This is a genomic window from Flavobacterium sp. DG2-3 (assembly GCF_030730925.1).
In the GTDB taxonomy this organism is placed as follows: Bacteria; Bacteroidota; Bacteroidia; order Flavobacteriales; family Flavobacteriaceae; genus Flavobacterium.
This window is the reverse complement of record NZ_JAVAMB010000023.1, coordinates 1-57,671: the sequence shown is the minus strand read 5'-3', so window position 1 is coordinate 57,671 and position 57,671 is coordinate 1. Positions and strand designations below refer to the sequence as shown.

Here is a 57,671-nt window from a genome sequence, read left to right as displayed (position 1 = left end):
ATTTATAAAAGCCAAATAATTAGAAGAAATTAAATTAGAAAATAACAAATCAAAAAAAACACTATTATGGAAAAGCAGCACAACCATGATTATGGTCAATTTGATCCTGATTATATCGACCAAAATACGCTTGTAGACGGAACTTATTCTAATGAAGATGAGTTTAAACAAGTTTTAAAGAAAGACGAGAATCGTGAATTTGGCGAAAGCGATCCTGATTATTACGAACAAAATACATTAGTTGATAATGATAATTATGCTCGCGACGAAGATCCGTATCAATATCAAGAAGAGTTTATTGAAGATTCTTCGCATCCTAAGGGAGATTTTGAGCCAAATACGAATATCCGATCAGAAAACATTCCGAATGAAGAACGGGTTGTTAACGAAGATGACGCCATTACAAATGATGATACAGAAGAGGATTTGAAAGATCAGTACAATTCTGATCACGAAGACACTGTTGAAAAAAACAATGATGCGCCTGAGAATTTAAATGATTTTGACGCAGAACATTATCCAGAGAATCATCCTAGAGAATAAGGAAAATAATCGTAAATTGTAAAGCATTAATTAGTTATGACTTTAGCTGCTCAGATTGTCTGGCTCTTTTTACTCGCAATTCCGATTGCCTGTATTAGCTGGACTGTAACACACGAAGAAATTTTTAGAGAGCCTCATGAATGGTGTGTCAGACATTCTAAAAATGACAGATATATACTATCCAGAAAGTTCTTTTACCTTCTTACTTGTGAATACTGCTTCAGTCACTACGTTACCATTGCCTTTCTGATCCTTTGCGATTATAAACTTTTGTTAAATGACTGGAGAGGTTACATTTTGGCAGGGTTTTCTCTGGTTTTTATGGCAAACGTATATATGAGCCTTTTTGCTCTTTTACGTCAAGCTATTAAAAAAGAAAAGGTCGAAATCGAGAAAATCGAAAGCGAAACTGACAGCGATAGCGCTAAAAATGAAAACAATATTAAAAAAGAAGTATAATTAAATAAATTGACGTCATGGAGAATTTGAATTTTATAGACCCATTATTACACGGAATTACCCCTGAAACTTTAAACAATAAAAATCTATCGGTAAAGCAATTAGCATGCGCAGGAGTTGGTGCTCTTTTGGCTGCAGCAATTTTAAAGAAAACCGGAAATCCAAAAATTGGAGCAGTTGTAGGTGGTTTAGCATTACCAATATTAGCATCAGCAGGTTATAAAAAATACTGCGAAATAAAAAAAGAAAAAAACGATGCCATTTCTAGCAGCGGTATCGAATACAATCATTAATCGGTTAAAATACCTATCATAAAAAAAGAGCGCTTATAATTAAATAAGCGCTCTTTTTTTTTTAAAGAGATCAATTTATATTGCCTTCGACCCAGTTTAAAGCTTTATTAAAATCTATTTTTTTATAACCACGAAACTCACCTGGAACAATATAACTGAATCCGTTTGTAAAAGAGATAATTTCGTCTGTATCGGTAACAATTGCGGCTCTGTTCCATTTTCCCAAATGTTTAAGTCCCAAAAGTCCGTCTTCTAGCCACGCTCCCGCCGTAAAATTTTTAATATCAGTATCTAAAACCAGTAAAAAATTAATTTCATTGATTTGTTTTACCAAATGCTCAACCGCTGGAGTTACAGTAGTCAAAAAATCTTCTTTTGTTACTTCTGCCAATGCTCTAAAGGCAACAATATTATCTGTCGTATCGATTTGATGTATCATGTTTTTTACACATTTTGAGTTATTTAATGAAGTTTTATTTAAACATTTTCAGAATGTTCAATATCTACTCAAATATACTCATTATCAGTCAGATAAAAATTACATTTAACTAATCGTTTATTATATTTTTTTAAGGTTCTGAGGTGCTAAGGTGCTAAGATTCTAAGGTTTTAAGTTGCAAAGTGACAGAGTTGCAAAGGTTTATTTTGATTGCGGATACTTTGTGTATCTGTATATTTCTGTGTAAAATTTATCCACAAGGTTTTCTGTAGACACGCACTGTTGTGAGTCTAACGTTTTTATTAAAACAAAGGAAAATCAAAACAGATATCCCTTGCGTTAGATGCACTGCAGTGCATCTCTACAGTTCTATGCTATTTTCCACAAACATTTTCCGTAGAGACGCACTGCAGTGCGTCTAACGTTTTTATTAAACAAAGGAAAATCAAAACAGATATACTTTGTGTTAGATGCACTGCAGTGCATCTCTACATTTCTAAACTTTGTTACTTTGAACCTCTGCATCTTAGAACCTCAGCACCTCAGCACCTTAGAAGCTCCCAAAAAAAAGCCTATCTCTTTCGAAATAGGCTTTTTCAAAAAAAATAAAAAATAAACTAACACACAAACTTAGTTGTATCCTTGATTTTGTTTGAATTCTTTAGTCACGTCGATTGTGGACTGCGGAATCGGGAATACTCTTCTGTAAGGTTCTGAAGCTGGTTTTGCGGTTCCTGGAAGATCAAATTTTCCGAAACGGATCATTTGTGGTCTTCTGTACAATTCCCAGTATAATTCGAAACCAATTTCGTTATATAAAACAGTTTGATCGATTGAAGTTAAAGGCTTACCTGCTACACTTCCGTATAAAGATTCTCTTTTTCTGCTGGTGCGTAAAATGTTCAAATCTTCCATAGCTTGAGCCGTATTCCCTTTTCTGAAATAAGCTTCGGCTCTCATCGTATAAATTCCTCCTAAACGAAACAACGGAATATCAACATTACTGTTTCCATTTCCTCCTTCTGGATCAAATTCATATTTAAAAATACGAGCTCCTTGATTGATTTCGTTTTGAGCAAAAACAGCCTGAGCTGGGTTTTTGAAAGTTAAAGAAGGCGTAAAATCCATTTTGGTTGTAGTACTTTTTTCCATAACTAATGGCGAAACTTTAATACGTCCGTTAACCATTTCTAGTGAACCCGAAGACAATAATATTGGTCCGTATTGTGGTCCGTACTGAATTCCTCTGTTAAAGTGGAACCAAGGCAAATTAGCACTTTTAGGAACAATATCTGTAGCTGGAACGCTTACGTCAGTTCCGTCGTTCATAAACCAAGTTCCGTCTCCGTACTGGTATTTCTGCTGGAATCTCGGGTCATCATGATTTCCATCCCATGTAGCAAAAAACTCAGGAGTTGTACAAGCTGCATTTGTTCCTCTATTTGCTGCAGAAGCTCTCTGGTTACGTTCTACACACACGTAAGCAAAACTGTTTGAACCATTTCTGATGTAATCTATTTTCTGAGAAATAGCAAAAATCAATTCTTTCCCTTTGTCATTATCTCTTGCGAAATTCTTGAAATAATCGCTTTCTAAAGAATATTTTCCTGAATTTATAAGCAATGAAGTATAATAAATTACACGATCCATATCTGATCCTGTGCCAGTTGCTGCAGCTTCAGTAAAATTAAAGTTTGATGTAGCATTAAGACGATCTTTAAAAACAGCACGGTTCAAGTACATCGTTGCCAAGAATCCGTAAGCGGCTTCTTTTGTAAATCTTCCGTGGTGTGTTTGCTGTGTTCCCATCTCTGCCAAATCTGGAATCAAAGCTTCAACATCTTTAATTAATTGATCAATTTGCGTATCGGCTTTTAAAATCTGCAATGGCGCGTTTGGATTCATCGGATCTCTATATGGCGCTTGTCCGTATAAATCCAAAGTTGTATATAAATAATACGCTAAAAGTCCTTTCGCTTCCGCTAAAAATAATTTCTTCTCCGGAATTGAACTTTCTTCAACCGACTGAATTGCGGTTAACGAACGCGTAATTCCGTTTGTCAATTTATTCCAGTTATCCACTACAATCGCATTATCCGATTTCCATGTAAACTCGTGCATGTCTCTCCATTTTCCACCATCTCCCCAGTCGCTTCCTCGAGTTGGCAGAATCGCTTCGTCTGTAGTGTATTCCTGTAAAGAGAAAACTCCTCCGTGATCTACAAAAGTTCCGTCTCCCAAACGGTCATAAGCTGCTGCAAGAGCTCCAGCCGGATTGGATGCATCTTCTCCTAAAACCTCATCCAAAACAACTTCGTCAAGATTGGTACAGCTTGCAAAAAGCCATATAAAAGAAAATATCGCGAATGTTTTTATAGTAAAAATTGTATTTGTCTTCATAATAATTATAGTTTTAAAGTTGCTCCAAAACTGAATGTTCTAGAAGTTGGATAACTTGCATAATCGATACCGATAGATTGGTTTCCTCCGTTTGATTTCGGACTATTAATTAACGGATCATAACCTGTGTAATTTGTAATCGTAATTAAGTTCTGACCTGTTACATAAAGTGTTAATCCGTTGATCCAGTTTAATCCTTTTAAGTCAAAATTGTAACCAATACGAGCCGTATTTAATCGGATGAAATCTGATTTTTCTAAGAATAACGTAGATAAAATTGGAGAGTTTGTTGCATTTGCTCCAGACTCGTAATAACCTGTTGCCACGTTACGGTCAGATGCTAAATTGTTTATGTTTAAAGCATTCAAACCTGTATTATTCAATAAATAACCGCCAGTTTGTCCGATGATAGAGAACGAGAACGTAAAGTTTTTGTATCTCATATCACTGTTAAATCCGTAGTAGAAAGTTGGAAGCGCACCTTCGATAATAATTCTATCGCTGTTATCAATTACGCCGTCTCCGTTTTGATCTTTAAAGATGTTTGCTCCATTGGCATCAAAACCAATATGCTCCAATAAATAGAAAGATCCCGCTGCATAACCGCTTTTGTAAATATTAGCATTTACACCCGATTGTCCAGGTCCTGAAATTGTTCCTGTTAAGATTTCTGAAACCGGAAGATCTTCAATTTTATTATTCAGAGTCGCACCGTTCATGTCGATATTCCAAGAGAAATTTTTAGTATCAACGATTTTAGAACCTAGCATAAACTCGATACCTTTATTGATGATTTTACCGTCAATATTGGTCCAGATTGTAGTTGTCGGACTCAAAGCCTGAGAAGGAACATTCAAAATAGCATCTGTAGTTGTTTTATTGAAATAATCTAATGTTCCGTACAATTTATCATTCCATAAATTAAAATCTAAACCTACGTTGTACTGCGTTACAACTTCCCATTTCAAATCAGGATTTGGCGTTCTGTTTACCGAAACTCCGTTTACCAGATTCAAATCATCGTATAAATAATATCCATCAGCTCCAGCTAAAGAATAACTTGCCTGCGTAATTTTATTTTCAACTTCCTGATTTCCTGTTTGTCCCCAGCTCGCTCTTAATTTTAAATTATTTAAAGTCGAAGAATCTTTTAAGAAACTTTCGTTAGCAATATTCCAACCTAAAGCAAAAGATGGGAAATAACCGTACTTATTGTTTTTACCAAAACGAGTCGATCCGTCACCTCTCATAGAAGCCGTAAGTAGATATCTGTTATCAAAGCCGTAATTTAATCTTCCGAAATAAGACTGCAACTCGTTTTCTTGCGCATAACCCGTAGTTCCTGATTGCGTTCCTTTAAATCCAGGATTTATTGATGGCGGAACACCTTCACCTTGATTCGCAATTCCGTCAATGCTGAAACTTGTTCCCGATCTTTCAAATTTCTGATAAGAGAAACCACCTAAAGCTTCGATTTTATGTTTATTTAAATTTAAATTATAAGTCAAATAATGTTCAACCAAAGAGTTTTTAGAATCTAAATTATTCTGAACATATTTTCCTTTCGGATTCAAATCGGTTAAGTTTGGAAAAATAGTCGTGTTTCTTTCTGCCATAGAACGGTCAACACCAATATTCAGTTTATATTCCAATCCATCTATAATTCTTAAAGAAGCTTCTAAGTTTCCTAAAACTCTCAACGTTCTTGTTTGATCTTGGTAAATGCTCAACAAATACGCTGGATTGTAATGCGCATTCATATTGAAATTGGTGTAATTTCCGTTAGCATCAAAAACAGAACGCGTTGGATTTGCCATCAAAGTATGAACGATCAATTGTCCGTTAGAACCTCCGTCATCACTTGTTGGAACTCCGTCATCTTTAGTTTCACTTGCCGTAAGATTCATTTTTACTTTCAAACGTTTGTTATCCAAAAATGATTCTGCTGCGTTAATTCTTCCAGAAAGACGTTTGAAGTTACTGTTACGAACCACACCTTCCTGATCCATTTGTGCGATCGAAGCATAATAGTTTCCAGATTCTGTCTGCTTAGAAAAAGAAAGCGAATTGTTTGTGGTAATAGCCGTTCTGTAAATTACATCTTGCCAATCTGTATTTCCGCCGTGATCAAATGCTTTGTCTTTAATTGCATTTCTATATTCGCCAGCGCTTAAAACATCTAGTTTATTCGCTACAGTTGCAACTCCAGTGTAAGTATCAAAAGTCAAAGTTCCTTCACCTTTAGAACCTTTTTTAGTTGTTACCAAAACCACACCGTTAGAACCTCTCGCTCCATAAATCGCTGAAGCCGATGCATCTTTCAAAACCGTAATCGATTCGATATCGCTTGTATTTAAAAAGTTCAATGGATTTTTAGCCGAAGAACTTCCAAATCCGACGTTGCTTCCAGAAGGGCTCACATCATCATTAGACAACGGCACACCATCAACAACAAATAAAGGCGTACTTCCGCTTCTAATAGATCCAACACCTCTAATGGTAACGTTTACTCCCGCTCCAGGCTCACCGCTTGTATTGACAACACGCACACCCGCAACTTTTCCTTGTATCAAATTATCTACAGAAACGTTTACACCTTGTTTGAAGTTTGCCGCTTCCAATTGTGTAACTGCACCCGTAACGTCTTTTTTAGACTGTTTTCCGTAACCAACAACCAAAACTTCATTTAACTCAGCCGTATTCGGTTCCAATTGAATCGTCATAAAACCTTTTTGTACAGCAACTGTTTTGGTTTTATAACCCATATAAGAAATGTCAAGTGTTTTTCCGTCTCCAACCGTAATTTCAAATTCTCCATCAAAATTGGTAACTGTAGAATTTGACGAACTAGTTTCTGATACAGTAGCTCCAGGAATTGGCACTTTAAATTCGTCAACGACTTTTCCTTTTACTTTAATTCTGTCGACAGCCTTAGTGTTTACCGCTTTTGGCGCAGCTGTTTTTTGAATCAAAATTAGCTTGCCGCTAATGTTATAATTGAAATTGGCTTTTTTAGAAAGATCATTCAAAATTGCTGTTATAGATCCGTCATTATAATTTACGGTATACGCTGTATTATCAGCAATTACAGCTTGTCCGTAACTGAATTTGTAATCGGTTTGCTGTGTTAGTTTTGAAAAAATAGAAACTAAAGTAGCTTTTTCTATTTTATTTGTTACTTTTGGCTCTTTTAATATAATAGTTTTACTGTAACCGCTCTGAAAGGCAAGTAAAGCTAGAACTAAAAAGACAAAACTCTTTAGATTTAAATAAGAAGGTTTAAAATACATGATTTAAGTAATTGTTTTTTTACGATGCTTAGTTATTAATAGCAGTTGTTCCCGCAGCTGCTTTTTTGTTTTTAATCCACTTTTATTGTTTCGCCATAAACTTTGAATTTTAGGTTTGTGATATAATTTATTTGTTCCAAAACATTTTCTAATGTCGCGTCCTTCTTGATGAATACCGTTAACGGCGTTGCTAATACGTGTTTATCGTCATACTCAAATGAAACTCCGTATTTATATTGTAAAATGGTAATTACTTGTTTTAAAGTTGTCTGATTCAGCGTTACATCTTCATTGTACCAATTCACCAAAAAGGCTTTATCTGCCAATTGTTTCGTTAGTTTTTGAGCTTCGAATAAAGCTTCCTGATTGGGCACCAAATCAACACTCTGTCCTTTTCCAGAAACATTAACTTTTCCGGTTACGACAATTACTTTGCAGTTTAATTTTGATAATTGAATGTGAAATGAAGTTCCGACAACTCTCGTCTGAATTTCTCCAGAATGAATAATAAACGGATGCTGTTTGTCTTTGGCAACTTCAAAAAACGCGTTTCCTTTTAATAAAGAAACCGTTCTTTGATCGCCTTCAAATTTTTCAGGATACTGAAATGATGAGTTTGCTGCCAGATAAATTTTCGAACCGTCACTTAATTGGATAGATTTGGGAATCGATGACGTTTTAAATGTGATTTGTTTTTGGTTTAAAACATTTGGTCTCAAGAAAAATCCTAAACCAAGCAGAAAAAGAATGCTGGCAGCAGCCATATATTTTAAATAAGGATTGAAAGACTTCTTCTTTCCTATTCTTAATTGAATTTCGTCATAAATATTTTGAGATTCGATTTCTGGATTTCCCATAAGATCATTGTCCCATTTTGAATTTTGATATTCGCCAAAAGCAAAATCATGTAATAAATTTTCTTCTGCCGATGAAGTTTTTCCTCGCGAACTTTTATCCAGCAAATATTCTAAACTATGTTTAATTCTTTTTATCATAATACTTATTGTTATAGATAAGTACTAGAAAATTGAAATCGTACTATTGCCAAATATTATGAAAACATCAAGCGAAAGTTATTTTAAAATTTTTGATTTAAAATAATAAAGGGAGCCAGCCATGCAAGGTCTTTTAAGCCTTCGCGAAGTTGTTTTACAGCTGATGAAATCTGGTTTTTTACGGTTTGTTTTGAAATGCCAAGTTCATCTGCAATCTGATCGATTGTCATGTCTTGAAATTTATACATCAATAAAACCTCTTTTCTTTTCTCTGGAAGTTTGTCTAATGCAACATAAAGCAGATCCATAACTTCTGGATCTATAGTCGAAAAATTTTCTATGATGTAGTCTTCGAATTTTTCTTCTAAAATAGTCTTGTCGAAACGATTGTTCTGATAATGTTTGAAAACCTGATTTTTGACCGCACGAAACAAAAAAGGTTCAATTGCATTAATATTCAGTTCTTCTTTTCTTTCCCATAAATCTACAAAAACATCCTGAACAATGTTCTGTGCCAAGTCTTTGTCCTGAGTCATCGTATAAGAAAATGCATTGAGCTTTTTCCAATATTGATTATACGTTTTTTCAAAAACTTCAGGATTATTCATAGGGCAATTAAAGGCTTTTTGGTATCGTAAAATAATAAAATGAAAATCCAATCTTTTTTGCGCCAAGGTTATCTTTAAATTAACAAATAAACACGTTTGTTGTATAAATACTACTTTTTTAAAGTCAAAGCAGGAATGTCTTTGCGATTTCTTTTTTTTTATCTAACATACAAATCGACAGTGAATTTTAATTTAGTGACTTTCAAAATGCAATTTTCTTTTGATGCGTCCCCAGTCAAACAGTATCAATTACATTTTAGAATTATGAAACAATTTTTGTTCACTTTATTATTTGCTGGAGCATTAAACGCTCAGGCACAAAACGACAATCTGAAAATTAACCAGATTCAGGTTATCGGATCACATAACAGCTATCGTCATGCGATAGAAACTGACTTATACAATCTTATTCAAGCTAAAGATACCACTCGTTCTCTTAAAGGTTTGCAATACACGCATATTAGTATTACCGAACAATTAAACAAAGGTTTGCGCAATCTGGAAATCGATATTTTCGCCGACGCTAAAGGCGGAAAATATGCGCACCCAAAAGGTTTGGATATTGCAAAATCTGAAGAAGCATACGACCCAGACGGATTGATGAAAAAACCTGGTTTTAAGGTTTTCCACATGCCAGACATCGATTTTAGAACTTCTTGCTATACCTTCGAAATCTGTCTTCAGGAATTAAAAAAATGGTCTGATGCCAATCCAGGGCACGTTCCTGTTTTCATCACTTTAGAACCAAAAGACGGAGATGCTAATTTCTTTGGCACAAAACCAGAAGATTTTACCGCAGCCGTTTTTGACGAAATGGATAAAGTCATTAAAAAAGAATTAGGCAAAGACAAACTGATTACGCCAGATATGGTTCGCGGAAAATACAAAACGCTTGAAGAAGCCGTTTTAAACAACAATTGGCCAACTTTAAAAGAAGCCAAAGGAAGGTTTTTATTCTTATTAGATAATAACGGCGCAAAAAGAGATTTGTACGCATTGAATCATCCGTCCCTTAAGGGACGCGCCGTTTTTATTAACGCCGAACCAGGAAAACCAGAAGCCGCAGCTTTATTCAGAAATAATGCCGAAGATCCAACAATTAATGATTTAGTAAAGAAAGGTTACTTAATAAGAACCCGTGCCGATTCTGATACCAAAGAAGCACGCGCCAATGATTATTCGCATTTTGAAGCAGCAAAAAAATCAGGCGCGCAAATCATCACAACCGATTATTACTTGCCGAGCACTTTCTTCAATTCTCCTTATCAAATTAAATATGATGATGGGAGTTATGTTAGAAATAATCCTGTCAGTGTGCCGTAATTTTTTACCGCAAAGAACGCAAGGATTTTTTACCTTAGATTACGCTTATAAACGCGAAGTTCGCAAAGCTAAATGATAAAGTTTTGCGAGCTTGCTTTAAATTTCTCGCAAAGACGCAGAGTCGCAAAGAATATAAAAAACTTTGCGACTCTGCGTCTTTGCGAGATTAAAAAAACCCTTAGCGAACTTTGCGTAATTCTTTGCGTACTCTGCGGTTAAAATTTTAACGCAAACTTTTAATCTTCCCCGTATTCAAATCAACAGAAAAATGATCTGCTGGGACTTCGTGCATGAATTTATTGAAGATAATTAAGAACAACTTCATTTGCTTTTGAAGTGGCGTATTTTTTGAAAGATCTGCTTTAGAACCTTCTAAAAACAAATCAGATAAGACTTTATATTGTTTTGCTCTTTCGACTCCAACATCGGCAAGAGCCAATTCATCTGCGCTTCTAAAACGATAAAAATCAATTAAAAGATCATATCCTGTCCAATTGAAATCTGTTTTTTTCAATTTGTTTTTAACTAAAATCAGTTCCGATTTCGTTTCTGCTTCTTTCCATTCTTTTTGAAACTGTTGTTTATTTTTCAGAATAAAATCAAAATCTTTATCTGATTGGATATTCGCCAAAACCAATAAATCTTGAGCAGAAACATTCAATATAAATTGCTTAAAATCAGAAGGCCAATCGTCTTTTAAGAAACGAAGACGAACCAATTCCTTCAAATGAAAATCGGTAAAATCGTGATAGTTTTTAGTTTTCAAAATATCCGCATTCCAGATATCTTTTGCATTCTGGCTTTCCAAAAACTGATATTCCATTTTATACAAATCAAAAAGTTCATCGTATCTTGGAACATTATCAATTGTAATCGTCTGAATATCTACAACTTTGTCTTTCTTTAAAGTCAATAATTTATACGCTGGAATATAAGCCGCAAGCGAAGGCGTTTGTACATTTACCAAAGTATTTCCTTTTGGCGAAGTTCTCACTCCAGTATCGTTAATATGCATGTGTCCTCCAAAATGAATCTTCAATCCTGCATCGGCAAAAACCTGAGCCACTTCTTCAACAGGAACTCTGTTCAACTGCCATTTGTTTGGGCCAAGCAGTTCTTTTATTTCCGCGGAAGCGTCATCATTAAAATCAATCATTGGGAAATGGCTAAAAGCAACCAAAGTTTTTCCTCTTTTTTTGGCTTCAGCCGAAATAGTTTCAACCCATTTGATGAGATGTTTTTTGTTTGAAAGCACATTATTATATCCCGTACTCGCTTCTGAATAACTTTTAGAATCTTTAGGATCGCTATCTGTTTTTTTCGGAATATATACGTTTCCGTCAATAGCCATTAACCAAAGTCCGTCAATGGGTTCAACGACATAACTAACGTCTGGAACTACGTAACCTGGCGCAACTTCATAAACGCGATTAACTAATTTTGCGCTTTCTAAAGCTTTATCAAACGAATAATTTTCACTTGAATAATTCGAAAAAGGAGTTGCCCAAAATTTGTTTTTTTTGTTCGGATGAAATCCAAAATCTTTCAAATTATCCGTAATTCCTAAATAACCCATTTTGGCAATATCGGCGGTAACAACTACAGGCTGTTCGATGGTGAGATTTGGCGCATACATGCCGTCTTTGCTATAAATGGGTTGACTTTTACCTTCTTTTCCTAAAAAATCTTCTTTTCCCGATTCTTGTGCAAAAGGTCCAACTGGATCATGATTTCCTGTCGTAATGAAAAATTCTATTCCGTATTTCTGAGTATATTGTTCTAAAATTTTAGCTAATCCACGAACGTGAATCGGCTGTCCATCGTCTGTGTAATCTCCTGGAAGTGCGACATATTTGATCTTTCGCTTTGCGATATCTTCTAAAGCGGCCAAAAAAGCAAAATAGTTTTCATTGAAAATTCGTGTAGAATGCAATTGCGATGACATCGTTCGCACCAAAGCATATTGATTCGTTTTCGGATTCAGAACACCTTTATAATCTGAATCTGAGAATCCGCCAAATAAATCTTGCAAGTGAACATCTGATAAAAAGGCAATCTGTGTTCCGTTTAAATTTTTATTTTTTTGGGCTGAAAGTGTAAAATTGATGAATAGCAATATTAAAACTAATCGAAAAGTAAATTTTAGGCTCATAAATTGGGGACTTTTAATGCACCGCAATTTTATTGATTTAATAATGAAAGAAGTTTATGGTATTGTTATGGAATGGATAATGTTTTTTAACCGCGAAGAGCGTAATCACGATAGCTATTGGGAACGCAAAGTTCGCTAAGGTTTATCCACAATATTTGTCAATCCTGACGAAGGAAGGATCTCCACAAGTAACCCCGCATAGAGAATCAATCTTTGTCGAGCTTCTTCCGGAGATCCCTCGTTCCTCGGGATGACATACTCTGGGGTTACTTTGAGCATATCCTTCGACTTCGCTCAGGAAGACAGAAAAGTTTATTGAAAGCACGCTAAGTTTTTTTAATCTCGCAAAGACGCAGAGTCGCAAAGTCTTGTCAATGCTACTTTGTATTAAAAATTTATCCACAAAGCTTTGCGATCTTTGCGTTTGCTTAGCTCAAAGAGAAGTAAAAAACCTTTGCGCCCTCTGCGTTAAAAATTACCACGCAATAAAAAAGGCCATCATCTCTGACAGCCTTTCATTACATTAAAACCAAAAAATGTAACGTGTTTAAAACCATTATGGCAAATGGGTTTCTTTTTATTTCTTTATAAAACGTTTAATTGTTTTTTTTCCGTCTTTTTCGAGGATTAGGAAATAAATCCCTCTATTTAACTGACTAACATTCAAACTATTTTCATTTATACTTTGTGAGGCTACAACAGTTCCCTGAGCATCGACAACTGTCGTTTTTCCACCGATTACGTCTGTTGTAAACGATAGTAAATCTACAACAGGGTTCGGGTATACAATTAGTACATTGTTTTCTTCTTGATCTGCAATTTCAGAAGTCGCTGCAATTGGTGCTGCATTTCCGACTTTCATAATTCTAATCCAATTGATATTCATTCCTGTATTCTGAATGTAGATTCCGAAATTGTATGTTCCAGCATTTACGTTTACGTTTTGTGTTACCGTCTGCCAATTTTGCCAACCTCCCGTGTTTGGAATAGTAACATTTCCTAAAATGATGGTTCCGCCATTTAAATCTGAAGAAAGTACACCGCCAGAAGCACTTGCCACTCTGTATTCAATTAAATAAGAACCCGTTGTTGGGAAATTAATATTGTTGTAAGCCAGCCAGTCACCTGTTTCGGTATACCCCACATTAGAGCCTCCGCCGGTGTCTGTTGTAGCTTCGACCTGAATACCGCTCATTGCTGAGTAATCTTCTGCCTGAATTAAAGTTGAAGTTTGAGAAGTTGTCGTTGCAATCAGTTTCCATTGTCCGCAGGTTTGATTGTTGTTGTCCCATTGCTGTACAATGGCTCCAGAAGCAGTGCTTGCTCCAGCAACCTCAACGATTCTTCCGCTGTGGCGGGCAACAATTTTATAGAATCCGTCTCCTGTAGAAACTAAAATAAACTGCTGATTCGTTGTTCCGTTATACGGATATTGTTCTACACGTGTACCATTCGCTTTATTAAAACCATTCACGTCCATTGACTGACCGCTGTGATTGGCGATAATTTTATACATTCCGTCTCCTAAATGCGTAAACGTAAATTTCTGATTGTTTCCAGAAGTCAAACCGCCTTGATTAATTCCCGCTCCATTTGACATGCTTGCCGACCAAACATCCATATACAAACCACTGTTTCTGTTTTGAAGAAAGAAAGTTTGGTTTCCTAAAGTCGCAACTCCATTGGCAACAATTCGAATTGAACTTACTTTGTCATTCCAAGTCGTATTCAAACAAGAATTATCAGAATTAATAACCGTTGAAGCTCCTGTAAAATTATCATCCTGATACAAAATCGCCTGATAACCTTGAGTAATTCGAAGCGAAGAAATATCATCATTTAAAACTCCTAAAGAATTTAAACGTGCCAGATTATAATCTCCAATGGTTAATCCGCCCGAAAATCCTGTGTAGTTACAATCTTTGTAAACTGTAATTACATCAGTCGAAGCCGCAATATTTCCTCCCGGTGGAATAGTTCCTGTAATGGAATAACTTCCGATAGAACCGTAAGCCGAATAACCACCCGCGCCAACATTTCCGGCACCGTTTCCGTCAACTCCTATAAAATATTTTCCTGCCGGAAGATTCACATTCATAGAAGCATTCAAAGCAAACGGATCAGAATTCCAATACGTTCCCATTTCTGCTCCAGCCGAATTAAACAATCGAATTAAAAGATGAAGATTTCCGTCTCTCGAAACCGTATTGACATTTATAGAAACATTTCCGCCACCCGTTGTAAAAGTGAAGAAATCGTAATCGGCTTCACTCGAAATAATTCCGTTTTTTTGATTAATCTGCCCACTTGCATTATAATCTAAATTGGCTGCAGAAGCTGTAGTATTTCCGTAATCATCACCGCGGTAACCCACGCCAAATTTGGCACTGGCAATTATAGCAACATCATCTTGTAAATTATTTGCATAATTGTACTGCCCCTTACTCCATTGTACAACAGGTCTGTAATAGCCCGCACCCATAATTGGCGCCCAAGAAGTTCCATCCAAACCAAGGAAATAATCTTCCGCAGGGTTGGTACGTCCGTCGTGACCTAAATCGAAAGTATGTCCCACTTCGTGTGAAGAAGCATCTCCTCCTGATTTTCCAGAAGTGATAAACACCCAGCAAGGAACATCGTTATCCCAGTTAAAAGAACCGATATACGCTACTCCACCCGCTCCTGGCGCAGCAGTATTGGTTGGCGTAACCACAACTCGCATTCTTCTGTTTCTTGGATAAGAATTAAAAACAGCTTCGTTTGTAGTGACGTTAACATTAAATGGACGATAATCTTCTGAAACTACTTCCCAGTGTTGTTGTACCGCCGCATCGTTCATTCCAGATGGTGCTGCGTTGATCGCATTTCCGTTGTTCCAAAGATTTCCTGCTGGCATATAATAACCGTCAAAATCGAGCATTATACAGCCTGCAGCTCCTGGCAAACTTTGTAAATCTAATAATGCCGGCGCGATTTCTGTAGCAACAGCAGTTTTGCTTGAGGTATTGTCTTGTGTCGGAACATTTTCATAATCGATACAAACCAAAGTGTTGATGTCTACTTTTTCTACAAAAGCATTTCCCTGAGCATCAGAAAAGTATTTGTAAGCTTCTCTGGTTTTCTTTAAAAGAATATGCCCTTCAAGTGATTTGTCTTTTACTTTGATATAAAAAGAAGATTCGGCTATGTTTTTAATTTCTCCTATTAAAAACTCGCTCGATTCGTTGGATTCTTTGTAGTTTATTTTTCCGTTAAAACTGGCTTTCTCTGCCTGAAGCAAAACGGTTTTTTCGGCACTTTTTCCTGTTGCGGAAGTTGCAAGTCCTTTCTTTAAATTATTTAAAAAAGTTTTACTCGAGCCTAAGGAAGTCTGTGCAATGGCAAAGCTTCCGAAGAGGAGAAACAGTAGTATACTAAAATGAAATTTGTAGTTGTTTTTCATATAATTTGGGGTTTATAAGATTTGTTAAATTTTGATGCTGAGTTTTTTTTAACGCAAAGCACGCTAAGTTTTTTTTCCAATTTGGAACGCAAGCAAATATCTAAATATTAAGTTCGCAAAGCTGTGTGTAAACCCAGCTTTGTGAACTTTTTTCAATTTATTGAGTCTTTTATAGAAAAACTCTTTGCGAACTTTGCGTTCCCGATAGCTATCGGGATTGCGCCCTTTGCGGTTAAAAAAAAATCTATTTCTTAATAAAACGTCTCACGGTTTTGATTCCGTTTTTCTCTACAGAAATCAAATAAACTCCTGTTTTTAAAGTCGACACATCAATGCTGTTGTTATTTACCGTTTGAGAAGAAACCGTTGCTCCTCCTTCTGTGTTGATGATATTGACATTTCCGCCAGAAACTTCAGCTGAAAAGTAAAGCTGGCTTTCTGTTGGATTTGGATAAACACTCAAACTTTCAATAGAATCTGAAGAAGCTGTTTTTGCCGCCAAAGCAGAAGCCGATTTTGTAATTCTAAACCAGTTGATATTGAAACCTGTATTTTGAACATAAATTCCGAAATTGTACGTTCCTGCATTTACGTTTACAGTTTGCGTAATCGTCTGCCAGTTTTGCCAGCCACCTGTATTAGGAACATTTACAGCACCAAGCTGAATCGTTCCTGCATTTAAATCAGATGACAATCTTCCTCCTGTAACAGCACTTGATACACGATATTCAATTACATAATTTCCTGAAGTTGGGAAATTGATATTGTAATACGCCATCCAATCTCCTGTATCGCAATAGCCAACGTTTAATCCGCCGCCAGTGTCTGTTGTCGCTTCTGTCTGAACACCGCTCATCGTGTTATAATTTTCAGCCTGAATCAAAGTTCCTGTTCCTGGAGGGTTGCTTCCTTTTACAACCTGATCTACAGCTGTCAATAATGATTTTGCACCAGTTGCATCTTGTGATAATTCCCAAATCATAACTCCCGCCGCATTCTGAATTGCAAAAGTTGTTTTTTGTTTGATGGTTGGAATTCCGTTGTAATAAATCGTATTTCCAACTTGATCTACATTTTCTGCACCTGGATATTGCGCTACGATATTCGCATACGAAATTCCCTGATTGGCAGAAGCTCCAAATCCGTAACCGTAAAACGGAAGTCCGATAACGGCTTTGCTTGCTGGCAATCCGCGGCCTGTCCAATAATTAAACTGATTTACCGCCATACTGTAAGGAGAGTGCTGTCCCGGATTTCCTGGCGCCCATGGTCCTGTTGCATCATACGCCATGATATTGATCCAGTCATACGCCGCAAAAGTAGATGAAGGTACATTTGCACCACCATATCCTTCTGAAAGCGCTGCCGAAATCAATTTTCCGTTGGCATGCAATTTATTCGCCAGAGCAATCACAAATCCGCCGTAGTCTCCATTAATTGCTGGACCTTCCAAATCTACATCGACTCCGTCAAAATTATGCGCTACCACATAATCGTAGATTTTTTGGATAAAAGCGGTTCTGTTGGCTGGTGTAATTAAATTGAAATAATTATCACGAATTGCTCCGCCTTCTGAAACTGAACCTCCTCCAAGAGAAACAAAAACTTTTACATTATTAGCATGAGCTGTGTTGATAATCGCATTACTTCCTGAATTAAAAGTCAGATATCCATTGGCATCTGGATTTTCAAAAGCAATATTAATATGAGTCAATTTACTGTACTGGATAGTGCTTGAAAAAGCATTTAAATCGATCCAGTTGGGGATATAAGCGATTACTTTTTTCTGCGCAATCGACAGATTAAAAACTCCTAATACTAAAATGATTGTCCATTTTAGCGGCAACCTTTGGTAATTGTTTTTCATAATAATTGTTTTAATAGATTAATAAATTCGTAAATAATTGGGACGGTATTTATGAGTTTAAAAGGTAGATTGCAGATTTTAGATTTTAGATTTTAGATTTTAGATTTTAGATTTTAGATTTTAGATTCGCTAGAATTGGACACAGTCCAATTCTAGCGGAATTTTTACAACTAACAGTAAATCAATCTAAAATCTGCATTCTAAAATCTAAAATTATTTTTTAATAAAACGTTTGATCACTTTTTTACCATTCTGATCCAAAACCACAAAATAAATTCCGGTTCTTAATCGCGATACATCAATACTATTATTACTGATTTTTTGCTGTGAAACTACAGTTCCAGTCTGATCTATTATGCTTGCTTTTTCTGCGCTTACTGCTGTAGTTACATAAAGCGTACTTTCTGCCGGACTTGGATATACTGTAAGTTCAGTTGGAGTCGATTCTTCTTCTAAAGTTTCAACAGCTGCTGTTCTTGCTGTCGCTCCTGCGCCAACTTTTGTGATTTTAATCCAGTTGATATTCATTCCTGTAGTCTGAATGTAGATTCCGAAATTGTATGTTCCTGCATTTACGTTTACCGTTTGCGAAACCGTCTGCCAGTTTTGCCAGCCTCCAGTATTTGGAACCGTAACATTGCCTAAAACAATAGCTCCAGCATTTAAATCTGACGAAAGAACTCCGCCAGAAGCACTTGCCACTCTATATTCAATTAAATAAGAGCCTGTTGTTGGAAAATTAATGCTGTTATACGCTAACCAATCGCCCGTTTCAGTATAACCCACATTTGAGCCTCCGCCTGTATCTGTAGTAGCTTCCACTTGAATACCGCTCATTGCTGAATAATCTTCTGCTTGAATTAAAACCGAAGTTTGTGAAGATGTTGCTGGAACCAACTTCCATTGTCCGCAAGTTTGGTTGTTATTATCCCATTGCTGTACAATTGCGCCCGAAGCTGTGCTTGCTCCTGCAACCTCAACAATTCTTCCGCTATGACGGGCCACAATTTTATAGAATCCGCTTCCTGCATCTACCAAAATAAACTGCTGATTGGTTGTCGCATTGTATGGATATTGTTCTACTCTTGCGCCATTGGCTTTATTGAAATTATTGATATCCATAGACATGCCGCTATGGTTCGCAATGATTTTGTACATTCCGTCTCCTAAATGCGTAAACGTAAATTTCTGATTGTTTCCAGAAGTCAAAGCGCCTTGATTAATTCCTGCACCATTTGACATACTCGCAGTCCAGACATCCATATACAAATTACTATTTCTGTTTTGAAGGAAGAAAGTCTGGTTTCCTAAAGTGGTAACTCCGTTAGGAAGAATTCGTATAGAACTTACTTTGTCATTCCAAGTTGCATTCAAACAAGAAGTATCGGAAGTAATTGTAGTTGAAGTTCCTGTAAAGTTATCATCCATGTATAAAATCGCTTTATAACCTTGCGCCACTTTAAGTGACGAAATATCATCATTTAAAACTCCTAAAGAATTTAAACGTGCCAAGTTGTAATCGCCAATTGTCAATCCGCCAGAGAAACCTGTGTAGTTACAATCTTTGTAAACGGTAATGACATCTGTCGAAGCTGGAACTGAAGGCGTAGTAAGTCCAAAATATCCTCCAAAAACAGCAATTGCTTTTGTTGGCTGTGGCGAATGAAGCGATGGCGACTGATCGGCAACGTCGTCATAAGCAAATCCGTAGGCTAGATTATCAATATTAATTCCTGGTAAATGCCAGAATTTAGAATAATGATTGGTTGGATTTGTCTGATAATATTTAGAAGCATCGTACCAGTTTTGCTGACCCGGATTTGCCGTTGTCGTATTGACAACATGACGGTTAATTGCCGCCGTTAACTGTGCCTGAATCACAAGATCTAAATCTCCATCGACCAATCTTCTGTCCAAAACTCCTTTTCCTTCCAAAGCTTCTTGTGTGCTCGGACGATTTTGCACGCGTCCCGTTCTTCCAACAAAAGCTCCAGATTGCCCAACCATTTCTAGCTGTTCGCCAATAACTCTTCCTTTAAAAACTCCAGCGTCTCCGGCGTAAAAAATCAAATCTTCATTTTTATATTTATTCCAGATCGCATCGATGTACGATTTTAGATAATTTGCGTGTGGTCCAGATCCTTCCGCGTAAGCAGGGGTTTTAGAAGGTGCTGTAATTTCTCCCGTTGCATCGTTTACACAACCTTGAAATTCTGCTGGAACATTCGCTTTAAAAGCGGCCACAATATCTGCGTGTTTTTTCAAATCGCCGACTTTTTTCTGATAGCCGTTTGCTCCGAATAGTTCTAATCCCATTGGATATTTGTATGAATCTACACGAGTTGGATTTCCGAAGAAACCGTGCTGATTATTCGTCAGCTCAATCATTTCATACAAAATTCCCTGATTCGGATCGGTTGCATTCTGCGGATTTGGCGATGCATATCCTGAAGGCGCTCCACTAGCTCCAAAAAAGTAGAAATACAGTTGTGACCCTTTCGAAATAAAAACTCGACAGCCTGCAATTAATGGCAAAGTGAAGGTTTTGTTTGGAATTTCGCTCAGCTTGGTAAAACATGCCGCATATTTGGAGTTTTGCCCCGGCCCAGTGTTTCCGCCGTAAGTTGGTCCTGTAACTGTATTGTAAGAAGCATTCATTGGTAAAACCTGACTTGTTTTCGCATTTACCCAAACGTGGTTTCCTGTGGTATAATCGATTCCGACAATCGCAACATATAATTCGGTGTCGGCAAAAGGTGAATTATTGCTTATTGTGAACGGGATGGGTCCCTGTCCGTGCATTAGATTTGAAAACACTAAAAATAGTGTCGTCAAAATGGAAAATCTTTGTAGTCTAATTCTTTTCATATCTAAATAATTTTGGGGTTACGTAAAGAGATTTTAAACCAAAGTCATTTTCGCAGTAATGACTAAATGATCCGCCAGGTGCAATTTGGTATGCCCTCCTTGAAATCGCACCCAACGGATTTAAAAATTATTTCTTAATCAGCTTTTTTGTCCAGCTTTTCTGGTCTGATTTGAAATTTAGAATATAGATTCCTCTACGAAGTTTACTTACGTCAATTACGCTTTCGTTTCCTTGAGGTTTGTTTTGTAAAATTAAATTCCCAGTGTTGTCATAAATCGTTATGACTTTATTGTCTAAGTTTTCAGGAGATGAAACTTGAATATAATTAGTCGTCGGATTTGGATAGATTGCAAAAACAACTTCTTCTGCCTGAGGTTCTTCCGAAACATTCAAAGCCATTCTAGCTGTTGAAGATGAGCCGTAAGCTTCAATTTCGTATAACGAATATCCGTAAGGAGCCAAAGCTTTTGCATTACACAAAATTCTTAAATATCTTCCTGATCCGCTTACCGCTAAATCATCTGTTCCTCCGTCAGAAGCCGTTTGTGTATTAATCGTTTCGCTTTCGGTGAAAACATTATCTGCAGAAAGCTGAATTTTATATTGAGTTGCATAGGCTGCTTCCCATTTTAAAACAACTCTGTTCAGATTGTAATTGGCTCCTAAATCCACATAGATCCATTCGGTTGCGTTGGCAAAAGAACTCGCCCATCTTGTACCAGCATTTCCGTCTGTTGCTTGGTTTGCAGTAAACGTTGTATTTTCTAATGTCGAAGCTGTCGCTGTTTTATTTAAAGCTAAATTCACAGTCGGATTCGGATTTTCTGTTGAAACTAAATTTAAAGCTCTTAAATTATCGAAATAATAGGTGTTTCCAGAATTGGTTCCCGGTTCAAATAAGAAAACAAAACGGTTTACTTCGCTGTCTGTTGTTGAAGCGTCTGGCGAACTAGCGTACGTAAAGGTTACCGTATGCCAAGCATTACTTTGTTTTACAACACCTTGATAAATACTATGTCTTCCAACTGGATAATTAGAAGGAATCGAAGCGCTGCTTTCTGCCTGCCAAGAAATTACAGATCCAACTGGCGCAGAAGTGTAAACATCCATAGCGAATTTTTTAACGCCACCTTTGAAATCTCCAATATTGGTTAAAGTGGTATTGAAAGAGAAGTTATCGTATAATTCAGTCGATTTACGAACATATTTTCCAACATTTGAAGATGTATTGATTCCGCTTGCATTTGGGTTTGCCGTGTTTGGCGTATACGTTCCGATAGCGTCTCTAAATGTGATATTGTGAATAGTCTGATAATCTTCGTACACTACGCCAGGCGTAAAAGTATCTGGAAGTTTGGTAGAACCAATTCTAATGTTATCAAAATAATACGTATCGTTGGTGTAAGAACCTGAATTGAACAATAAAACCATTTGGTTTACAGCTAAGTTGGAAGTTCCCGCATCTGGACTCGAATTGTAAAAGAAAGTCAGCGTTTCCCATTGGTTTTGTTTGGTTGTAATCGCGACATAATTACTGTTTCTTCCCGTAGGATAATTAGCTGGAAGCGATGTTGCACTGTTTTCTAAATTCAAACTTACCACTGTTCCAATTGGTGCGGAAGTATAAACATCGATCATAATTTTATTGGTCTGATTTTTTAATAAACCAGCATCTTCGATCGTGCTTTGCGTATTGAAAAACAAAACGTCATATTGCTCTGTAACATTTCTAACGTACCTTGCCACATTCGCGGAAGCGTTAACCGAATTAGTTCCAGGATTTGCCACAACAGAATACGTTCCCGTTGTTGTTCCTTTTATAATTTTATTTACTCCGTCATAATTCTGTAGAATGTCAGTAGCAATAATTGGCTTTTCTGGCGCCGCTTTTGTCAGCAGATTATCAAAATAATAGGTCGCTCCTGAATTCGAATTCGATTCAAAAAGAATCACCACATTATTGATTGTCAAAGCGCTGGTGTTTGGATCGATTACTTTTTCAAATTCAAATTCAATCGTTTCCCATTTGTTCTGAACCGTAGTCGTTGCTTTAAAACCGCTATGTCTTCCTAACGGATAATTGGTTGCCGTTGTTACGTTGCTGTTTTCTAACTGCATCGAAATTTTGGTTCCAACCGGCGCCGAAGTATAAATATCAAAAGAAAGTCTTTTTCTTCCGTAAACATAATCATTCGCATTTGTGATGGTTACATTTCTGATATTCAAAACATCATACAATTCGCTAGAATTTCGAACATATCTCCCAACCAAAGCAGAAGTGTTTATACCAGTTGCAGAAGGATTCGCAACAGCTTCTGTCAAAACTCCTGTTTTTACAGGGTACAATACATTTCGATTACTTTGAAAATCTTCATGTATTTTTTCAACTGGCAAAGCTGGTTCGGTTGTAACCGCCAGTTTGTAGTTGTTGACATTACAGCCAGAAACTGTTGCAGCCACAGAAACATCTCCTCCAGAAGTTCCCCAATTTACAGTAATCGAATTTGTTCCCTGTCCTGATGCAATTGTTGCGCCTGCTGGAACTGTCCAGTTGTAGGTCGCCCCCGCAATTGCATTTACAGAATAGGTTTTACTAGTTTCATTTTGGTATACTTTGTTATCGCCTGTTACCGCATATTTAAAACTCCCATCGTAAACACGAACATAATCGACTTGTAATTTTGCTGGGAAATCGGCAGGAATTGGCTCTACTCCCGTACCGTTAACTCTCGTGTAAGGCGTTCCGTAGCTTCCAACTGCGAGATTCAGAATAATATAAAAATTGCTGTCATTAAAAGGCCATCCGCTATTTACGGTTGTATTTGGGGTTGCCGTGTGAAACAGTACATCATCTACAAACCATTTAATGATATTTGGTCCCCATTCTACAGCATACACATGAAAATCTGCTGATAAATCAATTGGCGAACTATAACTTCTACCCGTAAACTGATAGCCTCCGCCATCATAATGAATCGTTCCATCTACCGATTTCGGGTTTCTGTGTTTGGCTTCCATAATATCAATTTCTCCCGTAAATGGCCAGTTTCCGTTTACTGGAAGCATCCAGAAAGCAGGCCAAGCGCCCTGTCCGTTAGAAAGTTTCATACGGGCTTCAACTCTTCCGTATTTTAAAGCATACTTTCCTTCTGTAGTCAATTTTGAAGAAGCATACGGCTGATCTGGAAACTGTGAATTGGGCTGATATTTTGCCTCAATATTTAAGTAACTGTTTGATCCTTCTTTTACAATTGTTGCCTGATTGGGGTCGTAACGCTGTGCCTCAGCATTTCCGAATCCGCAGAGCGACGGACAGCCGTTTCCTGATATGCTCTGCCATTTGGTTAAATCTACTGCTGTGCCGTTAAACTCATCAGACCAAACCAGCGTATTGCATTGGGCATGAGTTTTAAAAAATGGCAACAGTAAGATGAAAACTGCAACACAAAATTGTTTAAAAAAATAAGAATTGCTTTTCGGTGGTCGGCCGAAAAAAGAGTCATTTTGATTCATTTTTAAATAGGTTTTTAGTTAGTAAATGTTATTTCTTGAATCCAGACTGCTTTACAAAACAGTTTGTATTTTCCGACAATAACAGCGCAATATTAACTAAAAAATCAGGCTAGACTTACATTTTGGAGTACGGTTTGACTACGGTACTATTAAAAAAACTAAAAAATGGGACGCGGATGACACGGATTCGCTATCGCGAAGACACGGAAAAAAGCGGATTTATTAAATATAAAAAATCCGTGTAAATCTGCGTTTTCGCGATAGCGAATCCGTGTCATACGCGTGCTTTAAGCTAAAAATTAAGGATGAATTCGGTAATGTTAGTGTCAGAAGGAAGCTGTAGTTTTTTGCGAATACGGTATCGGGTATCTTCAACACCTCGAACAGAAATTCCTAAAAGTGGTGCAATTTCTTTTGTATTAAAGTTCATTCGCAGATAAGCGCACAAACGCATGTCGCGAGGCGTAAGTTCGGGATAGCTTGCTTTTAGCCTTTGCATAAAATTATCATGCAATTGATTGAAAATTTCTTCAAATTCGTTCCAATGCTTGTCTCCCTGCAATTCGTGGTCAATTAATTTATTGATTTTAGTGAGAAGGCTAAAATTTACATTTGGATCATTCTTTTTATCAATCTGTGCGATGAGTTCTTTTATCGAAAGCAAAATTTCATTTAAATGAATCAAATTGACCGTATTTGAAGCTACTTTGGCATTTTTCAGGTTTATGGTTGCTTCGAGATTTTCGCGCATAATGTTCATATTTTCCTGTTCCAAAGTCAGTTTCTGTTCGTTAAGCTCTGCACGGCTGCGAAGCAATTCCTTCTCCTGATTTTCTATCAATTGTTCACGCTGACGCCCAGCAACCAATTTCTGATATCTAACAATCAAATAAATAACCACACTGTAAAGCGCAAAATACAATAGATACGCCCACAAAGTTCTGTACCAAGGCGGCAAAACTTCAAAGCGAAAAACAGCTTCTTCGCTCACTACATCATACATATTTTTTGCTCGTACATGAAAAACATATTCGTTTTCAGGCAAATTAGTATATTCTTTCTCTGTCTGCAGACTGTAATCGGACCAGCCTGGCTCAAAACCTTCCAACCAATATTCATATTTCGTGGCATCGGCATCATCAAAGCAAAGCGATGCAAAAGAAAAATGAAGTGCGTTATTAGTATGCGGTAAAACTGTCGAGAATTTATCGTTCTCAGATCCTGTTTTGTTCGGAAGCACATCATATCGGCTGGAATACAGCAAACTATCTTTTGGAAAAATGCATTTAACTTCAGAAATAACCGCTTTATATTTGGTTTTATATTTTTTGTTTTTAATGGCGCTGTAATGAATTAAACCCTCTTGGGTTCCAAAAAAAACGTCTCCACTTTTTGTAGTCTGAATGTTTTCGAAACCAGGAACATATATATAGCGAAGCTTTCGAAAAGGAAGCTCCTCAATCTTAAAACCTCCGTTTTTCTGCTTGCTCATTTTCCCTGTATTTTCGCCAGAAACGTACCAAATATTATTTTGCTGATCTGGTTTTAGTAAGCGAATATGATTTTCTAATCCGAGGTATTTCTTGAAAAGCGGATCTGGAATCATTTTTTTTGAAGATAAATCCTGTCTGTAAACTCCTTTTGTAGTTCCAAACAAAATCTGATTATCGACTTTAAAAGTATTCAAAAACAAACTCGACGGAAAACCATTTTTGTCATTATAAAACTGAATATCAGCAACGGTATCAAATGCTGTATTAAATTTAAGTTTATAAATTCCTTTGTATCCGTGCGCGATCCAAATGTTTCCCTGTTTATCGGTTTCCATAATTCTGCTGCTTTCATCAAAACCTTTTATCCGATGCTGAAAAACCCAAGAACCGTTTATTTTTTTGAGCAAATACAGTCCGGTATAACCGCCAACAAGCAATAAATCTGGATGATTCGGAATTAGAATTCCCTGCCAAGCACCGTCTATTTTGGCCAACGCTTTCGCGGAATTTCCATTGATTTCGAAAATTCCGTTTTTTTCAAAAGCCAATAACGAATTACCGAAAACACCAACATTCCAGACATTTTCAGACATTCCAGAAATATGCTGAAAAGTTATATTTTCTCTCTTTCCGCTTTTATAAGCTCCCCAATCCAGCCCAAACACCCCATTATCGGTGCCGATATACAATTTATTCTCGTAAATCTGACTGCAATAAATTTTGGTTTCAGAACTGGAACTGTCAATAATTTTGGACAAAGGCGATGAAATCTGAATGAGTGAAATTCCGCCTTTGAGTGTTACCCACAAATTTCCTTCTTTATCTACCTTAAAATTAGTCACATATTCATTCTGAAGCCCCATTTGCTTGTCGATATGCTGAATCAAATGTCCTTCACCATCTATAACTATCAACCCAGATTGACGCGTTCCGATTCCGAAATATCCATCAGAAAGTGCAACTCCAGCCGAAATCTGATTCTGCTTCAGCAAATGATCTGCTTCTGTCACAAAAGGCTTGATTTGGTTCTCGATGAAAATAAAAAGACCGTTTTTTTGAGTGAATAATAAAAGGCCGTTTTTAGTTTTAAAAATCTTTCTTACCTGCATTCCAGCAAACTTCTGACCGCTTTCGATTGGAATTAACACGTTATCTTTTAGTTTTAATAATCCCCTTTCATTATCCGAAACATAAATTTCTTTTCCCACTTCGAAGAAATCATCAAAAGTTGTTTGAGGTTCTACTACTTTGATTGTATTGTCTTTATAAATAAATATGCCTTCGTAAGAAAAAAAGATGACTTCATTATTTCGGATAACGGTATGCAATACATCGCCAAAATTTCGAACCGATTTTGGAAGCAGTTTAACTAAAGAAGTATATTGATATTGTCCATTCGGAATCTGAATCACAAATCCGAAATCGCCTTGAGCGCCCACATATATTTTATCTTTTGTATCAATAGCCATCGAACGCACCATGCTTCGATTTTCTGGCTGCGTCACAATTGCCCAACGCACGCCGTCAAACTGCATAATTCCAAAATGATTCGCAAAAAACATCATGCCTTTAGAATCTTGCAGAACATCCCAATTTTCAGACGCAGCTTTATAAACTTTCGGACTGTAATTGGCTATAAAAGGAACCCCAATCTTTTTGATTTGGGAATTGATTTTTAAGGAAATAAATAAAAGCGATAGAAGTAAAATTCTAATTTTAAATTTCATCATTCTGTTTGTGTCTGTAGGTTAGTTTTGTGATTTTTGGGAAATCACAACCTGAAAATAGCTCTTTGGGAAAAGATATTTTCTAGGAAAATCGTATTATTTCTTTAGTACAGCATTACAAATTCAACATGAAAAGCGCACTAAAAAAAAGAATGTACAAACTCAAATATATAAAATTTAATTTTAATGCAACAAATTACATTTTAAATTAAGAATTGGTCAATTTGACTATTTGAATTAGAGAATTAGAGAATGTGAAAATGAGATAATGAGATAATGAGATAATTTTTTTAATGTCCTGAAGCTTTGTCAAAGTTTAAAACTTTGACAAAGCTATCTGCTAAATATCGTTGCGCATATCCTTCGACTCCGCACAGGAAAACAAGCTACTGTCAGGCTGAGCGGAGTCGAAGCCCATTCCAACTTCCATTACTAAAAACCAACCCTTTCTTTAAATAAACTTATATCACTTATATGGTTCAAAACATTTGCAACAATCTGCTCAACTCTTCATAAGAACTGAATAACTCTGCTCCTTCTTCTTCCAAATCTTCATTATTGAAACCATTTACTAAACCATAGACTTTAAATCCGCCGCTAATTCCAGCTTTTACACCAGATTTACTATCTTCGACCACAATGCAATCTTTTACCTCAAATCCCATTTCTTTTGCAGCATGCAGAAATATGCCTGGCTCTGGTTTCCAACTGCCTATTTGGTACGAGCTATATATTTTATTTTCGAATTTATCCAGTAATCCTGCAACTTCCAAATTCAAACGAATCTTTTCTACGGGTCCGCTCGAAGCCACACAATACGGAATTTTTAGGTTATTGATAAAATCTTCAACGCCTTCCATTGGTTTGACTTGGGTTCTAAAGGCTTCAAAACTTTTCTCCCGATATTCATTTTCAAATGTTTCTGGGAGATTTTGTCCAATGGCTTCTTCAATATGGCAAAAGCAATCTTTTAAACTTCTGCCATTAAAATAGCGGTAAGCATCTTCCAATTCCATTTCAAATCCGTGCTGCTGTGCCATTTCAAGCAATATTCCATTACCTATTTTTTCTGTATCGACCAAAACTCCGTCACAATCGAAAATTATACATTTAACCATTTTTGTAGATTTTTAATGAATCTCAATTTACAAAAAGCAAATGAGAAAATTAGATAATGAGTTAATGAGATAATTAGAAAATGAATCTATTGTTTGTTAGATGGACAAAATTTTATTTAGTTACTCTGTCTAATTATCCCAATTGACAAATTATCTAATTATCTAATTAAAAGAGTCTTGTACAAAATCACTCCAATTCTGTATTTTAATTTCTTATTTGATTTGTACTTTTATGAAAACTATTAAACCCACAAATTTTGAAAAAACGTCTTTTTATCATAACCATTCTGGCAGTTCATTTTACTGCTTTTTCTCAGAATAAAACTATTACTATTTCTAATAATTTAAATGTCGATAGAGAATTTGAAACCATTGAGTTGACCAAAAAATCATTAGGTTTAAATTCAAATTCCAAACTTGAAAGTTATGCTGTAAAAGACATTGCCAGCAATACTTTTATAGAAACTCAAACAGTCGATAACGATGGCGACGGAATTGCCGATGTACTTCTTTTTCAACCTAAAATAAAAGCTTCTTCAAAGCAGGATTACGAAGTTTTTGTCGGTACAAATCCTTCAGCATCAAAAGTTGCAAATTGTTATTCTCGCTTTGTACCTGAGCGTACAGACGATTATGCGTGGGAAAACAATAAAGTCGCTTTTAGAACTTACGGTCCTGTGGCACAAAAAATGGTTGAAGACAAAATTCCAGGCGGCACTTTAACGAGCGGAATCGACGCGTGGCTGAAAAGAGTCGATTACCCAATTATTAATAAATGGTACGAAAAAGCTACTAACGGAACGGGAACGTATCATAAAGATACTGGAGAAGGTTTGGATAATTTTCACGTTGGTGACAGTCGTGGCGTGGGTGGAATTGCTGTAAAAGTGGATGGAAAATACTATTTTTCTAAAAATTTCATCAGCTGGAAAACCATTACAACCGGACCAATCAGAACGAGTTTTATTTTAACGTATGCCGATTGGGATGCTAAAGGCAATAAAATAACAGAATCTAAATTGATTAGTTTGGATTATGGTTCTCAACTTTCTCGTTTCGAAATCAACATCACGGGAACAAAAGAAATCGCTGCGGGATTAACGCTTCATGAGAAAAAAGGAGCTATCGGCACCAATCTAAAAGAAGGCTGGCTAAGCTACTGGGAACCTATCGATGATTCGGAAATCGGAACTGGACTGGTTGCTCCAAAAGGTACGTTACTTAGTTTTGACAATCATGTAACTGACGAAAAGGATTTAAGCAATCTCTACGGAAATATTTCGGTTAAGAATAACAAAGCGATTTATTATGTCGGTTTTGGATGGAAAAAAGGAAGTCCGTTTCAGACTAAACAGGAATGGGAAAAATACTTAAGTGACTTTGCTACAAAGATTAATAATCCTTTGGTTGTGAAAGTTAAGAAGTGATTTTTTTTGGCCACGAAGGCACTAAGGCGCAAAGTTTTTCTTTTTAAGTTTAGTTTGTCATCCTGAGCGGAGTCGAAGGACACGCAAGTAACTCTACAAAGAACTGTACGCATTTACACCTGACAGGTTTTAAAAACCTGTCAGGTGTCATTAAAAAAAAATAAAAATCAGCTATTCTAAACATAGCCCACGGTTTCAACCGTGGGAAACGTTTTGTAATTACCGTAGATTAATAATCAGCGATTGTAGATATTCGTTGCGTACCCACGGTTGAAACCGTGGGCTATATTTATAAGCTATATGCAATAAAAAAGCAACAGTTTTTTCTCATTTTAGGAAAGAGGAATCTCAATGGTAAACTCTACCAACATTGGTGATTTTGTTTGAGGAATTTCTAGTGTGATCCTTCCTTCGTCAGGATGACAAACTAAACTTAAAAATAAACCTTCGCGCCTCTACTACCGATAACTATCGGGATTACGCGATTAAAAATAAAACTTTGTGCCTTAGTGCCTTCGTGGCAAAAAAACTATCGCTTAGCAGGAAAATAATTCTCTTTCAAAATAATCTCTAGCGGGATATATTGCGTTTTTTCTACAGCTTCCTGAAGAACCAGTTTTTTATACAAATAATTAATTCCAAAATACCCTTGCTGTTCCGGTCTTTGATTGATCAGGAAATCAATTACGCCTTTATTGAGGTATTCTATATTTTCATTTAATAAATCGTAACCAATAATTCGCACACCTTTTATATTATTTTCATCTAAAAATCGGGCTACAATGTACGCTCTGGAATTGGGTACAAAAACACTATTTACACCCGAAAACATTTCCAAATTCAATTGATCAATTCCAGAATCCTTAATTGTGACTTCAGAAAATTTGAAATTGGTCAATTCATCATGATCTTTAAAATAAGAATGAAATCCGTTGATGCGTTGTAAGTAAACCGAGGTGCTTTCGATTTCTCTCGCAATTTTAAAAATCAAAACGTGCCTTTCATTTTTAACCGCAAAACTGATTAACCTTCCTGCCAAATAGCCACTTTGAAAAGCATCCTGCCCCACATAAGCATGTTCGTTTTCTTCGGAAATATTCGAATCGATCATGACAACGGGAATTCTTTTTTGCTGGTATTCCTTTAAAAACAAAACAGAATCTTCATAAAAAATAGGAGCAAAAAGCAAACCGTCGCAAGGGAACTGCATTACTTTTTTAACGGTTTCTTTAAAAGAGGCTAGATTATAATCGTAGAAAAAATAGTCCAAAACAATTCCGAATTTGCTAAATTCTTGCGCCGCTTTTTCAATTCCGTCGACCTGACTTTTCCAGTATTCCAACTTTTCAGATTTTGGAAGAAAAACAGCAAAACGAAATTTCTTGTTTAAAGCCAAATTACTTGCCAGAATATTCCGTTTATAACCAAACTGTTCAATTATTGCATTGACTTTATCGACAGTTTCCTGTGCCACTTGTCCGCGGTTATGCAAAATTCTATCTACCGTTCCAGGAGAAGTATTGGCGAGTTCGGCTATTTTCTTAATTGTTATGATACTAATTCGTTTTAAGTTAAATTCTTACTAAACATACACTTTATTCGTTTTTTTATTTAGAAAAGTTGTTTTAGTTAACTTTTTCTCTACATTTGTAAACAGACCGTGTGCGTACACGCAAACATACACATATGTTTCTAAAAAATCATAACTTTTGATAAAATTTTTATTAAACTGAATGATTTTCAGAGCAATTCGCTTTCTAAAAAAAAATCTGAATCGGTTAAAAACTAACTAAATACAACTAAAAATGATTATTGACTCACTACAAAATGCTTCCAAATACTTTGGGCTTCATCCCAATTTTAAAAAGGCATTCGATTATGTTAATCAAAACGACATTAGCAACTTGCCTGACGGTGCAATAGAAATTGGTGAAGGCTTAAAATTAATCGCCATTTCTGGTCAAGGAAATACACGCGAAGAAGCTGTAAAAGGTTTTGAATGCCACGACCAAAACATCGACATTCAGATTTCATTAAAAGGTCCTGAAACATTTGCCTGGAAACCAAGAGAAAAATGCGTAAATCCAAACGGAGAATACAGCGATGAAAGAGATGTTAGATTCTTTCACGACGCTCCAGATACTTTCTTCGAACTTCAAGAAAACCAATTTGCGATCTTATTTCCAGAAGATGTACATACGGCAATGATTGGCGAAGGTTTATTGCGAAAAGTGGTTATTAAAGTAAAAATATAATTATGAGTACAATTCAAAACTCGATCGAAGTAATCGTAAATCAGGGCATGCTTCCTTTGTATTTCAATGCTGACGAAAGTAAAAGTATTGCTGTTTTAAAAACATTATACAATGTCGGAATTAGAGCGGTTGAATATACAAGCCGTGGTCCAGAAGCACTTTCAAACTTCAAAAAAATGATTGAAGTTCGAAATGCCGAAATGCCTGGAATGCTTTTAGGCATTGGAACTATCAAAAATTTAGCACAGGCAGAAACGTATTATTTAACGGGAGCCGACTTTTTTATCAGTCCGGGATTTGTTCCTGAAATAGCTTCGTTTTTAAATTCTAAAGGAGTATTGTATGCGCCAGGATGCATGACACCGACAGAAATTATTGCGGCAGAAAATGCAGGCGTACAATTCATTAAACTTTTCCCAGGAAATATTCTAGGTCCAGATTTTATGAGCGGTATTAAAGATGTTTTTCCAAATTTAACTTTTATGCCAACTGGTGGAGTCGACACAACTAAAACGAGTATTCAAAGCTGGTTCAATGCTGGCGTTTCAGCAGTTGGAATGGGCAGCAAACTCATCAGCAAAAAAGTGATGGAATACGAAGAATACGATACTATCGAAAAGGAAACTAGAAATGTTTTGGAGATAATTGAAAACCTGAGAAAGGGATAAATTCCAAATTTTAAATTCCAAATTCCAATAAAACGAAACAAAAAAATTAATATAAACATACTTTATTTTCCAGATTGGAATTTGGAATTTTAAAGTATTTGAAATTTTAAAATTTAATGGATTCAATATTTAATTTAAAAGGAAAAATAGCTTTAATAACAGGTGGTGCTGGAGTTTTAGGAAGCCGATTCGCTAATGTTTTGGCGCAACAGGGCGTTATTGTCGGAATCGTTTCGCAGTCACTTGAAAAAGCAGAAAATACCGTAAAAGACATTGAAGCAAATGGCGGAAAAGGTTTTGCCGTTCAAGCGAATGTTTTAAACAAAGAAGAAGTAGAAAAAGCAAGAGATTTTATCGTTGAAAAATACGGGCGTCTTGACATCTTGATTAATGCTGCGGGTGGAAATATGCCAGGCGCAACGATTCAGCCCGATCAGGCGGTTTACGATATGAAAAGCGATGATCTGCAAAAAGTAATCGATTTGAATATTATTGGAACTATGCTTCCAACTCAGGTTTTTGCGGAGCTTTTTGCAAAACAGAAATCAGGAAATATCATCAACATTTCGTCGGCGTCTGCACAAAGACCTTTAACGAGAGTTGTGGGTTATTCGGCTTCAAAGGCAGCGATTGATAATTTCACACAATGGATGGCGGTGGAACTGGCGCAAAAATACGGCGAAGGAATTCGTGTAAACGCTATTTCTCCAGGTTTTTTTATTGGCGAACAAAACCGTGCTTTATTACTGACTCCAGAAGGAAAATTAACGCCAAGAGGAGAAAAAATCATCGATCACACGCCAATGGGAAGATTCGGAACTCCAGAAGATATTGATGGTGCGCTTTTATTTTTATGCAGTGACATGTCCAAATTCGTTACAGGAACTATATTAAAAGTAGACGGCGGATTTGCAGCTACGAGTATCTAATTAGTGCGATCTCCTGCAAGGTTTCCAAAACCTTGTAGGTATAAATTTGAACACAAATTTCACTAATTATCATTTGCAATATTGCGAGATTTTGGAAGCCTTTTAGATATAAAATAATATCGTTCTAAGATTCCGAAAATAATAAATGATTCTTATGAAAACGAGTGCCCTAGCCCCGATAGAAGTGGAAATCCTTTTTTATTTTTTCTTTAAAAATAAAAAAGATTGAAACGTATAGCGGGAAATAGCTCCTCAAAAAACTTTAAAAAATAACTCTAAATACCTACAAGGCTTTGAAAACCTTGCAGGAAATAAAAACATAAAAAATGGAACAAACACTAAGATGGTTCGGACCAAATGATCCTGTTTCTTTACAAGATATAAAACAAACTGGCGCAACGGGAATTGTAACGGCTTTACACCATATTCCGAACGGACAGGTTTGGACAATTGAAGAAATCATTAAACGAAAAGTAGAAATCGAACACGAAGACGGCGATCCGAAAAAAGGTGCTTCTGGGTTGATTTGGTCGGTTGTTGAAAGTATTCCGGTTCATGAGGATATTAAAAAACAGACTGGGAATTATCTGGAATACATTGAAAATTACAAAGAAAGCATTCGCAATTTGGCTTTGTGCGGTATTAAATGTGTTTGCTACAACTTTATGCCGGTTTTAGACTGGTCAAGAACGGATTTATCGTATACGGTTGAAGACGGTTCGAAAGCTTTACGTTTTGATATTAATGCTTTTGCGGCTTTTGAATTGTTTATTTTGAAAAGACCTGATGCGCAAAAAGAATACTCGCTGGAACAAATTCAGAAAGCAAGAGATTATTTTGATGCGATGAATGAGGAGGATAAAATCAAATTGCAACGCAATATTTTAGCTGGACTTCCGGGTGCAGAAGAAGCGTATACGGTTGAGGACTTCTTGGTGACATTAAGCGCTTACAATCATATTGACAGACAGGCTTTAAAGAATAATTTATTTCATTTTCTAAAAGAAATTATTCCAGTTGCTGAGAGTAAAGGCGTTTTGATGGCGATTCACCCAGACGATCCGCCTTACCCGATTCTAGGTTTGCCAAGAGTGGTAAGTACAGAAGAAGATTTGGTTGAATTAATGAACGCTGCTCCTTCTCCATCAAACGGATTTACGATGTGTACAGGTTCTTACGGTGTGCGTGCTGATAATGATTTACCAGGAATTGTAAGACGTCATGGCGATAAAATGAATTTTATTCACTTAAGAAGCACGCAACGCGACGAAGAGGGAAGTTTTTACGAAGCGAATCACCTTGAAGGCGATGTTGACATGTATGAAGTGGTGAAAGCAATTCTAGAAGTAGAAAAAAGAAACAACAGCCAATTGCCAATGCGTCCCGACCACGGACACCAAATGCTGGATGATTTGAAGAAAAAGACCAATCCGGGTTATTCTGCAATTGGGCGTTTAAGAGGTCTTGCTGAATTGCGTGGATTGGAATTGGGAATCAAGCGATCTTTATAAGGGTTTTGCCACGAAGGCGCTAAGGCACAAAGTTTATATTTTTTTTTAATCTCGCAATCCCGATAGCTATCGGGATTGCGAGAACCAGAAAAATCTTAGAGCCTTCGTGTCTTCGCGGCAAAAAACAAAAAACTAACTAACCACAAAAACCACAAACCATGATTCGCCAAACCATTCTTATCTCCTGCTCTTTATTTGCGAATGTGATATTGGCGCAGGAATTACCTAAAATCCTATCTCAAAAAACAAATTACCTTCCTGATTTTAGTTATGCGGGTTACCATTTTGGCGAAAAACCGCTTCTTGAATCTAACGGAAAAGTTATTAATGCAACCGATTTTGGCGTTAAAGCCAATGACCAATTAGACGATTCAAAAGCGCTTTTAAAAGCTTTTAAAGCCGCAAATGCTGTCGATGGAAATGTAATCCTTCAATTGCCTGCGGGACGAATTATTCTAAGCGAAATTCTCTACATCGAAAGAAGCAATTTCGTTCTTCGCGGTGCGGGTTCTGCTGAAAACGGAACCGAAATCTATTGCCCAAGACCGATGATGTATCTTAAAAATTCTGAAGTTTTGGCGGAGCTCCGCGAGTATTTAACCACTTTCGACAAACGTCAGCGTGAACCCGAAAATAACATCGATCTTCCTTTTTCGCAATATGCGTGGTCGGGCGGTTTTATCTGGACGCAGGTTCCTGGCGAACGTGTAAAATCTTATTTGGATAAATACGAACCCGTATCGAACCCACTGGCGAAAGTAAGTTCAGGAAAAATGGGCGAGCATGTTATTACAGTTTCTGAAATTAAAAATCTAAAAGTTGGTGACGTTGTTGAATTGCAATTATTTAATAAAGACGGCGAAAACGGCGAAATCATCAAAGATTTATATCAAGGCGCAAAAGTAAAACCGGGATCGCATCACTGGAAATTTCCAAAACTTCCAATTGTGAGACAACAGGTTGAAATCACTAAAATTTCGGGTTCCAAAATTACTTTAAAAACGCCTTTAACTATTTCAATAAAGCCCAGTTATCAGGCGCAATTGGTCGAATGGAAACATTTAAACGAAGTCGGAATCGAACATCTCCGTTTTACTTTTCCTGATATTCCGAGAGTGGCGCATCATGTTGAACCTGGAAATAATGGCATTTTCTTAACCCGTTTATTTAATTCTTGGGTTAAAGATGTCAAAATAACTAATGCCGACAGCGGAATTTTAGCCGAAGAAGTGGCCAATACTACCATTCAAGATATTATAACCGACGGCCCACATCTAGCACATTATACCGTAACTTTAGGCGGCGTGCATAATATTTTGGTCAAGAATTTGAAAATTTATAATTCAGCTGTTCATCCGTTAAGTTTCAACACTTTTTCGACTAAGAATGTCTATCAAAACAGCGAAATTTTTACAGATCCGCTTTTGGACCAGCATTCGGGTGCCAATCATCAAAATTTGTTTGACAATATTACCGTTCATTTTAAAGCCGACAAAAACAATAGTTATCTTTTATTTGGCGGTGGCGGCGCTGATTACTGGAAACCTTCTCACGGTCCTTTCAGTACGTTTTGGAATCTGAATGTTCAAGTTGAAAATCCAGATGCATCAAAACCGGTTTTACTGTACGGAATGAAAGACGGCGCTTTTGCCAGAATAATGGGTGTTCACGGAAATACGAAATTTGAAATCAAATATGATGTTGATCCTTATATTGAGTTTTTGAATCAATCAATTGATAAAGTGCCTTCGCTGTATGATTATCAATTGCAAAGACGATTAAGGTAAGTTTAAAATTGCCACAAAGGCACGAAGTCACAAAGTTCTTCATTTTTGTTTCACGCAGATTTAAAATGATTCAATCAGATTTTACCGATTTATTTAAAAATCTTAATTAATCTGCTACAATCTGCCGAATCTGCGTGAAACAAAAATCTTAGTGTCTTAGCGCCTTTGCGGCTAAAAAAAATAACCCGCTATGAAATACAAAATAGCTTTTCTCGCAATTCTATTTATTTTCGGAAATCTATTTTCCCAAAATAAATACCGCCTTAAAAATATTTCTACTACCGACGGACTTTCGCAGAGTTCTGTCATTGCTATTCATCAGGATAAATTTGGACAGATGTGGTTTGGAACCCGCGATGGATTAAATAAATATGATGGAAGCCGTTTTACCATTTTCAGAAACGATGCTGCTGATAAATATTCGATCAGCAACAATGATATTTTGGCAATTGACGAAGATACTTCAGGAAAAATCTGGGTGGGAACTTATAATGGTTTAAACTGTTACGATCCTGTTTCCAATCGTTTTACGAGATATTTGCATACCAAAGCCAATCATACCATTAGCAATAATGCGGTTTGGAGCATTCGTGAAATTGGCGGCGAAATGTGGTTTGGAACTTCAAAAGGATTAACGATTTACAACAAAAAAACAGAGCGTTTCACATCGGTTTTTCATTCCGATGATGATGCTTCTACCCTTCCGAGCAATAATATTCTGAGTATTTTAAAAACCAAAAAAGGCGAAATCTGGATTGGAACTACAAAAGGTTTATGTCAGTTGACTAACAGACAAAATGGAAAATTCAGCTTTAAAAATTATCCGTTAAACACAACCGATTTATTAAATGTTCAGTCAGTAATTGAGAACAAAGACGGCAGTTTATGGGTCGGAACAAAAAATAAAGGGCTTTTAAAATTTGATTTGAAAACGAAGGCTTTTGTTTCTTTTCTTTCATCTGAAAAATATCGTGAAATCAATACTGATATTCGTTCTTTACTAATTGACAATCAAGGTTCTTTGTGGGTTGGTGCGTATGACGGAATTTATATTCTGGGACAAGATAAAAGTCTTCAGAAAATCAATAACAGCAATAATAATAACGGAATCGACAAGGTGAAATCGGTTTTTATGGATCGAAAGGGTTCCATTTGGATTGGCTGTTATTACAAAGGCGTGAATCTTTGGGATGTTTCGAATGTCAATTTTTCGAATTACAATCAGAATTCGAAAAAGATTCCGATGAGTTTTGATGTCGTGAGTTCTATTATTGCGGATAAAAATCAGAATATTTATTTTGGAACTGAAGGCGGCGGAATTACTATTTTCAATAAAAATAACGAAGCTGTAAGCTACATCAACAGTAAAACGGGACAATCGAATAAAAACGATATTAAAGCGATGTGCCTTTCTGACGATCATATTTTATGGATTGGAACTTTTTCGAAGGGATTATCAGCTTACAATACCATTTCAAAACGAATTGAAGATAACAGAATCGCTTCTGATTTAGCTGAATTATTAAAAGAAAGCGGTGTTTATTCGCTTAAAGCGGAAAATAAAATTTTATGGATCGGAACTTTTGGTAAAGGTTTGATTCGTTACGATACTTTGGATAAAACTTTTCAGATTATTGGCAATGATAATACAAAACCAGTTTTTCTGACCAACAACATGGTTCGCAGCATTTTAATCGACAAACAAAATTCGATCTGGCTGGGGACACAAAATGGCCTGAATCGCATTTCACTTCGCAATTTTAATCCGAAAAAATATACCATACAGCATTTCTTTTACGATCATCCTTCTTTGTCTGGCGATGATATTTTGACTTTGTTTGAGGATTCTCAAAACAAAATCTGGGTCGGAACCAAAGCAAAAGGACTTCATGTTTTTGACGGAAAAAAATTCAGCAGAATCAATTTAAAGATTGGAAATACGGTTATCACTTCCATCCATTCGATTTTAGAAGATAATGACAAAAACTTATGGATCAGCACCAATCAGGGTATTCTTAAATACAACACTGTTAAAAAATCGGTTGCAATTTATGATCAGAAAGACGGTTTGGCAAGTAATGAATTTAATGATAATTCGGCTTTAAAAGCGGGCGCGAATCAGTTTTATTTTGGAAGTCCGTCTGGAGCAACTTATTTTGATGCGGGTAAAATTTCCTTAAACCAATATGCTCCGCAGGTTTTAATTACCGATTTGAAAATTAAAAACGAAACTGTCAATGCGCATGATAAAGACGGTATTCTAGAAAGAAGTATCGGTTTTACTAAAACCATTATTTTGGATTACGATAAGGCAAATTTTTCGATTGGTTTTGCGATTCCGAATTATATTCGATCAAAAAACAATCAATACAGCTATCGCTTAATTGGATTGGAAAATAACTGGACAACGACAAAAAACAGCGAAGCCAATTTTGCGATTCAGAATCCGGGAACGTATACGTTTGAAGTTCGCGGTGCCAATAACGATGGGGTTTGGAATCAGACTCCGACTACTTTGACCGTTGTGGTAAATCCGGCTCCGTGGCGCAGTATCTGGGCTTTTTTATTGTACGGAATTATAATTGGTTTAGGCCTTTATGGTTTGATTTGGATTATGAAATCGAAAGCCAGATTGAAACAAAAATTGGAACTGGAGTATCTGGAAACGCAAAGAATTGAAGAAAATAACAAATTGAAACTGGATTTCTTTACGAATATTTCGCACGAATTCAGAACGCCTTTGACTTTAATTTTAGGTCCGTTACAGCAGATTTTGGCTGATTATAACGGAACCAACGAAATGTACAAAAAGCTTTTGGTAATTGAAGGAAGTGCGAATCATCTTTTGAGTTTGATTAACCGTTTAATGGATTTTAGAAAACTCGAAAACCATCAGGTTACGCTGGAATCGGCAAACGGAAATATCGTCAAATTCACCAAAGAAATCTTTTTATCGTTTATCGAATATGCCAAAGACGGCGGTTACGAATACACATTCGAAACCGAAAATGAAGAAATTCTGGTTTATTTTGACCGATACAAATTGGAACGTGTTTTTTATAATTTGATTTCGAATGCCTTTAGATACACTCCAAAAGGCGGTTCGATCAACATTAAAATCAATCACGATCAGCAGAATCTTTTTATAGCAGTTGAAGATTCGGGAGTTGGCATTTCTGAAGAACATATTGACAAAATTTTCGATTTGTTTTTTGAAGTTCCAACACACAATCAGGTTCAGAAAAATTATAACAAAGGAACGGGAATCGGACTTTCGATCGTAAAAAACATTGTCGAACTTCATAAAGGAAAAATTGATGTTACCAATAAACCTTCTGGCGGCGTTATTTTTACAGTGACTTTACCGCTTGGGCGCGAACATCTGCTTGACAGCGAAATTATTCCGGATTTTAAAATCAGCGACGATATTGCACAATATCAGGCACAATTGGAACCTTCGGAAGTTATTGAAAATGAAGATCTGGAAGATTTAATTGTAAACGAAGAAAAACAGACCGTTTTGTTGGTTGAAGATCATAAGGTTTTGAGAAAGTTCATGAAAAACCTGCTCAAAAAAGATTACAATATTATTGAAGCCGAAAATGGAAAAATCGCTTTAGAAAAAGCCTTAAAATTTGTTCCAAACTTGATTATCAGTGACGTAATTATGCCCGAAATGGTGGGAACAGAATTGTGTTCGAAAATCAAAGAAAACATCAAAACGAGCCATATTCCTGTAATATTGCTGACTTCAAGATCTTCATTAGTATACAAATTTGAAGGATTGGAAAGCGGTGCCGATGATTACATCAGCAAACCATTCAATTTAATTGAATTCAGGCTTCGCGTAAAAAACCTTCTGAACATGACAGAACGTTTAAAAATGAAGTTTTCTAGCGAAGACAGTTTTATTCCGTCAGAAATTACGGTTTCTTCGCTTGACGAGGAATTATTAAAAAAAGCATTCAAAATTGTAGAAGAGAATATTTCGAACGAACAATTTGATATTCCGTTTTTCTGTTCAGAACTGGGTGTCAGCCGAACGATGTTATTTCTAAAAATTAAAGCTTGGACGAATTGTACGCCAAACGAATTTATTCACGAAATAAGATTAAAACGCGCGGCTCAATTATTAGAACAAAACAAATTAACCGTTTCAGAAGTCAGCTATAAAGTCGGCTTCAACAATCCGAAATACTTTAGCAAATGCTTTCAGAAAAAGTACGGCGAAACTCCGTCGCAATATGCAGACAAATTTTATAAATCTTCTGCTATAATTTAACAAACCTACTGTTTTAGGGACTTAAAAAAGGGTATCTGTATTTTTAGATACCCTTTTTTGTACTTCTATATCGTTTTCGGCATCTACATTTGCGATATGAAAATCAAGAAAAACTACTTCTCATTGCTACAGATTTTATTTGTCGTAATCATCATCGGAATGAGCTTACTGATTTTTTACTACAGCTAACTTTTAACCTTAAAACCAAAAAATGAATGTTTACAAATCACAAAAACAAACCGTTTAAATGGTGTTTACTGGTGTCTTTTTTACTGGTAAATTTCATTGTGAATGCACAGGACAAAAAAGTCACCGGAAAAATTACTTCCAGCGAGGATCAACTCGGACTTCCTGGTGCCAATGTTTATATTAAAAATTCCTCTGTGGGCGCTTCTGCCGATATGGACGGAAACTACTCAGTAATTGTTAATGAAAAAAATGCTGTTTTAGTTTTCAATTTTGTCGGATTTCAAAGTGTTGAAGTTCCCGTTGGCACTAAAAGCGTAATCAACGTAAGCTTAAAACCAGATACCAAAGCGCTAGACGAGGTTGTAGTAGTAGGATACGGAACGCGTAAAAAGAGCGACATTACAGGATCTGTTTCTTCAGTTACGGCAAAAGAACTGACGGCTTTTCCACTTTTAAACGCAGAACAAGCTTTGCAAGGACGTGCAGCGGGGGTTTCTGTTATGACGAATAACGGAGGCGAACCAGGCGCGCCAGTAAAAATCAGGGTTCGTGGGGGAACTTCGATTAATGCGAGTGGAGATGCTTTGATTGTTGTTGACGGGTTTGCAGGCGTTTCTATGCCAGCGCCTCAAGATATTGCTTCTATCGAGGTTTTAAAAGATGCTTCGGCAACAGCAATTTACGGATCTCGTGGATCTAATGGGGTTATCATGGTTACGACGAAAAAAGGAAAACCAGGAAAACCAGTAATTGAATTCAGCAATTCGACTTCTGTACAATCGGTAAATAACAAATTGCATTTATTAAATGCTGATCAGTTTGCGGCGTACAGAAAAAGTTTTACCACACATACGCAAGGTCCGGCAAACACAGACTGGCAAGATGTTATTTATCGTGACGGAATGATTTCGAATACGCAACTGTCATTTTCTGGCGGATCTGAAAATGTGAGATATTATGTTTCTGGAACGTATTTTAATCAAAATGGAGTTGTAATCAATTCTGGAATCGATAAATACACAATTGTAAGCAATTTGGAAGCTGATTTATCTCCAAAGTTTAAAGTGGGTTTAAACACTTTTACAAGCAAGCAAAACAAAGAAGGAATTGTAAGTCAGACGGGCGCTGGAGGAACGGGTGCTGCGGGTGTAATTGCTTCTGCTTACCGTTTTATGCCAGATAAAGGTATTTATAATGCCGACGGATCTTATACGACTACAGCGCCAATTGGAGACGATATTGACAACCCGTATGCGACAGCAATGGAAAATATTCTGGAAACGGTTTCTATCGTAAACAGAAGCAATTTCTTTGGACAATATCAAATTACAAAAGATCTTGATTTTAAAACGACTTTAGGTTTAACCGATAATAATTCGCAGACAGGAAGATTTATTCCATCGACTTTAATTGCAGGAAAAAATATTAAAGGAGAAGCTTCTGTAAACAACACTAGATTTTCTTCTTTCTTGACAGAGAATTATCTGACTTTCAAACGTGAAATTATCGACAGAGGTATGCTGACGGTTTTGGGCGGTTATTCGTATCAGAAAAACAAAAACGAAAATTCGTATGCGGGTTCGAGAGGATTTTTAACAAATACAAATTCGTATAGAAATTTAGGCGCTGGAACTGTTTTCTTAAAACCAGATTCTGGATTATCTGAGACCGAGTTGATTTCTGCTTTCGGACGTTTAAACTTTGATTATGCCGACAAATATTTGCTAACCTTTACAGCGAGACGAGACGGTTCTTCGAGCTTTAGTAAAAACTACAAATACGGAACTTTCCCTTCTGGAGCAATTGGATGGAATGTTAGCAAAGAAAACTTCTTAAAAGACAATAAAACAGTTTCTAACTTAAAATTAAGAGCGAGTTATGGAGCAACAGGAAACCCTTCAATTGGTGCCTACTCTACTCTTTCTAGATTTTCTGAAATTTATTATGTGAGCGGTGACGTGATTACCAATTCAGTACAGTTGACTTCATTAGACAATCCGAACTTGAAATGGGAAACTTCGTATCAGCAAGATTACGGAATTGATTTGGGTTTATTTGATAACCGAATCAGCATTACGGCAGATTATTATAAAACCATTACGAAAGATTTATTGTTTAACCGTCCGCTTCCAGGAATCTCAGGAATTGCTTCTCAGCTTCAAAATGTGGGCGAATTGGAAAATAAAGGATGGGAATTAGGAATTAATACCCGAAATTTTATTGGTGCTGATTTTACTTGGTCAACGAACTTTAATATTTCTTCGAACAAAAACAAAGTATTAAAATTAGCCGATAACAAAGACCTTTTAATCAATTCTGCGCCAGGACATTTCTTGGCAACTGAATCTCAGATTTTAAGAGTCGGACAGCCTGTTGGTTCTTTCTTCGGATTTATTTATGATGGTGTAATTCAGCAAGGTGAAACAGTTTTACCTGGAAATTTTGAAACTGCTCCTGGAGGTGAAAAATTCAGAGATTATAATGGCGATGGAAAACTAGATTCTCAGGATAAAACGATTATTGGAAACCCAAATCCTGATTTCATTTTCGGATTCAATAATGATTTCACGTATAAAAATCTGGATTTGAATATCTTTTTCCAAGGTTCACAAGGAGGTCAGATTTTAAACTATACTTTGATGGAATTGGCTTCTGGAAATAACAATGCTACAACAGAAGTTTTAGATGCTTGGACACCGACCAATACAGATACAAACGTTCCTGCAAATGCGGCGAGAACCAAAAGAATCACTTCAAGATTTGTTTATGACGGAAGTTATATTCGTTTGAAAAACGTTTCTATCGGTTACAGTTTAGACGAGAAAGTTGTTTCTAAAATCGGATTAAGCAAAGTTCGTTTTTACATCAGTGCGCAAAATCTTTGGACAATTACAGATTATCCGGGAACCGATCCTGAAACCAACTATTTAAACGACACCAATTCAAGAAGTAACACCAACCTTGGGTTAGATTACGGCGGATATCCAAACGTAAGAACGTTCACTTTCGGATTTAATTTAAAATTCTAGTTAAAAAATATTCAGATATGAAAAAATATATAGCTTTTCTATTTGTCGGAACACTGGCTTTTTTCAGCTGTTCTGATCTAGAAGAAAAACCGGTTGGAATTATTCGTCCGGACAACTTCTTCAACAACACAGACGATTTACAGGCTGCTGTAAACGGAGCTTTTGCCAACATTGGCCACAACAATTACTGGGGAAGAGAATTTACAATTGCCTTAATGCTTCGTGACGATATGTCTGACATTGGCGATAGAACCACACAAGCCGCGCGTATTGATGTAAACGACATGAGCATGAATGATACCAACGCATTGGTAGCGAATTTTTGGCCTCAATCGTATGTAATTATTACAGCCGCCAATCAAGCCATTGAAGGGGCTAAAAAAACACCTGGAGATCCTGCAAAAGTCAACGCGATTGTGGCTCAGGCGCATTTTGCGAGAGCATTTGCCTACTACCATTTAGTGCGTCTTTTTGGCGATATTCCGTATGTTGATTTTGTTGTGAATGATGTGAATCAGGTTAATTCAATCGGTAAAACAAAAGAGGCTGAAATTTATCCTAAAATCATTGCCGATTTAGAATTTGCGAAACAATGGCTGGATGACAAACCAAAAGTAAAAGCGGTGCCAGGAAAAGGAACTGCGGCGGGCTATTTGGCTTCTGTTTACTTGACTTTAGGAAATTTTCAAAAAGCGTATGACGAAGCTAAATTTGTAATTACAAACGAAGCTAAATTTGGTTTGGGACTTGATGCAGATTTTCAGGATTTGTTTAATGCTACGAAAACAGCTTCTTTAAAAGAACCTCTTTTTACAATTGACTTTAACAACTTAACTTCAGGAAATTACGGTCAAGATTATACGGCGTTTTTTACTGGATCTTTAAAAGACGATAGCTACAGCTACGGACAAGGATTTTCGGTTGCGGTTCCTTCTTTAAAAGTATTCAATACTTGGGATCAAAGAGATTACAGAAGAGCGGTAAGTTTTGATACGATTATCAGAAAGAAAACAGGTCCAGGCGGATCGCTGCAGGTTTATCCGTCAAGCGATAACGAAAAAGCGCCTCGTCCACATATTGCTAAATATTTCCGTTTTCCGGGAAAAGCTGGAGCTAACGGAAGAACTTCACAGCACAACTACATTACGATGCGTTTTGCAGAAGTTTTACTAACCGCTGCAGAAGCTCTTAACGAAATCAATCCGGGAACTACAGAAGCTGATGGTTACGTAAACCGCGTTCGCGCAAGAGCAAGAAATAAAGCTGGAAAACTGGTTTCTTTTCCTGCCAACGTAACTCCAGGACTTTCTCAGACCGATTTCAGAAAAATGGTTATTGACGAAAGAAGATTGGAACTGGCTTTTGAATATGTGAGATGGTATGATATAAAAAGGCTTAAAATCGGACCTGAAGTTTTTGGACCAAACGGTTTAGAACCACATGCTAATTTCGATCCGAACAGAGATTATCTGTGGCCATTGCCAGGAACTGAATTGGCTATTAATCCGAATTTACAACCAAATAATCCTGGTTACTAATTGTTGATTATGGTACGCGGATGACACAGATTCGCTTTCGCGAAAGCGCTGATTTTAACGGATTTCTTTCTTTTTGGTTGTCATTGTTTCACGCAGATTTAAAAATGATTTTGGCAGAGAGCGCAGATTTAAAGTTCTCGCAGATTTGGCAGATTGAGCAGATTTATTTCAAAAAATCTTTAAAAATCTGCATGAAACAAAAAAATCAGCTTAATCTGCCAAATCTGCGGGAGTAAATAAAAAATCTATTCAAATCTGCTTTAATCTGCAGAAATCTGCGTGAAACAAAAACTAGCGAAAATCCGCGTTCAAAAAAATATATATTTTAAATATGAAGAATGTCAATTTTGTTTTTCTAATTCTGGGTTTTGCATCGCTGGCAACAGCGTGCAAACCTGGGGTTAATCCTCAAACAACAACTTCTGCTGCGACAGAAAAATTATTGAAAACCCGTTACCAAATGCTGCTCGATTATCCAGTTGATTCGATGTCGATGCCGAGAAGCATGAACATTAAAACAATGGAAATTCGAAAAGTTCCGTCAAGAGATTGGACAAGCGGATTTTTTGCTGGAAACCTTTGGCAGTTATACCGACTCACAGGTGATTCTAGATACAAAGAACAAGCTCAAAAATGGACTCCTTTTAGCAAAAAGGAAAGTGTCAATAGTAATTCGCATGACGTAGGTTTTAAAGTGTTTTGCAGTTTTGGAGAAGCGCTGAAAGTGGAAAACAAGAAAGAATACGAAGCTGTAATTGTTAAAGGCGCCGAAACTTTATGCACAAGGTTTAGTCCAAAAGTGGGTTCTATTCGTTCTTGGGATTTCAACAAAGAAATTTGGGATTATCCGGTTATCATCGACAATATGATGAATTTGGAATTACTTTTTGAAGCTTCTAAAATATCTGGAAATCCAAAATACCGTGACGTTGCCATTAAACATGCTAACACGACTTTAAAAAATCAGTTTAGAGCAGACAATTCGTGTTATCACGTAATTGATTATAATCCGAATACGGGAGAAGTTAGAAAGAAAACGACTTTGCAGGGTTACAATGACGATTCGGTTTGGGCGCGTGGCCAAGCTTGGGCAGTTTACGGATTTACGATGTCGTACCGATACACCAAAGATCCCGCTTATTTGAAACAAGCTGAAGGAACCGCAAAGTTTTTTATGACGAATAAAAATCTGCCAGAAGACGGAATTCCATATTGGGATTTTAAAGATCCGAGTATTCCAAATTCGGCTCGTGATGTTTCTGCGGCAATGGTTATGGCTTCTGGACTATACGAATTGTATACTTACACCAAAGATAAAAGTTATCTCGCTTTCGCGGATAAACTAATGGCTTCCGTACAATCTGAAAAGTATATTTTAAGTACAGAAATCAAAGCCCCTTTCCTACTCGATCACAGCACTGGAAACTGGCCAAAACACGACGAAATCGACGAACCAATTATTTATGCCGATTATTATTTTTTAGAAGCGCTTCTTAGAAAAAGGTCCTAAGGTACTAAGATGCTAAGGCGCTAAGATGTTGAGCAAAGCAAAAAAAAGCCTTTGAATCTTTAATCTTAACACAATAAAACCTTAGCAGCTCAGAACCTTAGTAGCTCAGAACCTCAAAAAAAAGCTTTGTACCTATGAAAAAACCACTGTACCATTATAATACATTTTACATTTTTATTACCCTTGTTTTTGTTCAATTTTGTCTGAGCAGCAGTTTTGCTCAGACAAAAACAAACATTAACGACAATTGGCAGTATTTGGAAAATCATACTGCCAACCTCAGCGAAGCTCAAAAAGCTTCTAACTGGGTTTCTCTCAACTTGCCACACACTTGGAATGCCGAAGATGCCACCGATTTAAATCCGGGCTATCGACGTGATGCGAGCTGGTACCAGAAGAATCTCAATATTTCAAAAATCGATCAAAATCAGGTTTATTCGCTTTATTTTGAAGGATCAAATGTTACTACGAATGTTTACGTAAACGGTAAAGAAGCTGGATCGCATATTGGCGGTTATATTGGTTTTTCTATCGATATTACTAAATTCATAAAAGAAGGAAACAACGATATTTTTGTTCGTGTCGATAATAGTTATGATATTGAAATTATTCCTTCTCAAAAAAGCGATTTTTTTATTTATGGCGGAATAACGCGTGATGTTTGGTTGGTTTCGAAATACAAAAGCCATATCGAAAACCTGAAAATAACTACGCCTGAAGTTTCAGCTAAAAAAGCTTCCGTACAAATTGTTTCGTCCATTATAAATCCAGAGAATTCAAAAGATTTGTCGCTTACTGTAACTTTAAAAACTCCAAAAGGCAAAAAAGTCGCAAGCAAAACAATTTCTGTTTCGGATAAAGTTTCGACAATCACTTTCGAAAACATCAAAAACCCAGAGCTTTGGGATACTGAAAAACCGAATTTATATAAACTGACGGCTTCTTTATCTGAAAAAAATCAAGTTAGAGACAGCGTTTCAGAAAAAGTTGGTTTTAGATGGTTTGAGTTTAAAGATCATGGCCCTTTTTATCTTAACGGAAAACGTCTGTTAATTCGCGGAACACATCGCCATGAAGAACAAGCTGGAGTTGGCGCTGCCATGAGCAACGAACAGCATTGGGCCGATATGAAATCGATAAAAGAAATGGGCGCCAACTTTGTCCGTTTAGCACATTATCCGCAAGATCCTGAAATTTACAAAGCTTGTGATGAACTAGGATTATTGGTTTGGGATGAATTGCCGTGGTGTCGAGGCGGCATCGGAAATGAGGTTTGGAAAACCAATACCAAAAATATGCTGGCGGAAATCATCAATCAAAATTACAATCATCCGAGTATTATAATCTGGTCTTTAGGAAACGAAATGAACTGGCTTCCTGACTTTCCAGACGGAGATAATGCTGATAAAATGAATGCTTTTTTAACGGAATTAAATGACATTTCGCATAAGCTAGATCCGACAAGAAAAACAGCCATTAGAAAATACTATGAAGGTTCGCATATTGTAGATGTATTCTCGCCTTCGATCTGGTCGGGCTGGTATTCTGGAAGTTACAAAAGCTACCAAAAAGCTATTGATGTTTATAAAAAAGAATACAAACATTTTATTCATGCCGAATACGGTGGAGATAGTCACGTTGGCCGTCACAGCGAAAAGCCAATAACGGGCGAAAATGTAATAAAATCTGAAGGCTGGGAAGAAGCAATTGTTCAAACCAAAGTGGCCAACATTGCTCAAATTGGCGATTGGAGCGAAAATTATATAGTTGATTTGTTTGACTGGCATTTGCATATATCCGAGAATGATCCAACGTTTGTGGGAAATATTCAGTGGGCATTTAAGGATTTTGCAACGCCGTTACGACCAGAAGATGATATTCCGTACATGAATCAGAAAGGTTTGACGGACAGAAACGGAATTCCGAAGGATGCCTATTATGTTTTTAAAAGCTACTGGGCGACAACACCTTTCGCGTATATCGAATCGCATACGTGGACAGAACGCCAAGGTCCTGAAAACACACCGAGAACCATCAGTGTTTTCAGTAATTGCGAAAAAGTAACTTTGTTCCATGACGGAAAATCATTGGGAGAAAAACAACGAAATCTTTCCCTTTATCCTGCAAATGGATTAACTTGGGATGTCAATTTCAAAAAAGGCGAGAATATTTTATTAGCCGTTGGAAAAACTAAAGAAGGAAAAACAGTTTCGGATACGCTGAAAGTGAATTATCGTTTCAATAAAAATGATACGGCAGTTTCACTTCAACTTTCATCAGAAAAACTAAAAAACGGAAATTATTTAGTTACTGCAATTGCAATAGACAACAATAATTTACGCTGTCTGGATTATGAAGCAAGCGTGTATTTTCAATGTTTAAAGGGAGGAAAAACATTGAAAAACCAAGGAACACCAACAGGAAGCGAATCGATTAGAATGGCAAACGGAAAAGCTTCAATTGAAGTAATTCCAGATGGTTCTGGAAATCCGATAGAAATGACAGCTTTGAATCAGAGTTTTAAAGGAGAATATTTGAGGATTTCTACTCAATAATTTTTCTAGCCACAAAGACGCTAAGGCACTAAGTTTTTTTTTGTTTCACGCAGATTTTGCAGATTAAGCAGATTATTTTTCTCATATAGTTTGTCATCCTGACGAAGGAAGGATCACACTCGAAAATCGATAAAGATTGGCGAATTAGCATGCGGAGCTTCTTGTGCGATCCTTCCTTCGTCAGGATGACAAAAAAATCTTTGCGTCTTAGCGACTGCAAGAAGCAAAAACAAAAACAAAAAAACTTAGTGCCTTAGCGCCTTCGTGGCAAAACAAAAACACAAATACCAAAAAACAAATTATAAAATGAAAAAACTATTAACCGCATTACTCCTAACCTCTTCCGTTTTGGTGTCTGCACAAAATCTAATCTCAAACGTACCCAACCGCAATACCACTTCACTAAACGGAGTATGGAATTATATCATCGATCCGTATCAAACGGGGTTTTACAGCTTTCACTTGGATCAATATGATAAAAATGAAAAAGCGCCAAAAGGAGCTTTTTTTAGCAATTATCATGCTCAAAACAAACAGGAATTAGTAGAATATGATTTCGATAAATCGCCAACAATTACAATTCCGGGCGATTGGAATTCACAGGTTCCTGAATTGAAATATTACGAAGGCAATGTATGGTTCAAAAAGTCGTTTGACTACAATTTAGCGCCTAAAAAACGCTTATTTGTATACTTGGGAGCTATCAATTATAAAGCTGATGTTTATTTAAACGGAAAAAAACTAGGCACACATGAAGGCGGTTTTACTCCGTTTAATTATGAAGTGACTTCTATTGTAAAACCAAAAGACAATTATCTGGTTATTAAAGTTGATAACACGCGCCACAAAGAAGATGTCCCGACAGTAAATACCGATTGGTGGAATTACGGCGGCATCACACGCGATGTGACTTTGATTGAAGAGGACGATTCTTTTGTACAAGATTACACCATTCAGCTTAAAAAAGGAAATACTGCGGTAATTTCAGGTTTTGTAAAAATCAATAATTTAAATTCGACTCAAAATGCCGTTTCGATTTCGATTCCAGAATTGAAAATCAATTACAAAGGAAAAGTTGGTGCTGACGGAAATCTAAATTTTGAAATTCTAGCGAAAAAAATATCATACTGGTCTCCAGAAAACCCGAAATTATATGATGTTACAATCGATTTTAACGGAAAAAAACTAAGCGATAAAATTGGTTTTAGAACTATCGAAACCAAAGAAGATAAAATCTTGCTTAACGGAAAACAGATCTTTTTACGCGGTATTTCTATTCACGAAGAAAATGCCAAAGGCGGGCGTGCTAATTCTGTTGAAGATGCTTTGCGCTTGTTGAATTGGGCAAAAGAAATGGGCTGTAATTATGTTCGTTTGGCACATTATCCGCATAACGAAAATATTATTCGTGAAGCTGATAAAATGGGAATCATGGTTTGGGAAGAAATTCCGGTGTATTGGACCGTGGAATTTACAAACAAAAACACCTATCAAAATGCCGAAGATCAATTAACAGCTTCTATTGTAAGAGATAAAAATAGAGCCAGTATTATTATCTGGTCAATGGCCAATGAAACTCCAATTTCTGAAGCACGAAATACTTTCATTAGAAATTTAGCATCACATACGAGATCATTAGACAATACAAGATTAATCAGCGCGGCTTTATTAACAAAAAATGAAACTATAGATGATCCAATTGGTGAAGTTTTAGATGTTGTGGCTTTCAATCAATATCTAGGCTGGTACGGCGGAAATCTGGAAGATGCTGAAAAAAAAGTCTGGAAATCTAAATACAACAAACCAATTGTGGTTTCTGAATTTGGAGGCGATGCTAAAGCTGGTTTTCATGGAGAGAAAAACGAACGCTGGACAGAAGAATATCAGGAATATTTATACATTCAGAATTTAAAAATGATTGAAAAAATTCCTCATCTAAGTGGATTAAGTCCGTGGATTCTGGTTGATTTCAGGTCTCCGAAAAGATTGCTTCCAGGGATTCAGGATGGATATAATCGTAAAGGTTTAATTTCGAATGACGGTGAAAAGAAAAAAGCGTTTTATATCATGCAGGATTGGTACACAAAGAAGAAAAGCGAATATTAAAACAAAGTTTATCTGTAGAGGCGCACTGCAGTGCGTCTACACAACGGGGAATCACAATACGTTAGACGCACTGCGGTGCGTCTCTACAGTAAAAAATGACGAAAAAAGAAAACTGTTACCAATTCATTAACAAAAAACCAATCTCAATTTATATGATTTTTCTTCATTATTAACTTACTTTGTGATAATCTAAAAAAATTGTAATCCTATGAAAAAATTATGTTTATTGGCAGTTACGTTGTTTGCTGCTTTTACAGTTCAAGCTCAAGATGTGGTAAAATTTGCTCCGCTTGACAATAGCCCTGTTGATATTTCTTATTTCCCAAACAAAGCCGTAAAATTCAAAAAAACGGATACTCCAAACCCAGTTATCAAAGTGACTTACGCAAGACCTTCTGCAAAAGGAAGAACTATTTTTGGAGATGTTGTAAAGTTTGGCGAAATCTGGAGAGTTGGTGCTAACGAAAACACGGAAATTAAATTCTACAAAGACGTAACTATTGGCGGTAAAAAAGTTCCTGCTGGATACTACAGTTTATTTGCTATTCCTGAAAAAGATAAATGGACCATCATTATCAATAAAGAATTGGATTTATGGGGTGGTTATGCTTACGATGAGAAAAAAGATGTGGTAAGAGTTTCAGTTCCAGTTAAAAACGTTTCTGATGTAATCGAAGCTTTATCTATTGCTTTTACAACTCAAGGAAATGTAGCTAATTTAGTTATTGGTTGGGATAAAACTACGGTTGAATTGCCAATTACAGTGAAGTAATTTTTAATGATACAGGCCACAAAGGCACAAAGTCGCAAAGTTTTTTAAGCTTTGCGATTTTTTTTTGCCACGAATTTCACGAATTGCACTAATTATTATTTTAATTTTAAAAAAAATATAACCGCAAATTACACAAATTTTCACAAATTAGATTTAAAAATAATTTGCGAAAATTTGTGTAATTTGTGGTTTTAACTTTTGAAGAGATTTTCGATTTAGCAGAAAAAAAATTCGTGAATTCGTGGCTATTTTTTTTCAATCGAAATAATCTGTGGCTTTAAACCTTCACAGTTTCTATAATTTTATCCAATGTAATTGGCAAGTCTCGAACACGTTTTCCCGTTGCGTTAAAAACAGCGTTAGCAATTGCAGGCGCCATTCCAACTAAAGCTGTTTCTCCCAAACCTTTTGTCCCCATCGGATTACTGATTGGGTCTTTTTTATTGACGAAAAATACTTCCTGTTTCTCAATATCAGCATTTACAGGAACATGATAATCGGCAAAATTATTATTGATCGGACGCCCGAAACGATGATCGATTTCTAAGGCTTCCATTAATCCCATTCCGATTCCGCCAACTGCTCCACCGAACATTTGTCCCGCAGAAGTTTTCTGACTGATAACTGTTCCAATATCGGCACAAGAAACGACATGTGCTAAACGGATTTTACCCAAATTCGGATTCACTAATACTTTCACAAAATGAACAGAGAACGAATAAATCGAATATTTCTTCGCTTCTTCAGCTGCTTTTGAAAGATTCTCCACTTCTAAGTTTTCCAATTTATTAGCGCTTAAAAGTGCAGTCAGAGCAATCGATTTTGATTTGTCTTTTTTAGAAGAAATCAATCCGTTTTCGAAAGTTAAATCTGTAATCGGAATTCCTTTAAAAGTAGCATTTGTTCCTGCCAATTCCAGCACTTTACTAACCAACAAATTACAAGAATCATGCACGGCAGAGCCTACAGAAGAAGTCGTTGCCGAACCACCTTGCGTTGGACCTTTTGGCAAACCGCTTTTTCCCATTTCGATGATTACATTTTCAGATGGAAGACCTGTAATTTCAGCTCCAATTGCCGTCATCATGGTCGCGGTTCCAGGTCCCATATCGTTCACACTGCACTGTAATACTAAATCACCATTCGCAAGAAATTTTGCTTTTACCGAAGTCGGACTTCTGTAGCAACCAAAAGTTCCAGTTCCCATTCCGTAGCCTACCAGCCAGTTTCCTTCTTTCACAGAACCGGGCTCGTTTTTACGGTTTTTCCAACCAATTTTTTCCATACCCGCTTCGTAGCATTCTAACAGAAACTTACTGCTCCACGGTTTATTTTGTTCCAGATCTTTTTCGGCATAATTGCGTTTTCGAAACTCAATCGGATCTAAATTTAATTTATAAGCCATTTCATCCATTGCAGATTCTAAGGCAAAAGAACCCGTTGCTTCTCCCGGCCCGCGCATCCAGATTGGCGTGCAGGTATCCAAAGGCACAATTCTATAACGAGTAGAAACATTCGGACAATCATAGATAAATCGTGACATATTTACCGTTCCTTCCATAAAATCTTCATAACTCGAAGTCATCGCAACGGCTTCATGAGTTAATCCTGTTAGTTTTCCATCTTTGGTTGCACCCAATCCCATTTTCTGAATGGTATATGGTCTAAAACCAACATTGGTAAACATCTGCTCACGATGCAAAACCAGTTTCACAGGACGATTTAATTTTTTCGCGCCAATTAAAGCCGCGATCTCATACGGCCAAGTATGCAATCCCATTCCGAATGCACCACCAATATATTCTGCATGCACCTCAACATCTTCTACAGGAACGCCAAAAACTCCAGCTACGCTTTTGCGTGTTCCTTCAACTCCCTGACTTTTGGTATATAAAATGGGTTTATTTCCGTCCCATTTCGCAATGATATTCGCCAATTCCATAGGGTTATGAACTTCGGTCGGAATCGTATATTCTGTTTCCAAAACAACTTCGCCATTTTTATAACCGTCATGCTCGCCACGATGATAGTCGTTACCTTTATCGGTTTCGACTTTTTTCTCTTTATCGGCAGCTTTTTGAAGTTCGGTTGAATGTTCTTCTTTAAAATAATCCGCTTTAATTAAGCTCGCTGCGTAGCGCATACGTTCAAAAGTATCCGCAATGACCAAAGCAATCGGCTGATCGTAATACAAAACCGAATCATCTTTGAAAATCTGCAGTGGCTGACCAAAATTATGCTTGTCTTTTGCTTTTTGGTAACCCGAAGGTTTATCTACATTTAAATGCGTAATCACAGCCAAAACTCCTGGCGCCCATTCTGCCTTTTTGGTATCTATAGTTTTGATTCTTCCTTTTGCGATCGTGCTTCCAACAAGGCAAGCATAAACAACTCCAGATGTTTTATATTCAGCCGAATACGTTGCAGAACCTGTTACTTTAGCAAATCCGTCAACTCTATTAATATTACTTGTTTTGCTCATAATTGAATTATTTTGATGCTGCTATTGTAAGTGCTTCTGTTACTGCATTTCCTCCAAGCGTCAATTTAAAATCATTGCCGCCGTATCCTCTTGCGCCTTTCATAGACAGATTTCCTGCTTGTTTAAAAACCTCTTCTGAAACTGTTTTTCCTTTCAAAAATTCTTCGGTTTCTGTTAATCGCCAAGGTTTATGTGCCACACCGCCCATGGCTAATCTGACATCATTTATCTTGTTATTTTTTATATCTAAAGCCACAGCAACTGAGACCAATGCAAAAGCATAACTTGTTCTGTCACGAACTTTTAGATAATGAACATTTTTAGTAAAATTATTATCTGGAATTTCAACTGAAGTAATCAATTCTCTTTCATCCAGTTTATTGTCTTTTTCAGGAGTATTTCCTGGAAGTCTGTGAAAATCTGTAAAATTAATTTCTCGTTTTCCTTTTGGACCTTCTACTAAAACTTTCGCGTCAAGCGCCGCCAAAGCCACGCACATATCACTCGGATGTACGGCTATACAACTGTCAGAAGCGCCAAAAATAGCGTGCATACGGTTAGAGCCGCCAATCGCGCCACATCCGCTTTTAGGTACTCGTTTATTGCAAGGCATATCGTTATTGTAATAATACGAACAGCGTGTTTTTTGCAGCATATTTCCTCCCACAGTTGCCATATGACGAATCTGTTGTGATGCTCCTGCAGCCAAAGCCTGAGCAAGCAAAGGATATTTTTCTTTTATAGAAGCATCTTCGGCAACCTGACTATTTTTTGCCAATGCGCCGATTGAAACTTTTCCTTTTAAAAATTCGATTTTCTTTAAATCCAGTCCGTTGATGTCGACCAATTTATCTGGTGCGACAATATTCTTCTTCATCAAATCGACCAAATTTGTTCCTCCCGCAATAAACATGGAGGAATTGTCTTTGGCTTTTCCTGTTATTGCCGAAGAAGACGACAGTGCTTTAATTATTTGAAAGTTTTTCATAGCTCCTTCCCTCCTTCCTTCACTTCAGTTATCGCATCAACGATATTATGATAAGCACCACAACGGCAAATATTACCGCTCATGTACTCGCTTATTTCTTCTCTGCTGTTGGCATGACCTTCTTTGATACAGGCAATTCCCGACATAATTTGTCCCGGCGTGCAATAGCCGCACTGAAAACCATCGTGTTTTATGAAAGCTTCCTGCATTGGGTGCAGTTTTTTACCTTTTGAAAGTCCTTCAATTGTAGTTACCTGAGCGTTTTGTTGAATCGATGCTAGAGAAAGGCATGACAAAATTCGGGTTCCATTTACATGAACGGTACACGCACCACATTGTCCGTGGTCACAGCCTTTTTTAGTTCCCGTAAGTTGCAATTGCTCACGAAGTAAATCAAGCAAAGTAGTTCTCGGCTCGATATTCAGATTGCGTTTTGTGCCATTTACTTCAATAGAAAGCGGTACGGTTTCTAAATACTCCGCTATTTTTTCGTCCCATTTCTTTTCTGATGCCATTACCAATGAAGGCGGCGTCAGCGCCAAAGCGGTAAAAAGTCCCGATTTCTTTATAAAGTCACGGCGGGAATTAGCATCCTCGGGCGTTACTTTATTCTGGTTTGTTTTTTTAGAAGCCATTCAGTCTATTTGTTAAATTAGCCAATTCACTTTTGTTATTCTAACAAATTTAGCGATCTTCTGTAAGAAAAAATTATAAAATTCAAACATTACTCTTATTTAGAATAATTACAATTTCTATTTTTTTAAAACCATATAAGTGATATAAGTTTAATTAAAATTGCAATCTTTTTTAAACTCAAAGAGCGCTAAGATATTCTACTTAAGCTTTACAAAAACGCGAAAAGCGCAAAGATTAAATGAAAAAAAATCTCGCAAAGTCGCAGAGAGGCAAAGTTTAATGCAAAAAATAACCATATAAGTAATATAAGCATTCTAAGTTCTCTTCTTAATTAAACTTATCACTTATATGGTTTAAAAAACTTTGCGTCTCTTCTTTATGAGATTTATTATGCAAAGTTTTTTTCTCGCAGATTTGGCAGATAAATCAGATTATTGTTGCGTTAAAAGATTTTGCAGATTTTTAAAATATACTAA

Annotated in this window: 33 protein-coding genes; 17 read left to right on the top strand and 16 right to left on the bottom strand. The window is 36.6% G+C overall.

All coding sequences use genetic code 11. The features are described 5' to 3' along the window. Positions 1 to 66: 66 nt before the first annotated feature. From Q9Q97_RS21095 to Q9Q97_RS21085, 3 genes are read left to right on the top strand one after another with little or no spacing between them, the layout of a single operon-like run. Positions 67 to 543, top strand: coding sequence for a hypothetical protein (locus Q9Q97_RS21095; protein ID WP_306160758.1), 477 nt, complete (start codon positions 67 to 69; stop codon positions 541 to 543). Positions 544 to 579: 36 nt separating this feature from the next. Beyond that, positions 580 to 1,002 carry a hypothetical protein gene (locus tag Q9Q97_RS21090; protein ID WP_306160757.1) on the top strand — a complete coding sequence of 141 codons (423 nt, stop codon included), beginning with the start codon at positions 580 to 582 and terminating at the stop codon, positions 1,000 to 1,002. A 17-nt stretch (positions 1,003 to 1,019) separates the two neighbouring features. Further along, a complete protein-coding gene (locus tag Q9Q97_RS21085) occupies positions 1,020 to 1,295 on the top strand; it encodes a PrgI family protein (protein WP_306160755.1) in 276 nt (91 codons plus the stop codon). 70 nt (positions 1,296 to 1,365) lie between these two features. Here the strand turns inward: Q9Q97_RS21085 and Q9Q97_RS21080 are convergent, their stop codons facing one another. From Q9Q97_RS21080 to Q9Q97_RS21060, 5 genes are all read right to left on the bottom strand, one after another. Continuing rightward, positions 1,366 to 1,734 (bottom strand): STAS/SEC14 domain-containing protein, encoded by a 369-nt coding sequence (locus Q9Q97_RS21080; protein WP_306160753.1) that lies wholly within the window; start codon positions 1,732 to 1,734, stop codon positions 1,366 to 1,368. 630 nt (positions 1,735 to 2,364) lie between these two features. Next, complete coding sequence (locus Q9Q97_RS21075) at positions 2,365 to 4,134, bottom strand: RagB/SusD family nutrient uptake outer membrane protein (protein ID WP_306160752.1); 1,770 nt, start codon at positions 4,132 to 4,134, stop codon at positions 2,365 to 2,367. A gap of 5 nt (positions 4,135 to 4,139) precedes the next feature. Then, positions 4,140 to 7,424 carry a TonB-dependent receptor gene (locus Q9Q97_RS21070; protein WP_306160750.1) on the bottom strand — a complete coding sequence of 1,095 codons (3,285 nt, stop codon included), beginning with the start codon at positions 7,422 to 7,424 and terminating at the stop codon, positions 4,140 to 4,142. A 71-nt stretch (positions 7,425 to 7,495) separates the two neighbouring features. Beyond that, on the bottom strand, positions 7,496 to 8,419 hold the full coding sequence (locus tag Q9Q97_RS21065; protein WP_306160748.1) for a FecR family protein: 924 nt from the start codon (positions 8,417 to 8,419) through the stop codon (positions 7,496 to 7,498). An 83-nt stretch (positions 8,420 to 8,502) separates the two neighbouring features. Further along, entirely contained in the window at positions 8,503 to 9,027 is a 525-nt protein-coding gene (locus Q9Q97_RS21060; RefSeq protein ID WP_306160746.1) for an RNA polymerase sigma-70 factor, read from the bottom strand. 264 nt (positions 9,028 to 9,291) lie between these two features. Between Q9Q97_RS21060 and Q9Q97_RS21055 the strand changes: the two genes are divergently transcribed. Further along, complete coding sequence (locus Q9Q97_RS21055; protein WP_306160744.1) at positions 9,292 to 10,350, top strand: phosphatidylinositol-specific phospholipase C1-like protein; 1,059 nt, start codon at positions 9,292 to 9,294, stop codon at positions 10,348 to 10,350. A 223-nt stretch (positions 10,351 to 10,573) separates the two neighbouring features. Here Q9Q97_RS21055 and Q9Q97_RS21050 read toward each other — a convergent pair whose 3' ends face one another. The 7 genes from Q9Q97_RS21050 to Q9Q97_RS21020 form a co-directional block, all read right to left on the bottom strand. Then, positions 10,574 to 12,502 (bottom strand): metallophosphoesterase, encoded by a 1,929-nt coding sequence (locus Q9Q97_RS21050; RefSeq protein ID WP_306160742.1) that lies wholly within the window; start codon positions 12,500 to 12,502, stop codon positions 10,574 to 10,576. Between the two features lie 577 nt (positions 12,503 to 13,079). After that, positions 13,080 to 15,944 (bottom strand): RICIN domain-containing protein, encoded by a 2,865-nt coding sequence (locus Q9Q97_RS21045; RefSeq protein WP_306160739.1) that lies wholly within the window; start codon positions 15,942 to 15,944, stop codon positions 13,080 to 13,082. A gap of 244 nt (positions 15,945 to 16,188) precedes the next feature. After that, positions 16,189 to 17,811: a glycosyl hydrolase family 18 protein gene (locus Q9Q97_RS21040; RefSeq protein ID WP_306160738.1), complete on the bottom strand. Its 1,623-nt coding sequence runs from the start codon at positions 17,809 to 17,811 to the stop codon at positions 16,189 to 16,191. A 213-nt stretch (positions 17,812 to 18,024) separates the two neighbouring features. Continuing rightward, positions 18,025 to 20,679 carry a beta-1,3-glucanase family protein gene (locus Q9Q97_RS21035; RefSeq protein ID WP_306160736.1) on the bottom strand — a complete coding sequence of 885 codons (2,655 nt, stop codon included), beginning with the start codon at positions 20,677 to 20,679 and terminating at the stop codon, positions 18,025 to 18,027. 127 nt (positions 20,680 to 20,806) lie between these two features. Further along, a complete protein-coding gene (locus Q9Q97_RS21030; RefSeq protein WP_306160734.1) occupies positions 20,807 to 24,193 on the bottom strand; it encodes a family 16 glycosylhydrolase in 3,387 nt (1,128 codons plus the stop codon). 292 nt (positions 24,194 to 24,485) lie between these two features. Beyond that, positions 24,486 to 27,416: a triple tyrosine motif-containing protein gene (locus Q9Q97_RS21025; protein ID WP_306160732.1), complete on the bottom strand. Its 2,931-nt coding sequence runs from the start codon at positions 27,414 to 27,416 to the stop codon at positions 24,486 to 24,488. A gap of 476 nt (positions 27,417 to 27,892) precedes the next feature. After that, positions 27,893 to 28,531: an HAD family phosphatase gene (locus tag Q9Q97_RS21020; RefSeq protein ID WP_306160730.1), complete on the bottom strand. Its 639-nt coding sequence runs from the start codon at positions 28,529 to 28,531 to the stop codon at positions 27,893 to 27,895. A gap of 257 nt (positions 28,532 to 28,788) precedes the next feature. On the opposite strand from Q9Q97_RS21020, the gene Q9Q97_RS21015 reads away from it, so the two are divergent. Further along, entirely contained in the window at positions 28,789 to 29,958 is a 1,170-nt protein-coding gene (locus Q9Q97_RS21015) for a DUF4861 family protein (protein WP_306160728.1), read from the top strand. A 529-nt stretch (positions 29,959 to 30,487) separates the two neighbouring features. Here the strand turns inward: Q9Q97_RS21015 and Q9Q97_RS21010 are convergent. Next, positions 30,488 to 31,495, bottom strand: coding sequence for a LacI family DNA-binding transcriptional regulator (locus Q9Q97_RS21010; RefSeq protein ID WP_306160790.1), 1,008 nt, complete (start codon positions 31,493 to 31,495; stop codon positions 30,488 to 30,490). Positions 31,496 to 31,763: 268 nt separating this feature from the next. Here Q9Q97_RS21010 and Q9Q97_RS21005 point away from each other — a divergent pair, with 268 nt between their 5' ends. The 12 genes from Q9Q97_RS21005 (at position 31,764) to Q9Q97_RS20950 (ending at position 53,089) form a co-directional block, all read left to right on the top strand. After that, entirely contained in the window at positions 31,764 to 32,213 is a 450-nt protein-coding gene (locus tag Q9Q97_RS21005) for a YhcH/YjgK/YiaL family protein (RefSeq protein WP_306160726.1), read from the top strand. A 2-nt stretch (positions 32,214 to 32,215) separates the two neighbouring features. After that, positions 32,216 to 32,881: a bifunctional 4-hydroxy-2-oxoglutarate aldolase/2-dehydro-3-deoxy-phosphogluconate aldolase gene (locus Q9Q97_RS21000; RefSeq protein ID WP_306160724.1), complete on the top strand. Its 666-nt coding sequence runs from the start codon at positions 32,216 to 32,218 to the stop codon at positions 32,879 to 32,881. Between the two features lie 116 nt (positions 32,882 to 32,997). Next, positions 32,998 to 33,810, top strand: coding sequence for an SDR family oxidoreductase (locus Q9Q97_RS20995; protein ID WP_306160722.1), 813 nt, complete (start codon positions 32,998 to 33,000; stop codon positions 33,808 to 33,810). A gap of 326 nt (positions 33,811 to 34,136) precedes the next feature. Then, positions 34,137 to 35,321, top strand: coding sequence for a mannonate dehydratase (gene uxuA, locus Q9Q97_RS20990; RefSeq protein ID WP_306160721.1), 1,185 nt, complete (start codon positions 34,137 to 34,139; stop codon positions 35,319 to 35,321). A gap of 158 nt (positions 35,322 to 35,479) precedes the next feature. Continuing rightward, a complete protein-coding gene (locus Q9Q97_RS20985) occupies positions 35,480 to 37,108 on the top strand; it encodes a hypothetical protein (protein WP_306160719.1) in 1,629 nt (542 codons plus the stop codon). 190 nt (positions 37,109 to 37,298) lie between these two features. Continuing rightward, positions 37,299 to 41,390, top strand: a complete 4,092-nt coding sequence (locus Q9Q97_RS20980) for a two-component regulator propeller domain-containing protein (protein WP_306160716.1) — start codon at positions 37,299 to 37,301, stop codon at positions 41,388 to 41,390. A gap of 215 nt (positions 41,391 to 41,605) precedes the next feature. Beyond that, positions 41,606 to 44,608: a TonB-dependent receptor gene (locus tag Q9Q97_RS20975; RefSeq protein WP_306160714.1), complete on the top strand. Its 3,003-nt coding sequence runs from the start codon at positions 41,606 to 41,608 to the stop codon at positions 44,606 to 44,608. Positions 44,609 to 44,625: 17 nt separating this feature from the next. After that, on the top strand, positions 44,626 to 46,146 hold the full coding sequence (locus Q9Q97_RS20970) for a RagB/SusD family nutrient uptake outer membrane protein (RefSeq protein WP_306160712.1): 1,521 nt from the start codon (positions 44,626 to 44,628) through the stop codon (positions 46,144 to 46,146). A 331-nt stretch (positions 46,147 to 46,477) separates the two neighbouring features. After that, positions 46,478 to 47,656 (top strand): glycoside hydrolase family 88 protein, encoded by a 1,179-nt coding sequence (locus Q9Q97_RS20965; protein WP_306160710.1) that lies wholly within the window; start codon positions 46,478 to 46,480, stop codon positions 47,654 to 47,656. Positions 47,657 to 47,790: 134 nt separating this feature from the next. Then, the gene (locus Q9Q97_RS20960) at positions 47,791 to 50,211 is read left to right on the top strand and encodes a glycoside hydrolase family 2 TIM barrel-domain containing protein (RefSeq protein ID WP_306160708.1); all 2,421 of its coding nucleotides are present in this window, start codon (positions 47,791 to 47,793) and stop codon (positions 50,209 to 50,211) included. A gap of 306 nt (positions 50,212 to 50,517) precedes the next feature. Further along, positions 50,518 to 52,317 carry a glycoside hydrolase family 2 protein gene (locus tag Q9Q97_RS20955; RefSeq protein ID WP_306160707.1) on the top strand — a complete coding sequence of 600 codons (1,800 nt, stop codon included), beginning with the start codon at positions 50,518 to 50,520 and terminating at the stop codon, positions 52,315 to 52,317. A gap of 208 nt (positions 52,318 to 52,525) precedes the next feature. Then, positions 52,526 to 53,089 carry a DUF2911 domain-containing protein gene (locus Q9Q97_RS20950; RefSeq protein WP_306160705.1) on the top strand — a complete coding sequence of 188 codons (564 nt, stop codon included), beginning with the start codon at positions 52,526 to 52,528 and terminating at the stop codon, positions 53,087 to 53,089. Between the two features lie 277 nt (positions 53,090 to 53,366). Here the strand turns inward: Q9Q97_RS20950 and Q9Q97_RS20945 are convergent, their stop codons facing one another. The 3 genes from Q9Q97_RS20945 to Q9Q97_RS20935 are packed head-to-tail and all read right to left on the bottom strand — an operon-like array spanning position 53,367 to position 57,194. After that, positions 53,367 to 55,571, bottom strand: coding sequence for a xanthine dehydrogenase family protein molybdopterin-binding subunit (locus tag Q9Q97_RS20945; RefSeq protein ID WP_306160703.1), 2,205 nt, complete (start codon positions 55,569 to 55,571; stop codon positions 53,367 to 53,369). A gap of 7 nt (positions 55,572 to 55,578) precedes the next feature. Beyond that, positions 55,579 to 56,559 (bottom strand): xanthine dehydrogenase family protein subunit M, encoded by a 981-nt coding sequence (locus tag Q9Q97_RS20940; protein ID WP_306160701.1) that lies wholly within the window; start codon positions 56,557 to 56,559, stop codon positions 55,579 to 55,581. Next, the gene (locus tag Q9Q97_RS20935; RefSeq protein ID WP_306160699.1) at positions 56,556 to 57,194 is read right to left on the bottom strand and encodes a 2Fe-2S iron-sulfur cluster-binding protein; all 639 of its coding nucleotides are present in this window, start codon (positions 57,192 to 57,194) and stop codon (positions 56,556 to 56,558) included. The genes Q9Q97_RS20940 and Q9Q97_RS20935 overlap by 4 nt, the downstream gene beginning before the upstream one ends. Between the last annotated feature and the right edge of the window lie 477 nt (positions 57,195 to 57,671).

Bases quoted from the DNA above. Each gene is read 5' to 3' on its own strand.
- Q9Q97_RS20950 (WP_306160705.1), top strand. From the start codon at position 52,526: ATGAAAAAATTATGTTTATTGGCAGTTACGTTGTTTGCTGCTTTTACA.
- Q9Q97_RS21080 (WP_306160753.1), bottom strand. From the start codon at position 1,734: ATGATACATCAAATCGATACGACAGATAATATTGTTGCCTTTAGAGCA.
- Q9Q97_RS21030 (WP_306160734.1), bottom strand. From the start codon at position 24,193: ATGAATCAAAATGACTCTTTTTTCGGCCGACCACCGAAAAGCAATTCT.
- Q9Q97_RS21090 (WP_306160757.1), top strand. From the start codon at position 580: ATGACTTTAGCTGCTCAGATTGTCTGGCTCTTTTTACTCGCAATTCCG.
- Q9Q97_RS20995 (WP_306160722.1), top strand. From the start codon at position 32,998: ATGGATTCAATATTTAATTTAAAAGGAAAAATAGCTTTAATAACAGGT.
- Q9Q97_RS20965 (WP_306160710.1), top strand. From the start codon at position 46,478: ATGAAGAATGTCAATTTTGTTTTTCTAATTCTGGGTTTTGCATCGCTG.
- Q9Q97_RS21055 (WP_306160744.1), top strand. From the start codon at position 9,292: ATGAAACAATTTTTGTTCACTTTATTATTTGCTGGAGCATTAAACGCT.
- Q9Q97_RS21050 (WP_306160742.1), bottom strand. From the start codon at position 12,502: ATGAGCCTAAAATTTACTTTTCGATTAGTTTTAATATTGCTATTCATC.
- Q9Q97_RS20975 (WP_306160714.1), top strand. From the start codon at position 41,606: ATGTTTACAAATCACAAAAACAAACCGTTTAAATGGTGTTTACTGGTG.
- Q9Q97_RS20985 (WP_306160719.1), top strand. From the start codon at position 35,480: ATGATTCGCCAAACCATTCTTATCTCCTGCTCTTTATTTGCGAATGTG.
- Q9Q97_RS21000 (WP_306160724.1), top strand. From the start codon at position 32,216: ATGAGTACAATTCAAAACTCGATCGAAGTAATCGTAAATCAGGGCATG.
- Q9Q97_RS21025 (WP_306160732.1), bottom strand. From the start codon at position 27,416: ATGATGAAATTTAAAATTAGAATTTTACTTCTATCGCTTTTATTTATT.
- Q9Q97_RS21065 (WP_306160748.1), bottom strand. From the start codon at position 8,419: ATGATAAAAAGAATTAAACATAGTTTAGAATATTTGCTGGATAAAAGT.
- Q9Q97_RS21005 (WP_306160726.1), top strand. From the start codon at position 31,764: ATGATTATTGACTCACTACAAAATGCTTCCAAATACTTTGGGCTTCAT.
- uxuA (WP_306160721.1), top strand. From the start codon at position 34,137: ATGGAACAAACACTAAGATGGTTCGGACCAAATGATCCTGTTTCTTTA.
- Q9Q97_RS20970 (WP_306160712.1), top strand. From the start codon at position 44,626: ATGAAAAAATATATAGCTTTTCTATTTGTCGGAACACTGGCTTTTTTC.
- Q9Q97_RS20960 (WP_306160708.1), top strand. From the start codon at position 47,791: ATGAAAAAACCACTGTACCATTATAATACATTTTACATTTTTATTACC.
- Q9Q97_RS21045 (WP_306160739.1), bottom strand. From the start codon at position 15,944: ATGAAAAACAACTACAAATTTCATTTTAGTATACTACTGTTTCTCCTC.
- Q9Q97_RS21040 (WP_306160738.1), bottom strand. From the start codon at position 17,811: ATGAAAAACAATTACCAAAGGTTGCCGCTAAAATGGACAATCATTTTA.
- Q9Q97_RS21075 (WP_306160752.1), bottom strand. From the start codon at position 4,134: ATGAAGACAAATACAATTTTTACTATAAAAACATTCGCGATATTTTCT.
- Q9Q97_RS20935 (WP_306160699.1), bottom strand. From the start codon at position 57,194: ATGGCTTCTAAAAAAACAAACCAGAATAAAGTAACGCCCGAGGATGCT.
- Q9Q97_RS21095 (WP_306160758.1), top strand. From the start codon at position 67: ATGGAAAAGCAGCACAACCATGATTATGGTCAATTTGATCCTGATTAT.
- Q9Q97_RS20945 (WP_306160703.1), bottom strand. From the start codon at position 55,571: ATGAGCAAAACAAGTAATATTAATAGAGTTGACGGATTTGCTAAAGTA.
- Q9Q97_RS21060 (WP_306160746.1), bottom strand. From the start codon at position 9,027: ATGAATAATCCTGAAGTTTTTGAAAAAACGTATAATCAATATTGGAAA.
- Q9Q97_RS21020 (WP_306160730.1), bottom strand. From the start codon at position 28,531: ATGGTTAAATGTATAATTTTCGATTGTGACGGAGTTTTGGTCGATACA.
- Q9Q97_RS21070 (WP_306160750.1), bottom strand. From the start codon at position 7,424: ATGTATTTTAAACCTTCTTATTTAAATCTAAAGAGTTTTGTCTTTTTA.
- Q9Q97_RS21085 (WP_306160755.1), top strand. From the start codon at position 1,020: ATGGAGAATTTGAATTTTATAGACCCATTATTACACGGAATTACCCCT.
- Q9Q97_RS20940 (WP_306160701.1), bottom strand. From the start codon at position 56,559: ATGAAAAACTTTCAAATAATTAAAGCACTGTCGTCTTCTTCGGCAATA.
- Q9Q97_RS20955 (WP_306160707.1), top strand. From the start codon at position 50,518: ATGAAAAAACTATTAACCGCATTACTCCTAACCTCTTCCGTTTTGGTG.
- Q9Q97_RS20980 (WP_306160716.1), top strand. From the start codon at position 37,299: ATGAAATACAAAATAGCTTTTCTCGCAATTCTATTTATTTTCGGAAAT.
- Q9Q97_RS21035 (WP_306160736.1), bottom strand. From the start codon at position 20,679: ATGAAAAGAATTAGACTACAAAGATTTTCCATTTTGACGACACTATTT.